Raw genomic sequence first — 57,671 nt, 5'->3', positions numbered from 1 at the left:
CCAGGCGGGTACGTTCCTCAACGGCCGTCAGGTGCAGGGCCGCTGCCCGGTGCAAGGCTGCAAGTCCGAGCATGCCTATGCCGACGAGTGCGACTTGGGCCACCAGTACGCGCCTGTGGACCTCATCAATCCCGTGTCCACGCTGACTGGCACGAAGCCCGAGATGCGTCCCGTGGAGAACTGGTACTTCGACCTGCCGAACTTCGCCGACTTCCTGCGCGGGTATGTGGACGAGCTGCGGGCCGATCCCGAGGTGCGCCCCGTGGTGCCCCAGACCATCGCCGAGTTCCTGGTGCCCCCGGTCATCTTCGTGAAGAACGAGCACTACGACGAATACCTCGGCCTGGCCGACAGCCTGCCGTCTCACACCTATCGCGACGCCGAGAAGGGCAAGCAGTCCTTCGAGATTGAGTTCGCCACCATCGAGGAGCGCGACGAGGCCCGTGCGGTGCTGGCCGGCGCCGGCATTCGCTTCCGTACCTCGAAGACGCTCGTGCCCTTCCGCATTACGGGCAACATCGAGTGGGGCGTGCGCGCTCCGGTTATCGACGAGGTGAAGGGTCTTACCGTATGGTGCTGGCCCGAGTCGCTGTGGGCGCCCATTTCCTTCACCATCGCCGCCAACGACGAGCGCGGGCTGCCGCGCACCAGCTGGCGCGATTTCTGGTGCTCGGACGACGCCCAGGTCTACCAGTTCATCGGCCAGGACAACCTGTACTTCTACGGCGTGGCCCAGCCGGCGCTGTGGGAGGCCCTGAAGCCCGGCGGCCTGTTCGCGGACGATTCCGACTCGCAGATGCGCCAGACTACGCTGGTGGCCAACCACCACATGCTGTTCGGCAAGAAGAAGGCCTCCTCGTCCGGTGCGGTCAAGCCGCCCACGGGGGAGGAGCTGCTGGAGCACTACACGCCCGAGCAGCTGCGCGCCCACTTCCTGGCTCTGGGTCTCGATCAGAAGTCCGTGGGCTTCTCGCCGAAGCCCTTCGACCCGGACGAGAGCAAGCGCAACGATCCCCGCGTGGCCGACCCGGCGCTCAAGGAGGGCGCGCTGCTCACCAACGTGTTCAACCGTCTGGCCCGCAGCTGCTTCTATGAGGCGCAGAAGAACTTCGACGCCTGCATGCCCTTGGGTGCGCCCACGCCGGCGGTGAAGGACAAGGCCTACCAGACGCTGCGCGCCTATGACGAGCTGATGCACAAGGTGGAGCTGCACTCGGTTATGTCGCTGTGCGACGAGTTCATTCGCTGGTCGAACAAGTACTGGGCCGACGGCATCAAGCGCGCCGAGGCGTCGGAAGATGCCGGCGAGCGCCGTCAGGTGCTGCTGGATTCCTTCTACCTGCTGCGTGTGGCCACACTGCTCATGCACCCCATTGTGCCCGTGGGCTGCGAGAAGATCTGCGACTACCTGAGCTTCGAGTTCGATGACTTCTTCAGTTGGAACTACGATTTCGAGTCCAACGACGAGTTGTGCCCGGCCATCGAGATCGACGCCGGCGCCCACCGCGTCCATGAGCTGCCCCCGCGCTTCGACTTTTTCCGCAAGCACGAGAGCCAGTACAAGGACTAGGGAATGGCGCCTTCGGGCCGAACACCTTGCTAGATCGGTATGAGACGAGACCCGCTTCGGCGGGCCTCGCTGCTTTGGCGTCGCCGCAACCAAAGGGAGGGCGCTTTCCTGTCCGCCCTGTGTAGCTGCCGATTTTTCTCTTGCAATGCGCTGGCATTGTGGTATTTTAGACAGGCTGTGTCTGCGAAGGCGCTGATGCAGCGGTAACTATTACACATGCTCGGGCGACCGGGTCTCGCGAGTGGCCACCGGAAAAGGCTGCGGGAACTGGGAAGACCTCGGGCAGAGGACTAACGAATGGAGAATGCTATGGCAACGCCTACCAAGGTAAGCATCCAGAGCCTGCTCGACGCGGGCGCTCACTTCGGTCATCAGACCCGCCGCTGGAATCCCAAGATGAAGCCGTATATCTTCGGCAGCCGCGGTGACATCTACATCATCGACCTCAAGCAGACCCTCTACGGTCTGGACGCTGCTTACAGCTTCGTGAGCAACCTCACCCGCAAGGGCGGCACCGTGCTGTTCGTGGGCACCAAGAAGCAGGCCCAGGAGGCCGTGTCCGAGGCCGCTAACCGCTGCGGCATGCCCTACGTGAACGCTCGCTGGCTCGGCGGTATGCTCACCAACTTCGCTACCATCCGCACCCGCGTGAAGCGCATGGAGGAGCTGGAGGCCATGGACGCCGACGGCCGCATGGCCCTGCTGCCCAAGAAGGAGCAGATCCTGCTGCACAAGGAGCTGGCCAAGCTGCAGACCAACCTCAACGGCATCCGCAACATGAAGCGCGTGCCCGAGGCTGTTTTCGTTATCGACACCAACCGCGAGGGCATCGCCATCCATGAGGCTCACCGCCTGGAGATCCCCGTGGTGGGCACCCTGGACACCAACTGCGATCCCGACGACGTCGATTACGGCATCCCCGCCAACGACGACGCTATCCGCTCGGTGCGCCTGCTGTGCGACTTCATCGCTGACGCTGTCATTGCCGGCACTGGTGCCGACGTGACCGCCGCCGAGATGGCCGGCGAGGCCGCTGAGGCTTCCGCCGAGGCCACCGTGGCCGAGGTTGCCGACGAGGCCGCCGCTGCCGTGGCCGAGGGCGACGCCGCTGTCGTTGTCGAGTAACTTTAGCAAGTTAGACTCTCATTCCCAAAGGAGGAATTCATGGCTGACATCACCGCTTCCATGGTGAAGGAGCTCCGCGAGATGACCGGCGCGGGCATGATGGAGTGCAAGAAGGCTCTGGCCGAGGCCGAGGGCGACATGGAGAAGGCCGTCGACGTGCTGCGCACCCGCGGTCTGGCCGCTGTGGCCAAGAAGGCCGGCCGTGCCACCAATGAGGGCACCGTTATGGCCATCGTCTCCGATGACTGCACCACCGGTGCCGTGGTCGAGCTCAACTGCGAGACCGACTTCGTGGGCATGAACGAGAAGTTCAAGGCCTACGCCGAGAAGATCGCCAAGGCTGCCCTGGCTGCCAAGCCGGCCGACGTGGAGGCCCTCAAGGCCGCCGTCATCGATGGCGAGACCGTCGAGGAAGTTGTTACCGACTGCATCCACGTGATGGGCGAGAACGCTCAGCTGGCTCGCGTTGCCGTGGTGGACGCCCAGGCCGTGTCCGCCTACATCCATGGCGGCGGCAAGATCGGCGTTCTGGTTACCTTCAACGTGGAGGGCATCGACCCCACCGCTGAGGAGTTCCAGAAGTGCGGCCGCGACATCGCCATGCAGGTAGCTGCCCTGAACCCGGTTTCCGCCACCCGTGAGGACGTGCCCGCCGACGTGGCCGCCCACGAGATGGAGATCTACAAGGCTCAGGCCGCTGAGTCCGGCAAGCCCGAGAACATCCAGGAGAAGATGGCCGAGGGCCGCATGGACAAGTTCTACAAGGAGAACTGCCTGGCCGAGCAGGCCTTCGTGAAGAACCCGGATCTGACCGTGGCTCAGTACGCCGACGAGTGCGCCAAGGCTCTGGGTGGCACCATCGCCATCACCGGCTTCGTGCGCTTCGCCCTGGGCGAGTAAACGCGCGATCAGATAGCGCATCTTCAAGAAGGGAGGCTCAAGCGAGCCTCCCTTTTGTTATCGTCCAGCTGATGAGACGGTTGGCCGTCTCATTGGCAGCTGCATAGTGCGCTGATGGCCGGTAGCTGACCGAGCTGTTCTGCAAACCTGATGAAAGGCCGTGCCTGGGGGCGGCCTTTTTTCTATAATGAAGGGACTTATGCAATATGTGATGGACTACGGGGCGCTTGTTGCCCCTTCCCAAAGGACTTGAAATGAACCAGGAAGTCATCATCGTTCGCGGCAATAACACCTTGGCCGGCGACGTCACGGTAGCCGGCGCGAAGAACTCGGCGCTCAAGCTTATGGCAGCTTCGCTTTTGGGCCAGGGCGTCACCACCCTGCACAATGTGCCGCACATTTCCGATATTGAAATCATGGCCGAGGTACTGGAGCGCCTGGGTGCCACGGTCAAGCGCCAGGATCACAGCTTGGTCATCGATACGGCGCCGGTCAATTCCTGCGAGACCCCCTATGAGCTGGTCTCGAAGATGCGCGCCTCCATTTCGGTGCTGGGACCCCTTATCGGCCGCTTCGGCGAGGCCCGGGTGGCCATGCCCGGCGGTTGCCAGATTGGCGCTCGCAAGATCGATATGCACCTGGTGGGCTTGGAAGCCCTGGGGGTTCAGTTCGAGGTGGACCACGGCGTGCTGCACGCCACCACGCCGAACGGCCTGCATGCGGCCCATGTGACGCTGGAGTTCCCCTCGGTGGGTGCGACGGAGAACATGCTCATGGCCTCGGTGACGGCCGAGGGCATTACTGCCATCGAGAACGCGGCCTGCGAGCCGGAAATTGAGGATCTGGCCAATATGCTCAACGCCATGGGCGCCAAGGTGGCCGGCGCCGGCACCTCGCTCATCGAGGTGGAGGGCGTGCCCCTGTCGGCTCTGCACCCCTGCGAGCACACCACCGTGGGCGACCGTATCGAGGCGGGCACGTTCTTGGTAGGCGGCGCCTTGACCGGTGGCCCGCTGACCGTGCACGGCATCGACCCGGCCTTTCTGCGCATGGCCATCATGAAGCTGCGCGCCATGGGCTGCGATGTGGAGACGGGGGAGGACTGGGTGCGCGTGAGCCGCACCGAGCCGCTCATGTCCGTGGACATTCAAACGCTGCCCCATCCGGGCTTTCCCACGGATCTGCAGGCCCAGTTCATGCTGCTGGCGGCCCTGGCCGACGACGTGTCGGTCATTACCGAGAACGTCTTCGAGAACCGCTTTATGTTCGCTGCCGAGCTTATGCGCATGGGGGCCGATATCGAGCTCGACGATCACCATGCCCTGGTGCGGGGCGTGAAGCAGCTGGAGGGCGCTCCCGTGTCTTCCACTGATCTGCGCGCCGGCGCTGCCTTAGTACTGGCCGGCATTGTGGCCGACGGGGAAACCCAAGTGCACCATCTGGAGCACATCGATCGCGGATACGAGGACTATGCCGGCAAGCTGGCTTCCTTGGGCGCCGACATCCGTCGCGTGCCCGTGTCCTCACTTGACAACTAGGGGCGGGCATGGCCTTCGGTAAGAAGAAGGGGCTCTCGCTGTCCCAGACCCGCCGCACGTCGCGGCGCATGAGCGACAACATGATCGGCACCCATGTGGAGCGGCCCTCGGTCTCGCGAGGGCGTCATGCGGCAGGCAGCAACCCGCGAGGCACCGACCGCGTGGACTTCTCCAACAACCGCCGATCCCAGCGCGCGACGCGAGGCTACGTGGATCAGGTGGATCCCCAGGCCCGCAGCGGCGAGAGCGATGCCGATTTCGCGCGCCGCTCCAGCCGTCGCGGCTATGTAGAGCAGATTCAGGCTACCCAGAGACGCCGCAAGCTCATTGTGGGCGCGGTGCTGGCCGTGGCCGTGGTGGCCGTGGCCGTGGTGGCCGGCGTGTCCGCCTTTTTCGCTGTGTCCGACTCCCAGCTGTCGCTGGGCGACTCTAATGCGAAAGAGGCGCTGGTGGCAGCGTCCGAGGGCGAGGCGTCCTATGTGCTGTGCACGGCTCAGCTGGGCACCGCCACGCGCTCTTCGGGGGCCGATACCGAGGCGTACATGGTGGTGCGCATGGACGAGGGCGCCCGTCAGCTGACCTTTGTCAGCGTGCCGGCCAACGTGCAGGTGAAGCTTTCCGACGATCAGACGCATTTCCTCTACGAGGCCACTGAGGTGGGCGGCGATGCCGAGCTGATCCGGGCCGTGGCCGGGTTGCTTTCGGTGGACGTGTCCCATTTCGTGAGCACCGATGCTGCCGGCCTGAGCCGTCTCGTGGATATCGTGGGCGGCGTGCCGGTGGATCTTCCCGTGGAGGTGGACGATCCTGCAGCGGGAACGGCGGTGCTGCGCGCCGGCGAGCAAACGCTCGACGGGAAGCAGGCGCTCACGTTGGTGCGCGCCGCGAACTTCACGGATGCCCTGGAGACTCAGGCGGAGAACCGCACGCTGTTCACGGTGAACCTGGCGGGCAAGGCCACGGCGGGCGAGGGGCTCAGCTTCCCGACGGTGGTGGCAGATGCGGCGCCGGCCGTGCGTACCGACTGGTCGAGTGGGCAGATTATTGCCCTGGGCGATGCGTTCAAACCATTGAGCGATGCCACAGTGTATGCCTGTGTACTGCCTGGACGCCTGACCACCAACGACGAGGGACAATCGGTCTACGAGCTGTCTGACGAGGAGCTGGAGCCGCTGATGGAGGCGGTGCGCGCCGGCCAGGCGCCGGCCTCGGCCGAGGGCACCGTGGCTGCGGTCGATCGCTCGAAGGTGACCGTGGAGGTGCGCAACGGCGCTCAAGTGACCGGGGCGGCCGCGCGCATGGGCGAGCTGCTGGAATCCAGCGGCTATCAGGTTGAGTCGGTGGGCAACACCGACGACGGCACCGTGTACCCCGAAACCTTGGTCATCTACAAGGACGAGGCCAACGAGCCGGCGGCCAAGGCCATTGTGGCCGATGTGGCCGGCGGCCGCGTGGTCAACGGCGGCGACTTCTATTCCTTCAACACTGACGTTCTGGTGGTTATCGGCAAGGACTGGATTCCCGCCGGCTAGTGAACGATTTTGATGAAGGGGGCGGCAGCAGGGAAGGGCTGTGCTATGATTCCCCTGATACCCATCTCTTCTGAAAAGGAGCAAATCATGGTAGAGAAAACCGATGTGGCTGCCGTGCTGGAGCTGATTCGTCCGAGCCTGCAGGCCGATGGCGGCGACGTGCAGCTGGTGGATGTGGCCGAGGACGGCACCGTCACCGTAGAGCTGCAGGGCGCTTGCAAGGGCTGCCCTATGTCCCAGATGACCCTGGCTAACGGCGTCGAGCGCATCCTGAAGGAGCGCGTGCCTGGCGTCACCAAGGTGGTTCCGGCCCAGTAGTGCTGCTCCGTGCGTCCTGTCGGGCCGCGCGAGTCATTGAATGTGACGGGGCCCTGAGGCGCTCGTACTCGGTTCCTTCGCTCTTCGGTGCGCCAGTGCCGGGGCGAGGGATCGAGCCGAGGGGCCTCAGGGCCCTTTGTTGCATCAGGTTGAGGAAGAGACTGAAGAGAGTAAGAGGAAACCTATGGAAGGATGCTGGTCGCGCCGGGGATGCGACGAGGAAATGATGGGGCGCTGTCCCCATAACGTGCCTGGTGAGCCCTGTCCCGCCGACTGTCATTTCGCCGCTTGCCATCGTCCGACGCATGTGGTGTGCGAAGACTTCGACATTCTGCTGAATCCGCAGCGTGACTACGATGCGGCCGTGAAGCAGGTGTGCCGGTTCTGCGAGCACTTTCTCGTGCACGGACCCGATATCGATCCGACGGCGGCGGGAGATAAGAAGTTCAGCGGTCGTAATCGTTTTATCCTGTAAACTAAGGTGGTGCTCCTGGAGTGCCATCAAGCCTCGGCAACGATGTTGCAACGAGGAGGTACGGCCCTCAGGGGGCCACGGCCCCTTTGCTACAATGGGGTCAAAAGGGGATGCGCTGAAGGAGGTGTCTGGTGCGGGATAAAATTCACTGTCCGGCCTGCGGTGCCGAGGACCTCGATGTGTGCTCTTACGATTCCATGATGGTGCTGCGCCCCAACCTGGCGTTGTTCTCCCTCACGTGCCCGCACTGCGCTACCCGCCTTTCTTCTCTGATGCCCATTCCTCCCTCGTTGCGCGAAGAAGTTATGTTCGCAGCTATTGAGCTGGGCGCCGGCATGGGCGCTCACGAGGGGACGGCATGATTCTCAACGATATTTACCAAAACCTCGACCCCGTGGCGTTTTCCCTGGGGCCGTTGGTGGTGCGCTGGTACGGCTTGGCCTATGTGCTGGGCTTCGCGGTGGCCGCCTTCATTGTGTACCGCGTGGCCCGTCGTTGGCGTATTGCCTTGGACGAGGACGCACTCATTACCGTCATGGTGTGCGCCATTGTGGGCATTGTCCTGGGCGCGCGTCTTGGCTACGTGCTCTTCTACGGCGATGGCTACTATCTGGCCCATCCCTTGGAAATTCTCGCTTTCAACCAAGGTGGCATGAGCTTCCACGGCGGTCTTATCGGCGTGCTCGTGGGCGGCGTGGTGGCGGCCAAGCTGACGGGTGTTCCTTTTCTCACCCTAGCCGATCTGGGTGCCATTGCCGCACCTATCGGCTTGTTCTTCGGCCGCTGCGCCAACTTCGTGAACGGCGAGTTGTGGGGCGCGCCCACCGACGCTCCCTGGGGCGTAGTGTTCGGCGGCGCTGCGGGTATGATGCCGCGCCATCCCTCGCAGCTTTACGAAGCGCTGCTGGAGGGGCTCGTTATCTTCCTGATCCTCTATGCCCTCTCGCGCAAGATGCCGCCGCGGCCCCGGGGCACCTTCCTGGGGGCGTTTCTGGTGCTCTACGGTATCTTCCGCTTCCTCATCGAGTTCGTGCGCGAGCCCGATGCCCAGCTGGGCTACTTGTGGGGCGGCTGGCTCACCATGGGTCAGGTGCTCTCTACGCCGGTGATTATCGCCGGCATTGTGCTGCTGGTCTACGCAGCGAAGAAGAAACTGCCCCAGCAGGGCATGAAGCCTCGGGCTCTCCAAGCAGGGGAGTAGCGGCAAGCCGGCGCTCCAGGTTCCAGGTGACGGCCGCTGCGAAGTCGGCGCCCCGTGTTCCAGGATAGCAGTCATCGGCGAAGCCGGCGCCCTAGGTTCCAGGATTACCCTGTTTGGTACCCTGGGAAAGGCTAATGGCCATTGTTGACCTGGCCTTTTGCGGGAGTAGGGGACCGAATGCCTGTTTTTTGGTCCATGGCGCGATACCAAACAGACCGATCCTGGAACCTAGCTCAAGGGTGGAGGCTTGAAGGAGAGATCTGGCGCTCAGGAGGGCGGGCCTGGGATAGGCGTAACACGGTCCCAGAGGAGCGAAGTGTGGTAACGGTGCGTTGTCGGTTCGTCAAAGGGTGGCGTGTCCCTAGGGGGTTCTTCTACAATGAAGAAAGCCTTTCGGCCGCCTTGGCAGCTGAGGCTTTAACGAGGAATTACGAGAAACGAGGTTTGGAATGGACGTCAAGTTCTACAAGTGCATGCACTGCGGCAATATTGCGGTGAAGGTTTACGACGCCGGCGTGCCGCTGTTCTGCTGTGGCGAGAAGATGGTCGAGCTGGTGGCCGATTCCCAGGACGCCGCTCTCGAGAAGCACGTGCCCGCCGTTGAGGTGCAGGCTGATCGCATTATCGTGAATATCGGCTCCGTGGATCATCCCATGCTCGAGGAGCACTGGATCCAGTTCATCTGCCTGGTTACCGACAAGGGCTACCAGATCCATCCGCTCAACCCCGGCGATGCCCCCCATGCCGAGTTCATCGTGCCCGAGGGTGAGAAGCCGCTGCGCGTGTACGAGTACTGCAACATCCACGGTCTGTGGGTGACGGAGATCTAAAGAACTCGCATCGGGCCATCGGGGTGTCATGATGCTCAGGGCTTTGGAGCCCGGTGTGTTGGCCCTCGGTGCCGCTAACCGCGTAATTCTTGAAAGACCCGTGAACAACGGGTCTTTTTTCTTGCGTTTTACGCCGGCGGTGCTACTATAGACAAGCTTGTCTTGGCTTGGTCGGAAACCAAGCCCTATTCGGACCCCTTGGTCGGAAACCAAGGGAAGTTAGGAGAACCCATGAAGCAAGATATCCATCCGGAGTACATGGAGTGCGTCGTGAAGTGCAGCTGCGGCAACACCTTCACCACCCGTTCCACGAAGCCCGAGCTGAAGATTGACATCTGCAACGCATGCCATCCCTTCTACACCGGCACCCAGAAGCTCATCGACACCGGTGGACGCGTTCAGCGCTTTGCCGACCGTTTCGGTTCCGCCAAGGACGTCGTTGCCGAGCGTGAGGCTGCCAAGAAGGCCGAGCGCGCCGCTAAGATTGCCGAGCAGGAGGCCGCTAAGAAGGCCGAGCGCGAGGCTAAGGCCGCTGCTAAGGCCGAGCGCGCTGCCGCTTACGCCGCCAAGGCTGCCGAAGAGGCTGCCCGCGCCGAGGCCGAGGCTGAGGTCCAGAACATGGAGGACGCTGCTGCTGAGGGCACCGCTGAAGAGGCCGGTGGCGTGGAGCTCACCGACGCCGAGGTGGCCGAGGCTGTCGAGGCTACCGAAGAGGCTGCCGAGTAACCTTTCGGATCATAGGTTTTTGAAAGACCCGCTGAATTTCAGCGGGTCTTTTTTGTGGGAACAGCCCCGCTAGCGTACAATGGCTGCAAAACACCGTTCCGGGATGAGGGAGAGAAGCGTGGTAACGAACCCCGAGCAAGATTTCGTGCTGAAGACCATTGAGAGCCGCGACGTGCATTTCGTTCGCTTTTGGTTTACCGACGTGCTGGGCAACATGAAGTCCTTCGCCGTGGTGCCCGGCGAGTTAGAGGCGGCCTTCGAGGACGGCATGGGCTTCGACGCCAGCTGTATCGAAGGTTTCTCCCAGGCTCAGGAATCCGATATGCTGGCCTATCCCGATCCGTCCACCTTCCAGGTGCTGCCCTGGCGTCCTCAGTCCAATGCGGTGGCTCGCATGATCTGCAATATCCGCACGCCCGAGGGGGCGCCTTACGCGGGCGATCCGCGCCATGTGCTGGAACGGGTGGTGGAGAAGGCCTCTAATATGGGCTACGAGTTTATTGTCGGGCCGGAGCTGGAGTACTTCTACTTCAAGGATTCCGAGGGAACGGAGGTGCTCGATCGGGGCAGCTACTTTGATCTCACCTCGCTGGATTCGGCCTCCGATTTGCGCCGCGACACGGTGCTCACCCTGGAGAAGATGGGCATTCCCGTGGAGTACTCCCATCACGAGAAAGGCCCCTCCCAGCACGAGATCGACCTGCGCTATGCCGATGCTCTTTCCATGGCCGATGCCGTCATGACCTACAAGATGGTGGTGAAGGAAATTGCCATGAAGCACGGCGTGTACGCCTCGTTCATGCCGAAGCCCTTGGCGGGCGAGCCGGGCAGCGGCATGCACGTGCACCAGAGCCTGATGGATATGGACGGCAACAACGCCTTCTACGACGCCGACGATCCGTTCGGCTACAACTTGTCGGCCACGGCGAAAAGCTATATTGCCGGCCTCCTCAAGTATGCGCCGGAGTACACGCTGATCACGAACCAGTACGTTAATTCCTATAAGCGTCTGCGTCCCGGGGGAGAGGCGCCCACCTGTATCAGCTGGGGAGCGCGCAATCGCTCCACCTTGGTGCGCATCCCGGGCTATCGTCCTCACAGCGAGTCGGCCTGCCGCGTCGAGCTGCGCAGTCCCGATCCGGCGGCCAATCCCTACCTGGCCTTCGCTGTCATGCTGGCAGCGGGTTTGGCCGGCATCGAGGAGGGCCTGGAGCTTATGCCCCCGGCTGACGAGACGGCGCCTTTGGGCTGCAGCCGCCATGAGCACCATGCGCGCGGTGTTGAGACGCTGCCCGAAACGCTGGGCGAGGCGGTGGAGCTATTCGCCCAAAGCTCGCTGATGCGCGACACCCTGGGAGAGCACATCCACGACTACCTGGTGCGTACGAAGCGCGCCGAATGGGATGCCTATCAGGGCATTGTCACCCCGTGGGAGCTCGAGCGCGATTTGGCGGTGTTGTAGGATGCAGCGAAAGACCGTTATCTTCATTGCGGACAGCTTGGACAACGCCCACAAGTTTCAGCAGGTGCTCTCTAAGCTTGACGTGGACGTGGCCGCGGGGTCCTCGGTGCAGTTCAAGAAGCTTCTCTCGACCCATCCGTCCCATGATCTGATCATCTACGAGGCCCGCGCCGATGGCTTGGCCTCGGTGGCCCAGGTGGAGGCGGCCCTGGCCGAAGACGGCGCCAGCGCCTTGCTGGTTATTGTGAACGAGGATCAGCTGGCCGAGTTTCGTCTGCCGGTGTCCTGCAAGGCCGATTTCGTGGTTCACGGGGCCAGCGCGGCGGAGTGCGCCACCCGTATTCGGCAGCTGCTGTGGCCGGGCAATGAAAGCTCTACCAGCGATTTTATCGCGGTGGACACCATGACTATCAACCTTGCCACCTATCAGGTGAAGGTGGCGGGCGAGCCGGTGGACCTGACCTACCTGGAGTACGCGCTCCTGGCGTTTCTCGTCACCCATCCCGGGCGCACCTATTCGCGCGACGCGTTGCTGCGCCGCGTTTGGGGCTTCGATTACTACGGCGGCAGCCGTACCGTAGATGTTCACGTGCGGCGTATTCGCGCCAAATTGGGGCCTGAGTTGGCGCAGCGCTTGGAGACGGTGCGCGGGGTAGGGTACCTCTGGACGGCTTAGCATGAGCCCGCTGTTTGCCCTGTTCAGCGTATTTCTACACCCAAACTAAACTCTAGTAAATTACTAGATATTAACGACGAAGTTACGAAAGTAACAGAGCCGTGGAAAAATAACGAAGAGAAAACCGTCACTGATCATGGCGGTTTCCAATCATCGTTGAGGGGATCCCTCATCGTTCATTTGATTATGCTGGGAACCAGATTCCTGAAGCGCGACGGTCTTTGGAGGGAGCGCCGGCATCGGGGAACCCGTAATCCAAGGCCCTAGGAGGGTGAGAACGATGAAGGCAACCAGCCACATTACTAACGATTGTTCCGAACCGCTGACCCAAGGCTTCGCCGCCGTGACGCGTCGTGGCTTCTGCAAGGAAGCTGCTGCCCTGGGCGTGGTGGCCATGGCCGGTGCCGGACTTTCCGGCTGCGCGCCCAAGGATGCCAACGAGGCCGCTTTTGCAGCGGGCACGTATTCTGCCAGCGTCTCGGGTCATAACGCTCCCTTTACCGTGAACGTGGCCTTCACGCCCGATGCCATCGAGCAAATCGACGTGTCCGACAACCAGGAATCCCTGGGCGTCGGTGCCCGTGCCCTCGATGATCTGTCCGATGAGATTCTGCAGTACCAGACGGTGAACGTCGATGGCGTGACCGGAGCAACCTTGTCCAGTGCGGCTCTTATCCAGGGCGTGACCGAATGCGCCGAGCAGGCCGAGGCCTATCGTCTGATGGCCGCTGATGCAGTGCCCGCCGCCGACGTAGAGGATACCTATAAGACCGATGTATGCGTGGTGGGCGGCGGCGGTGCCGGCTTGGCCAGCGCTATTGCGGCCGTGCAAGCCGGTGCCAACGTGGTGGTGCTGGAGAAGTGCGGCATTACCGGCGGTTCCACCAACGTGTCCGAGGGCGCGCTGAACGCGGTCGATCCCGAGCGCCAGGAGAAGCAGGGCATCGAGGACTCCATCGAGACCTTCTATACCACTACCATGGAGGGCGGCCATCAGAAGGGCACGCCGGAGTTGGTGCACTATCTGACCGATCACGCCCTCGATTCTGTTCACTGGCTGGAGTCGCTGGGTGTTGAGTTCCAGGATGAATGCGGTTCGGCCACGGGCTCTTTGGGCGAGCGTAGCCACTACACCGTCACGCCTTCGGGCAACTCCTACATCCGCGTGTTCGAGCAGTTTATTCAGGACAATGCCGACAAGATTGTCATTCTGAACGATATGCAGGCCAAAGAGCTTATCACCAAAGACGGCAAGGTAACTGGTGTAAAGGCGCTCTACAATGGAGAGAAGGATGTTACCGTAGATGCTAAGGCCGTGATCATCGCTACGGGCGGCTTCGGCGGCAACGTCGAGTACCGCCAGAAGGTGAACACCGGTGTGTGGAAGGAAGTCACCCTCGACGACTCCATCGGCTGCACGAACATCCTGCCCTGTGCTCAGGGCGAGGGCCTGGCCCTGGCCGAAGGCGCTGGCGCCGAGCTGATCGGCTTGTCCGACATCCAGCTGCATCCGTGCGGCACCCCGGGCACGGGCCTTATGGAAGATATCCGTACCTCTGGCCGTAACCGTCTGTTCATCAATACCGAGGGCAAGCGTTTCGTAAACGAGGGCGCCGAGCGCGATGTGCTGTGCAAGAACATCTTCCAGCAGCCCGATGCCACGTACTGGGTGGTGGTGAACAAGCTTCGCTATCCCGATCCCGATGAGCCCGATGCCAATGGCGCCACCATCAACAACATGCTGGCCTTGGGCCACATCGTGGCCGCGGACAGCGTGGAGGATCTGGCCAATCAGATGGGCGTGGATGCGAAGAACCTGCAGGCCTCCATCGATGCCTACAACGAGGTAGTGGGCGGCAAGGAGGACGAGTTCGGGTTCGTGGCCGACAACACCGCTGATGCGGCCATGACCGAGGGTCCTTGGTACGCTTGCCGCAAGGTTCCCACGGTGCACCATACTATGGGCGGCATCCGCGTGAACGTGGAGTCCGAGGCCTGCGACGCCGACGGCAACCCCATCCCCGGCCTCTATGCTGCGGGCGAAGTGACCGGCGGCATTCACGGCAGCAACCGTCTGGGCGGCAACGCCATCGCCGACTGCATGACGTTCGGCCGTAACGCCGGTACGAATGCGGCGAAGTACGCTGAAGGCAAGTAAGCTCGCATTGGAGCAACAAGCATGGGGCCGGTCAAAGGACCGGCCCTTTTTTGCGTCTCGGCAGTCTCGCCGGGGATGGCTGTCCTTGTGGCTGGCAGGAAGGGACGAAGGCGTGGCGAGGCCCGCTTTGGGGTGCCGCGAGACCGCGGCGTTTTGAGAGCGGCCGGGTCCGTGGTGATCTCCCGCACAAAGAACAATGGCTCCCCGGGGTGGTGTAGAATTCATCTTCAGTTACCGCGATTCACCCATGGAAGGGATTCCCATGTCGAAGAAAATAGCTGTCATCGATGGCAACTCGCTGATGCATCGCGCCTATCACGCCGTGCAGACGCCCATGACCGCCAAGGACGGCACGCCTACCAACGCCGTGTTCGGTTTCTTGTCCATGCTGTGCAAGTTCATCGAGATGGCCGAGCCCGATGCCGTGGTGTGCGCCTTCGATGCCGGCAAGCCGGTGCATCGCATTGAGGCCATGGAGCAGTACAAGGCGCAGCGGCCCCCCATGGACGAGGAGCTGCGCGTGCAGTTCCCCGTTATGGAAGAACTGCTGGAGGCCATGGCCATTCCCGTGGTGAAGATCCCCGGCTGGGAGGGCGATGACATTCTGGGCACCGTGGCCGCGCGCGACGAGGCCCTGGGCTACGAGACGCTGTTGGTGACCGGCGACAAGGACGCCTATCAGCTGGCCAGCGATCTAACGCGCATCGTCACTACCAAGAAGGGCATTTCCGATGTCACCATCAACGGCCCCGAGGAGGTGATGGAGCGCTACGGCATCGAGCCCGCGCAGTTCACCGACTATCTGGGGCTGATGGGGGACAGCGCCGACAATATCCCCGGCGTTCCCGGCATTGGCCCCAAGACGGCCACGAAACTGCTGCAGCAGTACGGTTCCATCGAGGGCATCTACGAGGCCATTGATTCGCTAAAGGGCAAGCAGAAGGAGAACCTGGAGAACAACCGCGACATGGCGTTCCTGTCCCGCGAGATTGCCACCATCGTGCGCGACCTTGATTTCTCCCTCGACTTGGAATCCGTTTCCTTCCCCTCCTTCGATGCGGCTGATGTGGAGGAGGCCTTCGGCAAGTACCAACTGATGAGCCCCTTGGCCCGGGTGCTGCGTATGATCGACGCGAAGCCCACGGCCAACGAGGTGTCGTTCAAGTTGGAGCCGGTGCTGGAAGGCGAGGAGGGCGTCGCCGAGATTGCCCGTGCCTGCGCCGCGGGCGAGCGAGTGGGCGTCTCCTTCGTCGATCCCGAGCAGGTGTCGCTGTTCGACGAGGGCGCTCAGGCCGCCTTTGCCACGGAGAAAGCGCTTGTGGTGGCTGAAGGGGCTGAGGCGTTGGCGCTCTTCGCCCAGTTGGTGCGCGAGGGTGCCTTCTGCGCTCTGGACGTGAAACACGAGGTGCATCGCGTGTATCCCGCCGACACGGCTCAGGAGGCTTTGGTGAGCGACGACGATGTACTGGCTATGGACAGCTTCGATCTGGGGGTAGCAGGCTACGTCCTCAACTCGTCCACCAGCGCCTACACCTACGATTCGCTGCTTGAGACCTACTGCAATGCGGCACTGCCCGAGACCAAGGACGATCGGGGCCGCGCCTTGGTGCAGGCTGCGGCGGCGCGCATGCTCAAGCCGCTGCTGGAAAAGGCCCTTGAGGACGACAAAACCCTGGCGCCTTACCGCGACATCGACTTGCCGTTGGTGGGTGTGCTGGCGGTCATGGAGCGCACGGGGGCCGCTTTGAACGTGGAGCGCCTTGAAGAGCTGGGACGCACGGCCCAAGTTGAGCTGGACGAACTGACCAGTCAGATTCACGAACTGGCCGGCGAGCCCTTCAACCTGGGATCGCCCAAGCAGCTGGCACATATTCTGTTCGAAGTGCTCGAGCTGCCGCCCGTGAAAAAGACGCAGCGCGGATATTCCACCGATGCCAAGGTGCTCAGCGAGCTGTCCTCGCTCCATCCGCTGCCCGATCTTATCCTGCGCTATCGCGAGTTCGCCAAGATCAAGGCTACCTACATCGATCAGCTGCCCGGCATGCGGGCTCAGGACGGCCGCGTTCACACCCAGTTCAACGAGACAGTCACGACCACGGGGCGCCTGTCCTCGTCCGACCCCAATTTGCAGAACATTCCCGTGCGCACCGAGTTCGGGCGCAAGATTCGCCAGTGCTTCATCGGCCTGAACGAGGGGGATCTGTTCCTGTCGGCCGACTACTCGCAGATTGAGCTGCGCCTCTTGGCCCACTTGTCCGGCGACGAGCATTTGGTGGCCGCCTTCAATTCGGGCGCCGACCTCCACTCGTCTACGGCAGCCCGCGTGTTTGGGGTGGATCCTGAACTGGTTACCACGGAAATGCGCAGCCGCGCCAAGGCCGTGAACTTCGGCATTGTCTATGGCCAGCAGGCCTTCGGCTTGTCCCAGTCGCTCGATATTCCGCTGGCCGAGGCCCGCGACATGATCGATCGCTACTTCGAGGTGTACCCCGGTGTGCGCAGCTATCTGGATCAGACGGTGGCCGATGCCAAAGAAGCGGGCTACGCCGAGACCATGTTCGGTCGTAAGCGCCATATTCCCGAGCTGAAAAGCTCTAACGGCCAGCAGCGGGCCTTCGGCGAGCGCACGGCCATGAACCATCCCATGCAGGGCTCAGCGGCCGATATCATCAAGATTGCCATGAACGAGGTGCAGCGTCGCCTGAAGGCCGAGGGCTTTGCCGCGCAGCTGATGATCCAGGTGCACGACGAACTGGACTTCTCAGTGCCTCCCTCAGAGGTGGAGGCCTTGGCGGCCATGGTACGCGAGATCATGGAGAACGTGGTGGATCTGAAGGTGCCCTTGCTCGTCGACGTCAACTGGGCAGAAACCTGGGCCGAAGCGCACTAAGCCTACCTGTGACTCGTTCTGCCCCGGCCGGCCCCGAGGGGGTCTGCGGGGGAGACTTCGCGCTTTATCCCGCTGCGAACGCGATTAAGGAAACAGAGAAAATGATGCCCACAAGTCGGTACTATCCCGGCATCGGTGCTGGCGAAGTGGAATCTGTTTCTTAGAAATCGCGTTCTCCGCGGGGCGCTCAGACACCCCCGCAGACCCCCTCGGGGCCGGCCGGGGCGTGGAGTGGGGCAGAGCTCCTTAGACCGTTTTCCAGAAGTCTTGGATGAGCTCTTGGCGGTTGGCCTTGCCTGTCTTTTGCAGGATGTTGTGAACGTGCACCTTCACCGTGGACGGTGCCAAGGACATGGACGAGGCGATATTCTGGTTGTCCAAGTCGCGCAGAATGAAATCGAGCACCTCGCGCTCGCGGGCCGTCAGCTGGTGCCGATTGGCATAGACCAGCAGGTCTTCAACGGTTTGGCGGTAGCGTTGCGTGTCGTCCACTACCGGGGACTTGCTCGAGTGGATGTCCAGCTGCTTCCAGGCGAAATGCCCTACCATCAAAGCGCAGCACACCATGAGCAGGTTCTCGAAGTAGTTGCGCTCGGCGGAAAGCGTGATCGGGCCGATCTGGATAATGTCGGTGGAGAGAATAAGGAAGAACAGCACGTCCTCGGATACCATGAGTAGCCCAAGGAGTCCCAGAGCGACGCATTGGAGGCGATAGCGGCCGAGTCGTTGCCGCTCGACGGCGTCGTGAGTCTTCAGATATTGGATGCCACCGTACATGAGAATCCAGAACATGAAGAGGGCGCGGCAGCTGTAGTAGCAGAAGCGCAGGATCTTGCTATCGCCCGAAATGGCAAGAAGCACAAACGAGGCAACAACAAAGGCGATAATGGGCGCATAACGCACCGACTTGCGGTTCTCGCCCACGTAAGAGCACACCATAAGCCAGAATGACCCGAGAAAGCCCGCCCCCGTGAGCAGGGTGTAGATGGAGCGGACGAAGAAATACTCGGGAGACAGATCGGGGCCTAAGGTACGCGTGGCGTAATCGTCCTGAAGGATGGACACCACGTCAAGAAAGTAGAAGAGGAAGGCGAAGCAGGCGTAGAGCATGGTTTTGCGCCGGGTAACCAGATAGGACGACAGGCAAACAGCTGCCGTCAGTACGGACACCAAGATGACGAATAGCGTCTCGTAGAAGATCGCCAACCCCATAGATCCCTCTTTTCAGCCAGCCACAGCTCTCTATGCGCAACATTCTCATTATATCCCAGCCAAAAGCAGTTACCTGGGGGCATTGCTCAAGAGAACGACTCGTTTTCGTCCGCAGTCATGACGGTTTTTGATGAGCGGAGACGCCTTTGCATGCAAGGGAGCAGAAAGTGCCCTTCGATCAACAAAATAATCGAGCAAATACTATTACGAGAAGGTAACAGTGCTCAAAGAGGTGACATTTCGTCAATTGCTGATTCATCAAAAACCTACGTTTGATCTGCGGTTTATGAAGGGTGTAGGGAATAAATAAATTTGATTTTGCTACCCAATAACCTCCTAAACCTTGTTTAGACCTTTCGCCGATTTCATATTTCCTGCACATTGAATTCATCAAGCCATCGCCTTTGGGCGGTGGGTCGCGGATGGAAGCCGCGACAGCCGGCAACGAGAGGCGCCCCAAGCGCCAGATCGGAGAGTCAGATGCAAGGTGTAAACGTCAAGAGCGAGATCGGCAATCTCAAGAAGGTCATCCTTCACCGTCCTGGAGACGAGCTGCTGAACCTCACTCCGAACACGCTCGAGGAGCTGCTGTTCGACGACATCCCGTTCCTGCCTGTGGCCCAGGAGGAGCACGACGCGTTCGCCAACATCCTGCGTGGCGAGGGCGTCGAGGTCGTGTACCTCGAGGACCTCATGGCCGAGGCCCTGGATACCGATCCGTCCCTGCGTGAGAAGTTCCTCTCTCAGTGGATCTACGAGGCGGGCATCCGCACCGATACCTACACAGACATCATCAAGGACTACATCAACTCCAACTACGCGGGCACCAAGGACATGGTCATGAAGACCATGGCCGGCATCAACCTGCAGGAGCTGCCCCAGAAGGACACCCACCTGCTGGTGGACATGGTGTCCGACCGCACGAAGCTGGTCTGCGCCCCTATGCCCAACCTGTACTTCACCCGTGACCCCTTCAACATGATCGGCAACGGCGTGGGCATCAACCGCATGTACAGCCAGACGCGTAACCGCGAGACCATCTACGGCGACTACATCTTCAACTATCATCCTGACTTCAAGGACGTGCCGCAGTACTACCACCGCGACTACACGTTCCACATTGAGGGCGGCGACGTGCTGAACATCAACGAGCACGTGCTGGCCATCGGCATCTCCCAGCGCACCGAGCCCGACGCCATCGATCAGCTGGCCCACAACGTCTTCAACGACGAGACCAGCACCATCGACACCATCCTGGCCTTCAACATCCCGGTGTCCCGCGCCTTCATGCACCTGGACACGGTGTTCACCCAGATCGACCGCGACAAGTTCACCATCCACCCCGGCATCATGGGCCCGCTGACCGTGTTCGAGATCACTCCGGACGGCAAGGGCGGCACCAAGATCCGCGAGCGCAACGAGGACCTGGAGTCCGTGCTCTCCGAGTACGTCGGCGAGAAGGTCACGCTGATCCCCTGCGGCGGCGGCGACCGCATCGCGGCCGAGCGCGAGCAGTGGAACGACGGCTCGAACACGCTGTGCGTGCGCCCCGGCACCGTCGTGGTGTACCAGCGCAACAACGTCACCAACGACGTGCTGTACAAGAACGGCATCAACTGCCTGGTCATGCCCTCCGCCGAGCTCTCCCGCGGCCGCGGCGGCCCGCGCTGCATGTCCATGCCGGCCTGGCGCGAGGCTCTGTAAGAATCGCGTAGTTCGAACGAATCTGGGCGGCTGGCGCATCCCGGCTAGCCGCCCCTCCCATTAAGGAGAACCTCTCATGGCAGAGACGAAAAAGAAAAAGCGCGCAAGCCTCTCTTCGTTTACCATCCTTCTTATTATCCTGGTGGTGCTGGCTCTGATCACCGTCATCATGTCGCTGGCTGGTGTCGAGGGCATCGAGGGCGCTACCCTTTCCGGCGTGCTGACCGCGCCGGTGTTCGGTTTCCAGGACGCCATCGGCGTCTGCTTGTTCGTAATGATTCTTGGTGGTTTCCTCGGAATCATTACCGAGACGGGCGCACTGGATGCTGGTATTGCCGCTTTGGTGCACAAGCTGAAGGGCAATGAGCTCATCCTTATTCCCATTCTGATGATCATCTTCTCCATCGGTGGTACCACCTACGGCATGTGCGAGGAAACCGTGCCGTTCTACCTGCTGCTGGCCGCCACCATGGTGGCCGCGGGCTTCGACAGCCTCACCGGCGCCGCCGTCGTCCTGCTGGGCGCTGGCTGCGGCGTGTTGGGTTCCACGGTGAACCCCTTCGCCGTGGGCGTGGCCGTTGACGCGCTGTCCGGCGTGGGCATCGCGGTGAACCAGGCCACCATCATCGCCCTGGGCGCTATCCTCTGGATTGTGACCATCGCCATCTCCATCGTGTTCGTTATGCGCTATGCGAAGAAGGTTAAGGAGGACAAGGGTTCCACCTTCCTGTCTCTGCAGGAGCAGCAGTCGATGATGGAGGAGTGGGGTCTCGAGGAGTCCGAGGACGAGGGCAAGGTCGGCGACACCGCCGCCACCCCGAAGATGACGGCTCGTCAGAAGTGGTCCCTCGTGGTGTTCGCTCTGACCTTCGTGATCATGATCGTCTCCTTCATCCCCTGGACCGACCTGAACGTGGACGTATTCGAGGCCGGCCAAGTGACTGAGGAGGTTACCACCACCGTCGGTGCCGATGACATTGTGGCTGCCTACGACCAGCAGACCGACACCTCCCTGGCCCTGCCCGAGGGTACCGAGGGCGTCGACACCGCCGAGGTCACCGTGCAGCCCGCTTGGTCTTCCTTCCTGACCGGCGTGCCTCTGGGCGGTTGGTACTTCGACGAGGCCTCCACCTGGTTCCTGCTGATGGCTCTTGTCATCGGCATCATCGGCGGCGTGTCCGAGAGCCGCTTCGTGAAGGCCTTCATCAACGGCGCTGCTGACATGATGTCCGTCGTGCTCATCATCGCCCTGGCCCGCTCCATCACCGTGCTCATGGCCCAGACCGGCCTTGACATGTGGATCCTGGAGAATGCGGCCAACGCCTTGTCCGGTATGTCGGCGATTATCTTCGCCCCGTTGAGCTTCCTGCTCTACATCGTCCTGTCCTTCCTGATCCCGTCCTCCTCGGGCATGGCCACGGTGTCCATCCCGATCATGGGCGGCCTGGCTCACCAGCTGAACTTCTCGGTTGAGACCATGGTCATGATCTACTCCGCCGGCAACGGCCTCGTGAACCTGTTCACGCCTACCTCCGGCGCTATCATGGGCGGCCTGGCCCTGGCCAAGATCGAGTACTCCACCTGGCTCAAGTTCGGCGCGAAGCTGTTCGTGGTCCTGGGCGTGGTGTGCATGGTCATCCTGACGGCGGCCATGATGATCCTGCCCGGTGCAGCCTAAGAGGCAGCCTGCGGGCTCGGTTCGATGACGCTCATCGGCCGTACATAGTGAAAGCAGCCTGCCGGCTGTTATCCTTCCAAGGGCGCCCGCTTGTCGGGCGCCCGCCTTGTGTCCGCAGAAAGCGTGGAGAAGGGGAGGGGTGCGGCAAAGAGCCCTATACTGAGGGCAATCGATCCAGGACGCCTTCTCCGATGGCCTCCCCGCGTAACCAACGGTTCACTAATATGTAGATGCTCGGTGAACGGTGGTAAAAGTGCGGAGAAAATCATTGACGGAGGGGGATCACGCTGGTAAGATATCGCCTTGCGTTTAGTCACATTCAAGGAGAAATATACATGTACGCAATCGTGAAAACGGGCGGCAAGCAGTACAAAGTCGCCCCCGGAGACAAGATCAACATCGAGAAGCTCAACGTGGAGCCCGGCGACAAGGTCGAGCTGGAAGCCATTTGCGTGGTGGACGGCGACAAGGTCGAGGCCGACCCCGCGAAGGCTGCCAAGACGAAGGTTGTCGCTACGGTGCTCGAGCAGTTCAAGGGCGACAAGCAGTTGGTCTTCAAGTTCAAGAAGCGCAAGAACTACAAGAAGCTGCGCGGTCATCGTCAGAACCTGACCCGCGTCAAGATCGAATCCGTCGGTACGGCTAAGGCCGAGTAAACGGGTAAAGGAGGAATCTCTCATGGCACACAAGAAAGGCTTGGGCTCTACCCGTAACGGTCGTGACTCCCACGCACAGCGACTGGGCGTGAAGAAGTTCGCCGGCGAGGTCGTGAAGACGGGCAACATCATCGTTCGTCAGCGCGGCACCCATTTCCACCCCGGTGAGAACGTGGGCCGCGGCAAGGACGACACCCTGTTCGCTCTGTGCGACGGCACGCTGAAGTTCACGCGTGGCGATAAGCGCAAGATCCACGTGATCCCCGCTGAGCAGACCGCCTAAACGCTTCAGTCTCAACGACTGCGTAACATCAAGCTGGTAGCAATGCCCTCCGATCCTCTCGGGGGGCATTGTTGTGTATGGAGAACGTGAAAGAATCGCAAGCCTGTCCGGTGTCGCTGTCCGTCGACCTCTGAGCGCCCTGCGGAGAACGCGGCCGTAGAGAAATAGCTTCTACTTCGCCAGTACCAGTTCTGGGATGGTACCGACTTGTGGGCATCATCTTCGCTATTTCTTTTGCCGCGTTCGCAGCAGGAAAAAGCGCTCAGCGGGCGACGGACAGCGACACCGGACAGGCCCCCGAGGAGTATCGGCTTAACGGCCGCGTTCTCCGCGGGGCGCTCAGAGGCCGTCGATCGCGGAGCCCGGAGCCCTCGCAGGAGGTTTTCCTCTATAATCGCAACCAGTGAAACGAAACGAGAGGTTCGTATGTTTATCGATAAAGTCAGAATCAATGTGAAGGGCGGCAACGGCGGCGCTGGCTGCATGTCGTTTCGTCGTGAGGCCCATGTGCCGAAGGGCGGTCCCGATGGCGGCGACGGCGGCCACGGCGGCAACGTGGTGGTGCAGGCCGACGCCAGCGTGTCCTCGCTGATCGAATACCGCTTCAAGCATCACTTCAAGGCCGAGCGCGGCACCCATGGCAAGGGCAGCCGTATGCACGGCGCTACGGGCGAGGACTTGGTGCTCAAGGTGCCCGTGGGCACCGTGGTCCACGAGTACTTCGAGGACGAGAAGGAGGTGGGCGAGATGATCGCCGACCTCACCCATGACGGCGAGTCCGTGGTAGTAGCCCGCGGCGGTATGGGCGGTCGCGGCAACATCCACTTCGTCACCTCCACCCGTCGCGCCCCGGCCTTCGCCGAGCTGGGCGAGCCGGCCGAGGAGCGCTGGATCGAGTTGGAAATGAAGCTCATGGCCGATGCGGCCCTGGTGGGTATGCCCAGTGCGGGCAAAAGCTCGCTCATCGCGAAGATGAGCGCGGCCCGTCCGAAAATTGCCGACTATCCCTTCACCACGCTGGTGCCCAACCTGGGCGTAGCTACGTCGGGCGATCTCTCCTTTGTGGTGGCCGACATTCCCGGTCTCATTGAGGGCGCTCATGAGGGGCGCGGTCTGGGCCATGAGTTCCTCCGTCATATCGAGCGCACGGCGCTTATTGTGCAGATTGTCGACTTGACGGGCGACTACGAGGGTCGCGATCCCTTGGAGGATTACGAGATCATCAAAAACGAGCTGGAAATGTACGCTCACGACTTGGCCGAGCGGCCCCGCATCGTGGTAGCGAACAAGATCGACGTGCCGGGAACGGAAGAGGCCTGCGAGGCCCTGGCAGCTCGCGTGCGCGAGGATTCCATTGCCGCGGCTGGTGGCAACGAGTTCATCGACAGCCCCATCGACCCGAAGCTCTATCGCATCAGCGCGCTGACGGGCGAGGGCGTCGACTCGTTGAAGGCGGCCATTGCCACGAAGGTGCACGACCTGCGCGAGGCGGCCCGTGTGGCGGCCGAGGAGGACGTGCAGTACGATCATGTCTGGGAGCACAAGCGTGAGGCCCGCGAGCGTCGCTTCGACATCGTGCCCGAGGGCGACGGTATTTTCCGCGTCAAGGGCGTGCAAGTGGAGCGCATGGTGGTGCAGACGGATTGGGAGAACGAAGAGGCCGTGGCCTTCTTCCAGCACCGCTTCAAGCGCCTGGGCGTCGATACGGCCTTGGAGAAGGCCGGCGCTCTCGACGGCGATGAGGTGCGCATCCTCGGGTATTCCTTTGCCTTTGAATCGCCCACGGCCCAAGCGGTCGATGTGTATCAGGAGCTTGATCTGTAATGACCGCGCAAGAGAAGACGGCGCGCGCCAAGCGCCTGGTGGTGAAGATCGGCTCGGCCACGCTCACCACCTCGGAAAGTTCCATCGACTACGGTTTCCTGGACGACCTGGCCGCTCAGCTGGCTCAGGTGCGCCAGGCTGGCTGGGAGCCCATCGTGGTTACCTCGGCGGCCATTGCCTGCGGCCTGGAGGCCCTGGGGATTGCCAAGCGCCCCGAGGACATGCCCAGCCTGCAGGCGGCGGCTTCGGTGGGGCAGAGCGCCCTGTCCACGGCCTACGCCCAGGCCTTCGCTCCCTACGATATGCTCACCTCAGTGGTGTTGCTCACGCGGCGCGATACGGCCGATCGCAGCGCCTACCTCCACGCTCGCGACACGCTTAATCGCTTGTTGGAGCTGGGTGTGGTGCCCATTGTCAACGAGAACGACACGGTATCGGTGGAGCAGATTCGCTTCGGCGACAACGATACCCTGGCCGCCCTGGTGGCCTGCCTTATCGACGCCGACCTCATGGTCATCCTGTCGGATATCGACGGCCTGTACACGGCCAACCCCCAGATTGATCCTGCGGCCACGTTGATCCCCCAGGTGGATCGCGTCAGCCGCGACATCCTGGCCGCGGCCGGCGGGGCGGTGTCCGGTGTGGGCTCGGGCGGCATGATCACCAAGATCAAGGCGGCCCGCGTGCTCATGGCCGCGGGCATTCCCATGGTCATCTGCCAGGGACGCACCCCTGAGGCCATCGTGGACGTGGCGGCGGGGAAGTCCGTCGGCACGCTGTTCACGGCGCCTGAGCGACCCCATGAAATTACCCCGAAGAAGCTGTGGATTGCCTTGGGCGACGCGGTGCACGGCACCGTAGTGGTGGATGAGGGCGCCCGTGCGGCCCTGGTGGAGCGTGGCAAGTCGCTGCTCTCGGTAGGCGTGCGAGCCGTCAAGGGCGATTTCGACTACGACGACGTGATCGACGTGGCCGATGAGACGGGTCACGTGTTCGCTCGTGGCAAAGCGGCGGCCACCAGCGACCTTATCGCTCTGGCGGTAGGAAAGACGCGCGAGGAAGTGGCAGCCAATCGCCTTTTGTCCATCTTGGCCGATAAGCCCATCATCCATCGCGACGAACTGGTAGTCTTTGAGTAGGTAGTGGATGCCCCTCCTGCAACGGGGCGTTTCATGTTTGAAGGGAGCATCTGTTGGAACTGCGCGAGGAAGTAGTAGCCTTAGCTGAAGAGGCCAAGCAGGCCAGCGTTCAGCTGGCGGTGACCACCGGCGAGGAGCGCAATAACGCGCTGACGGCCATGGCTGCGTCGCTGCGTGACCACAGCCCCGAGATTGTCATGGCCAACGAGGCCGATATGGCTGCTGCTCGAGAGGCGGGCACCAGCGAGGCCCTTCTCGACCGACTCATGCTGAATGCCGAGCGCGTCGAGGCCATGGCCGCGGCGTTGGAGGAGCTGCGCGAGCTTCCCGATCCTCTGGGCGTGGTGTCCATGGAGTCGACGCTGTACAACGGCATTGAACTCACCCGGGTAAGCGTGCCTTTGGGTGTGGTGGCCATGGTCTACGAGGCGCGCCCCAATGTAACGGCCGACGCCGCCGGTATCTGCATTAAGTCGGGCAACGCCTGCATCCTGCGCGGCGGCAGCTTGGCGGCGCGCTCCAACGAGACCATTGCGGACATTCTGGCCGCCGCAGCGGTGGACGCCGGCATGCCAGAGGGGTCCATTTGCGCCCTTACCACCACCGATCGCGCGGCCACCGATGTGCTCATGACGCTCCATGGTTTGGTTGACGTGCTCATCCCCCGCGGCGGCGCGGGGCTCATTCGCCATTGCGTCGAGCATGCGAAGGTGCCGGTTATCGAGACGGGAACGGGCAACTGCCACGTGTACGTGCACGCCTCGGCCGATCCCGCCATGGCCCACGACATCATTATGAACGCGAAATGTCGCCGCCTGGGCGTGTGCAATGCCGCCGAGACCATGCTGGTGGACCGGGTCGTAGCGCCCGCGGTGCTTCCGTCCGTGCTGGTCGATTTGCACGAGGCGGACATTACAGTTCACGGCGACGAAGAGGTGCTGCGCCTTGCCGCGGAGGCCGGGCTGCCCGAGGGCGCCGTGGTGCCGGCTACTGAAGAGGACTGGGCCACCGAGTACTTAGGGCCCCATTTGGCAGTGCATTGTGTGGACGGGGTGGATGAGGCCATTGCCCATGTGAACCGTTACGGGACGAAGCACTCCGAGGCCATCGTGGCCACCGACGAGGCGGCCATCGAGGCGTTTCTCGCCCGGGTGGATGCGGCGGCGGTCTACGCCAACGCCTCTACGGCCTTCACCGATGGCGGCCAGTTCGGCCTGGGGGCGGAAATTGGCATCTCCACCCAGAAGATCCACGCGCGCGGACCCTTTGCCCTGGAGGCGCTGACGTCCTACAAGTACGTTCTGCGCGGCCATGGCCAGGTGCGCTCCTAAAGGATCATGGTGAGCGAGGAACGGGAGGCCGTCTTAGGGCCGTTTGCAGAGGTCGGAAGCGCCGGTGCGCCGGCGCGGCTCGGTATCATGGGGGGCACCTTCGATCCCATCCACTTCGGGCACTTGGCCTGCGCTCAGCAGGCCCTCGAGGCCATGCAGCTTGACGGCGTGCTGTTCATGCCCGCAGGTATTCCCTCGTTCAAGCGGGACCGCAAGGTGGCGCCGGCGGCCGATCGCGTGCGCTGGTGCCGTTTGGCCGTGGCGGGAAACGATCGATTTGCGGTGAGCACCCTGGAGGTTGACCGTCCGGGCATCACCTATGCCGTCGACACTTTGAGCACCCTGCGCACGATCTGCCCGGCCTCCGTGGAGTTGTATTTCATTCTGGGAGCTGACGCGGCTCTGACCTTGCCCCGCTGGTATGAAAGCCAGCGCTTGGCCACGTTGGCGCGTTTTGCCGTGGCCACGCGACCAGGGTACCCATTTTCCGAGACCGATGGCAGGGCTCTGGAAGAGCAGGGTTTTCGCCTGGACCCCTTTCGGGTCACGCCGCTCGATATCTCTTCCAGCAACCTTCGTGCGCGCCTGGCCGAGGGGCTCTCGGTGCGCTACTTGACTCCCGACCCCGTGGCTGCGTGCCTGATGGACGGGTTGTGGTACAGAAAGGATGGAGTCGCCCATGACCAATGAATCCCATAGCGAGGCGTTTTTCGATGCCCGTCGCGACGAACTGGAGCAGCGTGTTGGCCCGCGGCGCTTCGCCCACAGCCTGGGGGTGTCTAAGACAGCGGAAGAGCTGGCGCGCACCTACGGCGTCGATGAGGACGAGGCGCGCATTGCCGGACTGCTGCACGATTGGGACAAGGGCTACGACGATCCAGGCATTCTGGCCCGCGCCGCGGAGCTGGGTATGGAGATCGACGCGGAGCTGCAGGCCATGCCGCGCGTGCTGCATGGCATGACGGCTGCCGTGGCACTGGAGCGAGATTTTTCGTGCCTGTCGCCGGCAGTGCTTCAGGCCATCGATCGCCATACGCTGGGTGCGCCCGACATGAGCGATCTGGACATGGTGGTCTATATTGCCGATGCCTTGGAGCCGGGGCGCAAGGGCAAGCGGGCGGCCAAACTGCGCGAGGCTATCGGCAACGTGACGCTGCAAGAGCTGTTCATCGAGGTGTATGCCTACTGGGTCGAGCTTATCATGGAGCGCCGACACCCCATGTACTCCAAGACGGTCGATATTTGGAATGCGTATATGCCGCCCCAAGAGCCTTTCACCGCTGCCCAGGGCGCTGACTACATGCCCTACGGGCGCCCCTAGGCTGTCGCGATTCGGCTCCTTTCCGTTCCTCGACGGATTAAGGAGATGAAAGGGAGAGGCACCAGGTTGTGCTAAGGTGAAGCAAAACGACGATAACACCCTGAAAGGGAGGATGACTATGAGCGATGCCGTTGCCGAGCAGGCGGCTTTTTCGCGACGCTGCGCCCTTATCGCCGCCAAGGCGGCCGACGAGAAAAAGGCCACGGACGTGGTGGTGCAGGAGGTGCGCGAGCTGATCGGTGTGACCGATTACTTCATCATCGCCACGGCGGCCAACAGCCGTCAGGTGGATGCCATCATTGACGAGATCGAAGACAAGTTGCGCGAGGACGCGGGCATTAAGCCCACCCATCGCGAGATGTCCCCCGATGGTTCCTGGTCGCTGCTGGACTACGGCAATATCGTGGTCCATGTGTTCCAGCCCGAGACGCGCGAGTATTATCGCCTGGAGGCGCTGTGGAACGACGCCCCCGTGGTGGATCTAGAGGCCGAGGCCGGCCTGACGGATCTGCAGTATTCAGAGCGCATTGCCAAACTGCTGTCCCACGAGGCCCAGTTCCTGGCCGATGATGCGGCTGCCAAAGAGGCCGGGGCGGATGCCTAAGGGCTTGCCTGCGGCCATGCCGAGGTAAGTCAACTTCAGGGCGCGACGAGGTCGCGCCCTTTTTTGTTGTCTTGGTGAAAAAGACGTGTCAGGACATCTTTTTTCCGTTGCTGACAAGCAAAAAACTTGCTTGTCGAGGGCGGTTTCACTGCCTCTTCTGCGACGTTTGCGCCCTTCGGGCGCGCCGATTTTAGGGGGCATTGGGCACGAGTGAACGGGAGGCTTGCCGGTAGCTCACTGTGTCATTGCTTGCAGCTTTCGCGCGACTTGCTTGTTTCCTGTACCTAGGAAGGGGCGGCATTGCTCGTCGGCAGCTTGTGCGTTAGGGCGAGGGCGCGGCGGTTCTTGCTGCTTGCGCCGCGGCAGGCCTCTTCCTATGGTGAATCCCCGCTGTTCGGGGAGGAAAAGGGGAAGGAGTCGATCATGTCAACGTTTGTTCAGCAGGCTGCGTGCCGGGGCCATCGCCCGGCGCAAGTGGCACCACGACAGCATCAGAGTCGCTCGGAGGTGGTGGCGCGCCTGCTGCAGAACCGGGCCGTGGCGCGGTTCCTTGTGGCCCCGGGCGGATTCGGCAAGACGACCATTGCCTATGAGTACGCCGAGGTGGTGTTCGGTTTCTCCCATGTGTTCTGGGTCAACGGCCAATCGCCCTGCTTTCTCCGTGATTTGGACGCGGGAACCCTGGTGGACGATGTATGGGCGGTGGACGAACTGTGCTCGCTCGTAGTGTTCGAAGACGTACCGCTTCTTCTGGACGAACGGGCCGAAAGCTTCTCGGCTGCCATCGACTCGTTGATCAGTCGCGGCTGCGAGGTGGTGGTCACCATGACGCCCTTTTGCGATAGCCTCGGCGCGCTTCAGCGTGATCGCGTGATGCTGACCGGCTGCGACCTGTTGCTGAACGAGGAGGAGGCCGCACGCAACGGGCGGGGAGAGCCGACGGGGCGCCGAGCTCCTTTCGCCCTGGAGGAGCGTATTGCCTGCCTGCAGTGGGGCGAGGAAGGGCAGCAGGCGCTTTTGGAGGGGTGCAAGCAGGAGGGGCTTCCCCTCGATCTGGCCTTCGTCGTTTGGGCGGTGCTCGTTCTTCAGCAGGGCACGTGGCATGACATTGCCGCCTTCGTGGGAGAGGGGCGGGCCCAGGAGGCCTGGGAGGTGCTGGCGAGCGCCTACCCCTATTTGGGCATGCGTGAAGACGACGGATCTTTTGCCGCTGTCGACCTGTCGCCGGCCGATCTCGCTGCGGCCTTCGGCGGCATGGTGAGCGGCTTTGTTGAGGCGACGCAAAGCCAAAGTGCCGATGAGCTGATCGAGCGTTTGGCTGCCTGCCTTGTGGAGCGGGGACAGGCCAAGCGTGCAGTGCGTCTGGTGGAATCGTTTGCCTCGCGGAGCAGGGTTCCTTCTTGGTTGTTGGCGTGGGGCTGGCGCCTTCTGTGGGACCGGGCAGCCGTGGAGTTCTGCGAGCTGTACGAATCGGTGGCGCGAGATCGCATTGAACGACGTCCTACGGTCAATGCCATGCTGTCCTGGGGCTATGCTCAGGTAAAAGACGCCCGGCGATCTCTCGAATTCGCGAAGCGGTCCCTTGCTTCCGAGGGGCTCGATGAGGAAAGCCGCCTGACGGCCTTAGTGGTCAGCCGAGCCCAGGGCAACGCCACGATGGTGCGGCGCATGGATGCCGAGTTTCATCGCTGGAAGGAAGAGGCGACAGGCAGGGAGGCGCAGCTTGCTTCGGGGAATGCTGGAGCGCGGGAGGATTGCCCGGAAGCGCTGATGGAGGGCTCGCTGGAGGAAGGCCAGTGCCGGGATCAGCGATGGGACCTTGAGGTTGTCGCCCGCGTGGCTTTGGCCCAAGAGGGCTTCTCGAGGGTTCTGGAAACGTGGAGTGCTGTTCGTTCTCGGGCCACGGCGCTCGCTTTTGAAGATGACACGCAGCTCGAGCCGTGGCTTCTGGCAGCTGCCTGGGTGTTGGAGGTGCTCGCTTCAGCCGAGGAGAGCGAGGGGGCTTCGCTTTCCCTTGAGGAAAGCGCCCTGCTCGATGAGCTGCTGACGTTTTGCTACGACGCCTTGGAAAACCGGTTGGGACGCGGCTGGCCCTTGGGCTTTGGATCGCTGCGGGCTGCCGAGGCCCTTGACCGACTCGAGGGATTCCTAGAAGCCCGAAGAAGCCCGGTGCTCAGCCCTGCGGCCGTGGCCGCCTTGCGTCAGGCGCAGATCGAGGTGGCCCGCGATAGGGAAGAGTACCGTGCGTTCCGTCGTCGGCGTCAGCCTCGTTCAGCGCTGGGGTCTGTGGGCCCGCTCCGTGATCGCGGGCGACAGAGCATGAAGGAGAGCTGGCGCGATAACGCCTCGAAAACTCTCGGCGTCCCTCTGCTCCATATTCGGCTCTTCGGCTCCTTCGAGGTGTATCGAGGCGATCAGGAACTGCCGGCGCAGCAGTTCACGCGACGCAAAATGAGGCTGCTTCTGGCGTTGCTCGCCCTGAATCGCGGGCGCGATCTGACACGCGATGGGCTTGCGGGCGCGTTGTGGCCCGAAACTCAGACTGCCTCGGGGGCCAAGAATTTCTACCGCCTCTGGCGCGATCTCGAGGCAGCTCTTTCCTTCGACGGATCCTGCCCCTATTTAGCGCGCGACCGCGATGGATGCCGCTTGAATCCGGCCCTGTTCACCACCGACGTCACGGAGTTCGAGGATCTGACGCGCCATCTCCTGTTCGGCGATACGGCGGCCTTCGGCAGCTGGGAGACGCTCTACGAGAAGGTGACCGGCCCGTTTTCGGGAGAGCTGCTGCCGCTCGAGCGAGACAACGACACCATCTGCGCCTTGAGAAATCGCTTTTCCATCGAGATGATCGACAGTCTGATTGCCGCCTCGCGCCATTTGCGGTTGGCGGGCGAGCCGCAAGGGGCGCTCTGGTTTGCCCGGGAGGCCCTGCAGCGCGACGCGACGCGGGAGGACGCCTATGCGGTGCTCATGGAGGCGCAGATGGCCTCGGGGCAGCGCACGGCCGCTTTGGACACCTTCTTCTCCTGTCGCACCTATCTGGCGGAGAACTTGGGCCTCGATCCTTCCATGCAGCTGATGATGCTCTACCAGAGGCTGCTCGACGACGAGGTCTCACCTGAGAAAATAACCTTCTAATCGTTAGTAAGTTGACACGCTCCCTGAGGTCTCCCTCGTTTATGATGGTTGATGATCAATTCGCTGATGAATTGATCATCCAATCGTCTGCGTTCGTCTCGTGGAGGGGGCGGCGCACTGAGAAGAAAGGGGGTGTGCAATGGAGGCTTTCGCTGATGTGGCCCTGTTGTCGCGTATCCAGTTCGCGCTGACCGTGGCCTATCATTTCTTGTTCGTGCCCCTGTCTATCGGACTCGGCCTGATTTTGGCCATCAACGAGACCCGCTATTACCGCTCGCGCAAGGAAGAGGATGCGGCGGCCACGAAGTTCTGGGTGAAGGTGTTCACAGCAACCTTTGCCATCGGTGTGGCCACAGGTATCACCATGGAGTTCTCCTTCGGAACCAACTGGGCGAATTATTCGCGGTTCGTGGGTGACATCTTTGGTGCTCCCTTGGCGGCCGAGGCTCTGTTCGCCTTCTTCCTGGAGTCGGTGTTCTTGGGCGTGCTGCTGTTCGGCCGCAAACGTGTCTCGCCGAAGTTCTACATGGTGTCGGCGTGGCTCGTGTGGTTCGGCTCCTGCCTCTCGGCGCTGTGGATTCTCATCGCTAACTCGTGGATGCAGACCCCGGCCGGCGGCGAGCTGAACGCGGCGGGCAACGAGGCCGTTATTACCGACTTCTGGGCGGCGGCGTTCAATCCGTCCATCTTCGCGCGCTACACCCATACGGTGGACGCGCTGCTGATCATGGGCGCTTTCGTGGCCATGGCCGTGGCCGGCTGGTACATGCTCAAGCATCGTCACAGCGACTTCGCCATGAAGACCATGCGCATTGCCGCCGTGGTGGGCATTGTCACCTCCTGCGCCATGATCGTTTTCGCCCACGCTTCCGCCGTGGTGGTTTGGGAAGAGCAGCCCACGAAGTTGGCCATGATGGAGGGCCAGTACGAGACTGAGGCACCTCCGCTGTACGCCATCGGCATTGTGGATGAGGAGAACCAGCAGGTTATTGCCCCGTTCGCCATTCCTGGCGGCACCAGCTTCCTGGCCACCGGCACCTTCGACACCGAGTATCCCGGTCTGAACGACCTGGCTCAGACGGAGGAGTACAGCGACATGGTGGTGGAGGACATGCCTGTGGGCTTGGTGTTCCAGAGCTACCATATCATGGTGGCCATGTACGGCCTCATCATGATCACGTCCATTTTGGTGCTCATCTTCACCTTCAAGGGCGGTCGCATTCGCCAGATGCGCTGGCTGCAGTGGTTGGCCGTGCTCTCGCCCCTGTGGCCGTTCATCGCTATCCAGACCGGCTGGATCACCGCCGAGGTGGGGCGTCAGCCCTGGGTGGTCTATCCGTCCGTCAGCGGTCCCGACGGTGTGTCGCTGCTCACCGTCGACGGCATTTCCATGTCGGTGTCGGCCCCCGAGTTGTGGCTGACCATGGCGCTGTTCGTCGTGGTGTATCTGATCCTGCTTATCGGCTGGGCCCGCGTTATCGGTCGCTTTATCAAAGAGGGACCGGTGGTGGATGGCTCCAGCACGCTTGATTGCCAGCTGGGCAGCGACGCCGTTGCCGAAGACGTGGTGGTCGAGGACGTGGTGGTCGTGGCTGAAGATGCCGCTGCGAAGGGTGGTGAGTAACCATGTTCGAGTTTTTGAGCGTTCTGTGGTTCTTCCTCATCTTCATCCTGATTGCCGGCTACTTCGTGTTGGACGGCTTTGACCTGGGCATTGGCGTGCTGTCGCCCTTCATTGCCAAGAACGGGGAAGAGCGTGCTATTTTGCGCCGCGCCATCGGGCCGGTGTGGGACGGCAACGAGGTGTGGCTCCTCACGGCGGGCGGTGCGCTGTTTGCGGCGTTCCCCAATGCCTACGCCACCACGTTTTCCGGTTTCTACCTTGCAGTGATGCTGGTGCTGTTCGGCCTGATTGTGCGCGCGGTTTCCTTTGAGTTCGGCGCCGCCGATCCCAGCTGGCGCAAGCTTTGGGACGTGTGCTTCTTTGTCGGTTCGCTGCTGCCGGCCCTGCTGCTGGGCGTGGCCGTGGGCAACATTTTCGCCGGCATTCCCATGGATGCCATCGGCGATTACGCTGGTGTTCCGCTGCTGGGGCTCATCACGCCCTTCACTCTGCTTACCGGTTTGCTGGGGCTGGTCATGTTTCTGGCCGCCGGTGCCTGCTGGGCCGCGCTGAAGGCGCCCTTGCCCTCTCCGTTGCAGGAGCGCGCGGCGCGTCTGCGTCTGCCGCTCCAGGTTATTGCCCTGGTGCTGTTCGTTATCGTGTCCGTGTTTGCCCTGGGACTCGTGGGCACCGAGATGGACCCGGCCCTGGGCGTGCTGCGCTGGCTGTTCGCCGCGCTGGTCATTGTGGGTCTTGGTGCGTCCATGATGGTGGGTAAGATGCAGGGCAACGACCTCAAGGCCTTCCTGGCCCAGTCGGTGGCCATGATTGCTTTGGTGGCGCTTTTGGCCTGCTCGATGTTCCCCACGCTGGTGAACGCCACGGCCGATTCCGTGGGCCCGGCCATCACCATCTTCAACGCTGCTTCTTCCGAGCTGTCGTTGACGTGCATGACCATCATCACGTGCATCGGTCTTCCGCTGGTGCTGGCGTACCACGTCATCATCTACCGCACCTTCCGCGGCCGCGTAAAGCCGGAGGACCTGCAGCACTAACAGGATCCGAGCTTCGCTATTTAGCGGTGCAAAGTGGGAGCTCTGACGCTCAGGGCGCCTTCAAGCCCGCCCCGTGGATCTCCACGCCGCGGGTCGAGCATCAAGCCAGGCTGCTTTCGGGCAGCCTGGCTTTTTTGTGTGCTCAGCGTCGTTTCATCGGAGGCCGAGGTGGAGTATGCTCAATACTCATAAAGTCGCAACGGTTGCGTACCGCGATGTCTGTTGAAGGGAGTTTGCTGTGCTGGATGAACAGTTGGCCCAGGCGGCCATGAAGAACGTGACGGCTCAGGCCGAAATGGCCTCGCTGCGCATTACCGAGGCCGAGCGAGGCCATATCGGCTTTACCATCGACGTGCCCGCTACGGCGGCCAATTACCACGGTGGTATCCACGGGGGCTTTCTGGCTACGTTGCTCGAGGTGGCCGCAGGTATGACGGCTACCACCTTGGGGCTCAACAACGTTGCCCTGACCAGTGCGGTCAATTTCATCAAGCAGGCGCCGCTGGGGGTCGTGCGTGCTTTTGGCGACGCCTCCCATGTGGGTCGAAGCACCATCGTCGTCCACTGCCGACTGGAAACGGCCGAGGGTGTGCTGCTTACCGAGGCCACGTTCACCTTGTTCGTTCTTCCGCCCGAGGACTAGGGGCGCGAGGTTTCGTCCGAGAAAGAGGGCTGCAGGCTTCCCCTGAGGAAAGGGCAGCAAGTGTCGGCCGCCTTCCTCGGGTCGCCTTGAAAGGCGGATGCCCCCGCGCCCGCTCGCCCCGTGATTTTTGCGGAAGCCCGTCCGTTTCCGGCAGCGCCGCGCTAGCATCCTCGGAAGCTTGCCGGCTAAGGGAGATTAGCTGCCCTCGGCCCTCCTGCAAACCCTGTGAAATTCCCCTTTGCGCCTGTTCAGTGTGATAGAGTGAAGCGGATTTATGCACGGGGGCGGATAAGCTGTTGCCGTATCGCGCTCCCCTCAGGACACCATCGCAGAGAAAGAAGACGTCACACATGGGATTTCTCTCTAAATTGCTCACCATGGGCGAAGGGAAGCAGCTGAAGCGCTACCAGGCCAAGGTGGAAGAGATCAACGCCCTGGAGCCTCAGTTTCAGGCTCTGTCCGACGAAGAGCTGAAAGCCAAGACCCAGGAGTTCCGCGACCGCTATCAAGCGGGCGAGAGCCTGGATGATCTGCTGCCCGAGGCCTTTGCCGCCGTGCGCGAGGCGTCGGTGCGCACCATCGGCCTGCGCCACTTCGATGTGCAGCTCATTGGCGGTATGGCTTTGAACGACGGCCAAATTGCCGAAATGAAAACCGGTGAAGGTAAGACCCTCGTGTCCACCTTGGCTGGTTACTTGAACGCCATCCCGGGCCATAACGTGCACATTGTCACGGTCAACGATTACCTGGCCCGCCGCGACTGCGAGTGGATGGGTCAGATCTACCGCTTCCTGGGCATGACCACGGGCCTTATCCAGAACGGCATGCAGCCGGCGGCCAAGATTCCCGCCTACCAGGCCGACGTCACCTACGGCACGAACTCCGAGTTCGGTTTCGACTACCTGCGCGACAATATGGTCACGCGCGGCAGCTCCCGCGTGCAGCGCGGTCACCACTTCGCCATCGTCGACGAGGTTGACTCCATCCTGATCGACGAAGCCCGTACGCCGCTTATCATCTCCGGCGCCGGCACCCAGGCGGCCGACACCTACAAGAAGTTCGCGCGCGTCATGCCCGGGCTGCAGAAGGGCGTCGACTTCGACATGGACGAGGCGAAGAAGACTATCAACGCTACGGAGAGCGGCCTTGAGAAGATCGAGGTCATGCTTGGCATCGAGAACATCTACGCCGATCCGTCCGGTCAGCTGGCCAACCACTTGCAGCAGGCCCTGAAGGCCCAGTTCCTGTTCCACCGCGATGTGGACTACGTGGTCATGGACGGTGAAGTGAAGATCGTCGACGAGTTCACAGGCCGCATCATGGAGGGTCGTCGCTATTCCGAAGGCCTTCACCAGGCCCTGGAAGCCAAGGAAAAGGTGCTCGTGCGCGAGGAGAACCAGACCTTGGCCACTATCACCCTGCAGAACTACTTCCGCCTCTACGGCAAGCTGTCGGGCATGACCGGTACCGCCATGACCGAGGATGCCGAATTCCGTCAGATTTACAACCTGCCCGTGATGGCCATCCCGCCCAATCGTCCGGTGGCTCGTAAAGACGAGAACGACCTGGTGTATCGCACCGTGGACGGCAAGTTCAACGCCGTGGCCGACGACATTGCCGAGCGCCATGCGGCCGGCCAGCCCTGTCTGATTGGCACCGTGTCCATCGAGAACTCCGAGAAGCTCTCGCGTTTGCTCGACAAGCGCGGTATCAAGCATGAGACCCTGAACGCCAAGCATCACGAGCGAGAGGCCCATATCGTGGCCCAGGCCGGTCGCCTGGGCGCTGTTACCATCGCCACCAACATGGCCGGCCGTGGTACCGACATCCGCTTGGGCGGCGAACCCGAGATGCTGGCGGAAGACCTGCTGCGCCAGCGCGGGCTCGACCCCGACCTGCCCAGCGTGGACGAAGACGGCAACCCCGTCGAGGGCGCTCCCACGGAGGCCCAGCGCGCCGCGGCCTTATCCCAGGCCAAGGAAACCTGCACCCTCGAGCAGCGCCAGGTGCGCGACGCCGGCGGCCTGTGCGTCATCGGCACCGAGCGCCACGAGAGCCGTCGTATCGACAACCAGCTGCGCGGTCGTTCCGGCCGTCAAGGCGATCCGGGTGTCACGCAGTTCTACCTGTCCTTGGAAGACGACCTGATGCGCCTGTTCGGCGGCTCGAAGATGGACTCCATCGCCGCCATGATGGAGAAGACCAACCAGGCCGACGATATGCCCATCCAGGCCGGCATGGTGTCCAAGTCCATCGAGAACGCCCAGCGCCAGGTGGAGACCATGCATTTCGCCGCCCGTAAGAACGTGCTGGAGTACGACGACGTCATGAACCTTCAGCGTAAGGCCATCTACGAGGAGCGCAACGCCATCCTGGACGGCAAGTCCATGACCGACCGCATTCCCGGCATCATTCGCGATGCCGTGGACGCCATCGTAGGGGAGTGCTGCCCCGAGCGCACCGCCTCCGACGACTGGGACATCAAGGCCATCGACCTGTGGGCCGCCAATATGACCGGCTGCAACGATTTCTCGGTGGAGGCCGTCGACCATGGCGACGATCCCGAGGCCGTGGCCCGCGCCCTGTACGAGTTTTTGGAGTGGATCTACGAGCAGAAGACCGAGCAGCTGGGCCACGACCTCATGGAGAACCTGTCGGCCCAGGTTATGCTGCGCATCATCGATACGCGCTGGATGGCTCATCTTCAGGAAATGGACTATCTGAAGACGGGCATCGGCCTGCGCGCCTTCGGTCAGCGCGACCCGCTGGTGGAGTACAAGAACGAAGCCTACAACGCCTTCCAGAGCCTGACAAACTCCATGTACGACGACTACCTGCGCACCTTGCTGCGCCTGGAAATTGCCAAGAAGCCCGAGGCGCCGGGGGCGCCGGCTCTGCAGGAGCAGGACGATCCGCTCAATCGCAAGATGAGCTACTCCTCGCCGGAGGAGGCGCTTGAGGCGTCGGCCATCCGCGGCAAGCACGCGGCGGGCAACATGCCGGCTGCTGCCCCGAAGCCGGCGGCGGCCAAGCCCCAGACCTTCGTGAAGGACAAGGAAGACCCCTACGCCAACGTGGGCCGCAACGATCCCTGTCCCTGCGGCAGCGGCAAGAAGTTCAAGAAGTGCCACGGTCAGAATTTGTAGTTCCGTCGGCCCTAACGGGACCGACGGACTACGTCGACGCTGCGGCTCCGACAAGCACCTGGCCTTGCCCCTTGTTTGGGGCGCGGCGCGTACCTTAGTACGCTTGGCCCCAAGGCGGGGCAATTCCAGGCACCTGTCGAACCCTCGCTGACTTCCTTGGGCGAACCTGCGAATCAATTTGGAAATTATGGAACTTAAAGACTTACAGAAGGAATTGGAGAAGGCGGAAGTCCGGGTGGACGATGCCTTCTCGTTCCTGCATATCGAAGATAAGCGCGCCGAGTTGGAGAAGCTCAACGGGCAGATTGCGGCGCCGGATTTTTGGAACGACGCTGCAGCGGCCCAGGCCGTTAGCAAGCAGGCGGCGAACGTGCGCACCACCATCGAGGACTATGAGCGCGCCTGCAGCCTGTTGGACGATGCGCGCACGGCCCTCGAGCTGGCCGACGATGACGAGGCCTTCGCCGAGGAGGCCGCCGGCGCCTCGGCCGAGCTGACGGCCCTGCTCGATCAGCTGGAAATCGAGTCCTGGTTCTCCGGAGAGTTCGATGCGGGCGATGCCATTCTTACGGTAAACCCCGGTCAGGGCGGTCTGGAGGCTCAGGACTGGACCGAGATGCTCTACCAGATGTACCTGCACTACGCCGAGGACAAGGGCTGGAAGGTTACGGTGCTTGATTTGGTCCCCGGCGAGGGCATCGGCCTGGATAAGGCCACCATCCAAATTGAGGGGCGCTACGCCTACGGCATGCTGCGCAGCGAGATCGGCATCCACCGCCTGGTGCGCATCAGCCCCACCGATGCGAAGAAGCGTCGTCAGACCACCTTCGCGTCCGTGGAGGTGCTGCCGGTCATCTCCGACGATATCGAGGTGGATCTGAACCCGGCCGACGTGCGCGTGGACGTCTACCGCTCCAGCGGCCCGGGCGGCCAGTGCGTGAACACCACCGATTCCGCGGTGCGCCTGACCCACGAACCCACGGGCATCGTGGTTACCTGCCAGAACGAGAAGAGCCAGCTGCAGAACAAGGAAGCGGCCTTCCGCGTGCTGCGCGCCAAGCTCTACGAGCTGGAAGAGCGCAAGCGTCAGGAAGAGTTGGACGAGCTGCGCGGCGAGCGCATGGACAACTCCTTCGGCAGCCAGATTCGCAACTATGTGCTGTTCCCGTACCAGCTAGTGAAGGACTTGCGCAGCGGCGTGGAGACGGGCAACGTGGACGCGGTGCTTGGCGGGGCGTTGGAGCCTTTCGTTATCGGCTACCACACCTGGCGTGCGGCGCAGTAGCATGTTTTATCAAGACAGGCGAATAAAGAAAGAGGACTGAAGGCCGTTGCCCTTCTCTGTCGTCTGCTTCTTTGCCGTTGTCCCCGGCGAAGCACAAGCAGCTCGGACCTCCTCGTTGCCTCCGTGGCTCGCCTTCGGCGGGAAATGTGTGCAGAGGGGCGTCGGGCTTGCTGGAACAAGGGTCTCATAAGGTACAATGTTCCTACCAATCGTCGGTAGGAAAGGAAGCCCATGGACTCAGCTCAGCTGGCCACCAAGGCCAATGACCTTCGCAAGGATATCCTGGCTATGATCACCGAGGCGGGAAGCGGCCACCCGGGCGGCTCGCTCTCGTGCACCGATATCCTCACGGCGCTCTATTTCGGCGGCGTGATGGACTACGATGCGGCCGACCCGCAGAAGCCCGGTCGCGACCGCTTTATTCTGGCCAAAGGCCATGCGGCGCCGGCGCTGTACGCTACGCTGGCCCATGCGGGCTATTTCCCCACGGAAGAGCTGAACACCCTGCGCAAGCTGGGCACCCGCCTGCAGGGTCATCCCGATTCCAACCTGGTGCCGGGCGTGGAGGTATCCACAGGCTCGCTGGGCCAGGGGCTTTCCGTGGCCGCCGGCTTGGCCGCCGGCCTTCGCCTGTCGGGTGAGGACGGCGTGGTGTTCACCGTGCTCGGTGACGGCGAGTGCGAAGAGGGCCAGGTATGGGAGGCGGCCATGTTCGCCGCCCATCAGCAGCTGGGCCGCCTGGTGGCCATCATCGACAACAACGGCCTGCAAATCGACGGCTCCATTGTGGATGTGTGCAACCCCGAAGACCTGGGCGCGAAGTTCGCCGCCTTCGGCTGGGATGTCGTCGAAGTGGACGGCCATGACATCGACGCCCTGGTAACGGTGCTCTCGGCAGCCAAGGACAATGCGGTGGACGAGGGCGCGCCGCTGTGCGTAGTGGCCCACACCGTCAAGGGCAAGGGCGTCTCCTTCATGGAGAACGTGGCTGGCTGGCACGGCAAGGCCCCGAGTGCCGAGGAACTGGAAACCGCGTTGGCGGAGCTGTCCGCCGCTTGTGCATAGGAGGCGTGCGATTATGGTGAAACTGGCTGACGCCGAGAAGGCCCAGACGAAGAAAGCTACCCGCGCCGCCTACGGCGCCACCCTGGCCGAGCTGGCCGAGGCGGGCGTTCCCGTGGTGGCGGTGGACGCCGACCTGACGGGCTCTACCACTACCAAGAAGCTGGCCGATGCCGGCTATGGAAACCGCCTGTTCAACTGCGGTATTGCCGAGCAGAACATGATCGATGTGGCCGCGGGCCTGTCCCTGGCGGGCAACGTGGCCTTCACGGGCTCCTTCGCCGTGTTCGGCACGGGACGCGCCTATGATCAAATTCGCAACACCGTGTGCTACTCCAACCTCAACGTGAAAATCGCCCCCACCCACGCTGGCGTGTCGGTAGGTCCCGACGGCGGCTCGCACCAGATGCTGGAGGACGTGTCCCTCATGCGCGGGCTGCCCGGTATGCGCGTGCTGGTGCCGGCCGATTACGCGGCGGCTCGCGCGGCCCTCAAGCTGGCGGCGGCCACGCCCGGTCCGGTCTACGTGCGCATGGGCCGCGCGGCCGTTCCCTGCGTCTACGACGATGACGTCGAGCTGGAGATCGGCGGTGCTTACCTGTTGCGCGAGGGCGCCGATGTCACCATCGTGGCCAACGGCATCGAGATCCGCGAGGCGCTCCTGGCGGCCGACACCCTGGCGGCCGAGGGCATCGAAGCCGAGGTCATCGACGCATTCTCGGTAAAGCCCTTGGATGCGGACACCATTCTGGCGTCGCTGAAGAAGACGGGCTGCGCCGTGGTGGCGGAGGAGCACTCGGTGATCGGCGGCTTGGGCTCCGCGGTGGCGGAACTGACGGCCGCGCAGTACCCCGTGCCGCTCGAGCAGGTGGGCGTGCGCGATCGCTTCGGCAAGTCCGGCGATCTTGACGAGCTGCTTACCTACTTCTCACTAGACGCTAACGCCATTGTTGAGGCTGTGAAGAAGGTTCGGGCGCGTAAGGGCCTGTGCTAGAATTACGAGCGTCTCAGTACACATTTAGCATGAACGGAGCAAGCTGTGACGAATGAACCTTACCAGGACGCCCCCGGGCGCACTGGTCGTCACGCTGGCCGCCCCAGCGCCCAGCCTACGGCGCGCGGTACTGCCAGCCATTCGCGAAAAGCGCAGATGACTTCCCAGTTGTCCCAGTCGCTTCCCGTCCTCGAAGTCGATGAGATGGCCGCCCCCATGGGCGCTCCGGTCATCACCTTCGATCACGTGACCAAAACCTATCCCGCGCAGCCGAACAAGCCGGCCCTGTCCGACGTGACGCTGCAAATCTTCGCCGGCGAGTTCGTCTTTCTGGTGGGCCACTCCGGATCCGGCAAGTCCACCTTCATTCGCCTGCTCACCCGCGAGATCAAGCCCACTACGGGCAAGATCTACGTGGCCGACGAAGATCTGACCACCATGCGCAACTGGCGCGTGCCGTACCTGCGCCGCAACATCGGCTGCGTGTTCCAGGACTTCAAGCTCCTGCCGAACAAGACGGTGTTCGAGAACGTGGCCTTCGCCCTGGAGGTAATCGGCAAGAGCCGTCACGTCATCAAGACCCAGGTGCCCGAGGTGCTGCGTCTGGTGGGCCTGTCCGACAAGCTCAACAGCTACCCCGATCAGCTGTCCGGCGGCCAGCAGCAGCGCGTGTCCATTGCCCGCGCCATCGTTAACCGTCCGCCGCTGCTCATCTGCGACGAGCCGACAGGTAACCTGGACCCGCAAACATCCCGCGGCATCATGGACCTGCTCGAGCGCATTAACCGCACGGGCACCACGGTGCTGGTGGCCACCCACGACCGCGAAATGGTCGACAACATGCGCCGTCGCGTTATTGCGCTGGACCGCGGCCATCTGACGCGCGACCAAGACAGGGGGGTGTACGGTTTCGATGTCTAGTCTGTTCTATTTCTTCAAGGAGTCGCTGCAGGGCTTTGCCCGCAACCTCTCCACGACGCTCGGCTCCATCATCACCATCTTCCTGTCGCTGCTCATCATCGGCGTGTTCTTGGTGGGCGGCACCATCGTCGAGCGTCTGGTCACCTCCATCGAGTCCGAGGTGTCCATTACCGCCTACTTGGCCGATGACGCTCCGCAGGAGTCCATCGACGAGCTGATGAACACCATCAAGGGCATGGACGGCGTGGCCACGGTGGGCTTTACCACCAAGGATCAGGCCCTTGAGAAGTTCAAGGAGTCCATGACCACCAACCCCGAGATCATCGAGCAGCTGGACGGCACGAACCCGCTGCCCGCGTCTATCGATATCGACCTTGCCGACCCGCAGATGGTGGACCAGATTGCCGATACTATCGAGGCCAACGAGACCTTCCGCTCTATTTGCGACAACCCCGACGATCCGGCCGACTCGCTCAAGTACGGCCAGAAGACGGTGGACAAGCTCTTCTCGGTGACGAAGTACGTGCGCTACCTGGGCGCGGCCCTTATCGTGCTGTTGGTGTTCATTGCCCTGGTGTTCATCAACAACACCATTCGCCTGGCCATCATGGCGCGCCGCAAGGAAATTGCCATCATGCGTCTGGTGGGCGCCTCCAACGGCTTCATTCGCGGGCCCTTCCTTATGGAAGGCGCGCTCCATGCGCTCATTGGCTCGCTTCTGGCCGTGGGCGTGCTGCAGTTGCTGCGCATGTACGCCATGCCCAAGCTGCAGAATGCCCTGTCCTTCCTGTCGCTCGATGTCAGCGGCACCACCTACGCCATGATTTACATCTCGCTGGTGGTGGCCGGCTTGGTCATCGGTCTTATCGGTTCGGCCTTCGCCATGCGCCGCTACTTGAAAGTCTAGCGACGGCAGGTACAATTTAGGTTGCAGGCGCGACCCTTCGGCTCTTCGCCGCAGGGTCGCGTTTTTCGTTTTGAGAAGGAGTATTGACCCATGGGCAATAAGGCTCGGCACACCTCGCTCAATCCCCAGGCACGCGGTGCGCGCCGCATGGAGCGGGCGAACAATCGCCTGCTGTTCCGACTGTTCATTGTGTTCATCCTGCTGGCTGTGGCCTTCGTGGGCGGTTTCGTGCTGCGCAGCCAGACCCAGCTCATTGCCTCGTGGGGCATTCCGGTCACCGATGCCGAGCAGGAGGCGCTCAACCAGGCTGCCACCCAAAGCAACGAGGAGTCCATTACGGCCCGCGTGGGCGATGTCGAGCGCATCTTGAACACCTACAGCTTGGACGAGATCAACCTGACCGACGCCACCTACACCATGCTGGACGACTTGATGAAGTCCACGGGCGATCCTTACGCCACCTATTACAACCCCGATGTGTACAACAGCTACATCAAGGAATCGACGGATCGCAGCTACGCCGGCATCGGCGTGGTGTTCGCCGACTACAACGGCCGCGCCTATGTGGCCGATGTGTTCGAGGGCTCCGAGGCGGAGGCCAAAGGGGTGCAGCAGGGCGACTATTTGGACTCCATCGACGGTACGGACGTGGCCACCTGGTCGATGACCGAGGTGGTGAACGCCCTGGCCAAGGACGAGGGCTCCGAGGTGACCATCACCTGGATGCGCCCCACGAGCCTTGACGCCCAAACGGGCGAGACCTTCACCACTACCTTGGTGTGCAAGGTGTACGAGGAGGCCAACCTCAGCACCGAGCTGGCCAAGGGGAAGGTGGGCGTTATCAAGCTGCGCCAGATTACCCAGAACTCCGCCGACTTGGTGAAGCAGGCGGTGGAGACGCTCACCGCCGAGGGCGCTACGTCCTTCGTGCTCGACCTGCGCGATAACCCGGGCGGCTATCTGACCCAGGCCGTGGACATTGCCAGCCTGTTCATCGAGAGCGGCGTCATCGTGGAGATTCAGACCGTCGATGGCCCCGCTTCCTCGAAGAAGGCCTCGGGCGCCACCATCACCTCGGCGCCGCTGGTGGTGCTGGTGAACAAGTACACCGCCGCCGCGGCCGAGGTGCTTGCCGCCGCGCTGCAGGACAACCAGCGCGCGGAAATTGTCGGCGAGACCACCTTGGGCAAGGGCTCGGTGCAGGTGGTGCGCGAACTGGATTTCGGCGGTGCCGTGCGCTATACGGCGGCGCTGTACCTAACGCCCCTGGGCTACCAAATCGATGACGTGGGCGTCGTGCCCCAAACGGTGGTGGCCAACGGCGACAGCGACGGCAAAACCGACGATCAGCGCATTGTGGCCCTCGATACGGCCCGCGCCCTGGCCCGAGAGGAGTAGTTCCATGGCTCGATCGCGCACGCGGCACTCCCATACGCGCCGCCGTCCCAAAGCGCAGCCGCGCGGCGTGCTGGTGGCGCGCACCGAAGGCTACGGCTTCGTGCAGACGGCCGAGGGGGAGTACTTCATTCCAGCCAGCGCCATGGGGGGCGCCTTCGACGGGGACCTCGTAGAGCTGGCCCCCTTGGGATCCAAAGGCCGCGCAGCTTCGCACGAAGGCGGTGTCGCGGGGCAGCCGGCGGCGCGCATTGTGCGCGTCATCGATCGGGCCCATGACACCGTGGTGGGGCGCTACGAGGTGGCCGAGCCCTTCGGCGTGGTGGTACCCGCCGACGCGCGCATTCCCTACGACGTGTTCACCATGCGCGCCGATTATCCCGACGTGCCCGATGGCGCGCTCGTGCGCGTGCGCATCTCCCAGTTCCCCTCGCGTCACAGTGCCGCCACAGGCGTTATCGAGGAGGTTATAGCCGAGAAGGCCGACGAGGCCACCGCCGGCGTGGATCTCATCGTCGGGCGCCACAAGTTGGAGACGGTCTTTTCGGAGGGGGCCTTGGCTGATGCGGCGGCGGCCACCTTGGATGAGGCGGGAGCCTTGGCCGCGGGCTATCGCGATCTGCGCGATCGCTTCGTGTTCACCATCGATCCCGCCGACGCCAAGGATTTCGACGACGCGCTGTCCATGGACTATGTGGGTCGCGAGGGTGCCTGGAACATTGCCACGGTCGACCTGTCCACGCTGCAGCCCCTGGATCGTAAGAAGCGCTCGGCTCGCGGCGTGTGGCGCTGCGGTGTGCATATTGCCGACGTGTCTCACTACGTGCCCTGGGGCTCTTCGGTAGACTTGGACGCCCGTCGCCGGGCCACCAGCGTCTATTTGGTGGACCGCGTCATTCCCATGCTGCCCCCGGCGCTCTCAGACAATCTGTGCTCGCTGCGTCCCGATGAGGATCGGCGCGCCATGACGGTGGATTTGTATCTGAACGATCAGGGCCAGGTCCTGCGCTCGGACATCTACCCGTCCCTTATTCGCTCGAACCAGCGCTTGACCTACCCCGAGGTGGCCGACATCTTGGTGGACTACAAGGCTGCTTCGGCGGCGGGGGTCGATTTGTCTTGGCGCCTGGTGGCCTGCTCGCGCTTGGCGAAGCTGCGCGATGCGGCCCGTCATGAGGCCGGCGGCATCGATTTCTCCACCACCGAGGCCAAGGTGGTGCTCGATGAGGATGGCCGTCCTGTCGACATTGCCCTGCGCCACAAGACCGAGGCCACGGCCTTGGTGGAGGAGGCTATGATTCTGGCCAACGAAACCGTGGCCGCGTTTTTGGAGCAGAAGAAGTTCCCGGGAATCTTCCGCGTCCATGAGGCTCCCGCCTCAGACGCCCTGGCGGGGTTGGTGCCCATCTTCCAGGAGTTTCCGTGGTTCGAGTCGTCCATGGTGCCGCGCCTTGTGGCCGGCGACCCCCATGTTATTCAGGACATTCTGGCAGCAGCGGCTGATCGGCCCGAGGGCGAGCTGGTCACCTCGCTGCTTTTGCGCTCCATGAAGCGCGCGCTCTACCGGCCGGTCAACGAGGGCCATTACGGTCTGGCCAGCACCGCCTACTGCCATTTCACCAGCCCCATTCGCCGGTACCCGGATTTGGTGGTGCATCGCATGCTGCGGGCGGCGCTGACGCGACGTCCCGAGAAGTTCGACCAGGAAGTGGCCGCGCTGCCCTGGATTGCCGAGCATTCCTCGGATATGGAGCGCGTAGCCGACGAGGCGGCGCGCCAATCCCAGGAGCTTAAGATGATCGAGTACCTGCAGCAGTTCCTGGGGCAGGCGTTCTCGGCGGTGGTATCCGGGGTGGCCACCTACGGGCTATACGTGCGGCTCGACTGCACGGCCGAGGGGCTTCTTCCCGTGCGGGCCTTGGGCGACGAGTACTTCGCCTTCGATCCCGATCGCCACACCTTGACCGGTTCCGATAGCGGAAAGTGCTATCGCCTGGGCCAGCGCGTGGCCGTCGTGCTCAAGGTGGCCGATCCCGCAACGCTCACCCTGGAGTTCGGCCTGGCCGGAGGCGGAAGGGCCTAGGGTCATGGTCAGCATCTACATCGCCCTGTACCTGTTTCTTGCCGGCGCCGGAGGCGGATCCTTTTTGCTGGGATCCGTGGTGGACCTGGTGCTGCGTTTTCGGCCGCAAGCGGCTCGTGGGTGGTTCGCCCGCGTCAGCCCGGTCACCGATGCCGGATTGGTGCTGGGGCCGGTGCTCGTGGTGGCCAGCGCAATCTTTCTCGTCCTTGATTTGGGGGTACCGGAAAAGGCGTTCTATCTGTTTCTCGTCTCGAGCCAAAGCTTGCTCTCCCTGGGCGCCTGGGCCATTCTGCTGTTCGCCGTCGCCGCTTTCGGGGCCCTGGTGCTGGGCTTTGTGGCGGGAGACAGCGGTGATGAGGGTGAGGTCGACCCTTCGGCGCGTCGGGTGATCCTGCGCGTTGCCGAGCTGGGATGCAGTCTGATGGCTACGGGACTTGCCCTTTTCGTGGTGGTGTACTCGGGCGTCTTTCTGGCGCTCTATCCGTCGCTGCCGCTTTTGCATACCCCCTGGGTGCCTGTGCTCTTTGTGGCCTCGGCGCTGGCCACGGGGCTCGCCTCGCTGATGGTGGTGGCCTTCTTCCGTCAGCCAGTACCGGGCATGGTCGAGGGAGCCCGCGCCCTTTTGGGTCTCGACGCAGTGCTGGTGGCCTTGGAGGCTGTGGCGCTGACCGTGTTTCTGGTGGTCTCTCTGGTCAGCGGTTTTCCCGCGCGCGAGGGTGCCCTGCTGCTGCTTGCGGGAACTTTGGCCCCGGCATTTTGGGGCGGCGTGGTAGTGCTCGGTCTGGTGGCGCCCTTCTCGGTGGATGTAGTCTGCCGCGCGTTGCCCTCGTTTTCGGCGGTAGCGCTGGGCGCGGCGGGAACGCTTTTGGGCGGTCTGTTTCTGCGCGTAGTGCTCCTCATGGCCACGCAGCGCTTCAATCTGGCCTTTATGAGTGTGCTGCCGTTCTGGACCTAGGGGCTTGGCGTACGTTTGCTGTCGTCGTCCACTGTGGTACTATGACACGTAAGCTAAGAGAAAGGCGCGATTATGGCCACAAAAGAAGAAGTGCGTGATGCCGTAGGCACCCAAGAGGATGCCTATGCCTTCCGCATCAACGAGCGCAGCGTCGTGCCCATTTGGATTCAAATTCGCAAGCGCCTGGTCTATCTTATTTCTGCGGGGAAGTTCGAGCGCGGTGACAGATTGCCGTCGGTTCGCGAGCTGTCGGTGCGCCTCGGCGTAAACTACAACACGGTGAACAAGGTGTACCAGGACCTCGAGCGTGATGGCTATATCTACACGCAGCGCGGTCGCGGAACCTACGTCTCCGATCTCAAGGGGGTCAAGCTCTCGGCGGTCGACGAGGACGTGGAAGCACTGGCCATTGATTTCGTGCAGCAGGCGCTTACCAAGGGCATGCGCTCGGAGGATATCCACGATCTGGTATCCGAGCAGCTTATCCTGCTGGGGGGAGCCGTCTAGCGGCAGCCGTTCGACCGAGGGGGCAGCGTGAGAAGCAAACCGAAGCAAGCGTCGGAGCAGCAACCAACGCCGGCGCGGGCCACGGCCTTGGCCGGGTCTATGGCGGCGCCGACGGCAAAGAAAACGTCGCGCAACAGCGTCTATGTCTTTGCGGTGGCGTTATTCCTTATCGTAGGCGGCGTCTTTGCCTTGCTCACGTGGTCGCTCAGCGAGCCTGTGGCCCTTATCGGCGGAGCCGTCCTGGGGCTTGTGGCGGCCAGTTCCGTGCGTATCGCGCCCCAGTGGGAGCGCGTCATTATTCTGCGTCTGGGACGTTTCAGCCGCATCGGCGGCCCGGGACTCTATTTCGTTGCTCCCATTGTGGAGTCGGTGGCGGCCCGTGTCGATCAGCGCATGATCACTACGCCCTTCTCGGCCGAAGAGGCGCTGACGGCCGACTTGGTGCCACTGGGCATCGACGCCGTGCTGTTCTGGATGGTATGGGACCCGAAGGATGCCTGCGTCGAGGTGGAGGACTACTCCTCGGCCGTGTGGTGGGCGGCCCAAACGGCGCTGCGCGATGCGGTGGGACGCATCAATCTTGCTGAAGTGGCCACGCGTCGCGAGCAGCTGGACAACGAGGTCAAGGAAATACTGGAGGAGAAGACGCGCACCTGGGGCATCACCGTTATATCGGTGGAGATCCGCGACATTGCCGTGCCTTCCGAGTTGCAAGATGCCCTTTCCAAAGAAGCTCAGGCCGAGCGCGAGCGCAACTCGCGTCTGCTGTTGGCCGAGGTGGAGAAGGATATCTCCGAGATGTTCGTCGAGGCGGCCTCGGTCTACGAGCAGAATGACAAGGCCCTGCAGTTGCGCACCATGAATCTTATCTACGAGAGTGTGAAGGAAAAGGGCGGCCTCATCATTGCGCCCAGTGCTTTTGGCGAGGCATTCAACAACATCGAGGGATTCCTCAAGTAGGGTAATTTCGTCACAAACATGAGCCCCTTTTGCTCTGGTGCAGAAGGGGCTCGCTGCTTTTCGCGTCGCTCTAGCGCCGGGTGTTTGGCCTTCGGCATGGCCTTTGAACGGGCAAAAGTTACCTATGGGTAAAATTGATTATTCATCAATTAGGACAATCTAAGTGGTTGATTGTCATAGTGTAGTAGTGTACCTTGACAATATGCATCAGAGAGATGCGAGGAGGGTCTTCCCGGGGAGGGGAGGCCAAGAGGGCTCCCGCATGATGCGGGGGTTCAAAAGAATAGAAGGGGGTAAAACCATGGGCGAGAACGGTCTGAACGTCAGCCGTCGAGGGTTCGTGGCAGGAGCCAGTGCTGTGGCTCTTGGAGCTGGTCTTGCGGGATGCGCTCCCGCGGCCGAAGAGCAGAAGGGGACCGATCTGGCGAATACGTCGCCGATGCCTGAGAAAATGGCCTATGATCCCAATGCCGGAGAGTGGATTCCCACCACCTGCAACATGTGCTTCAACAACTGCTCCATCAAGGCCCATGTCATCGACGGCGTGGTAGTGGAGCTGACGGGCAATCCCGATAGCCCCATCGGCAACGGCCATATTTGCGGCAAGGGTGCCGCGGGCATCATGCAGCTCTACGATCCCAACCGCATCACCAAGCCGCTCAAGCGTACCAACCCCAAAAAGGGCCCCGACGAGGATCCCGGCTGGGTGGAGATCGAGTGGGACGAGGCCTTCGATATTATCGATGAGAAGTTCTCTGCTGCCGCCGCCGAGAATCCGGGCAACATCGGCAGCTTCTCCATGGTGTCCAGCCAGGCGGGCAGCTTGGTGAAGGGTATGGCCCTGGGCGCGCTCTACGGCACCTACGAGCCCGCCAACGCCACGGCCGACCTGTGCGGCACCGGCGTGCATCAGCTCAGCTACATCTACACGGGTGCCGGCAATGCCATGCCCGACTACAAGTACTGCAACTACCTCATCCAGTTCGGCACGAACGCGGGCGCAGCCACGCGTCACGGCTTCAACATGACGGCCAGCCTGTACTCCCAGCGCCGCTCCGAGGGCCTGCGCGTCGTGAACTTCGACCCGCACATGAGTGCCGGCGCCGAAACGGCCGACCAGTGGGTGCCCATCAAGCCCTCCACCGATGCCGCGGCAGCCAACTCCATCGCCTGCGTGCTGGTGCACGAGCTCGATCTGATCGATCGCGAGTACCTGACCAACCGCACCAACGGCCCGGCTTTGGTCAGTGATAAGACCCAGCGCGTGCTGCGCGATAAGAGCAGCAACAAGGCGCTGTACATGGACACCACCGACAACAAGGCCAAGCCCTACGACGAGTGCGCCGCTCCGGCCCTGGAAGGCACCTTCACGGTGGATGGCGAGGCCTGCACGACGGGCTTCAGCCTCTACAAGGAGCACATCAAGAAGTACACGCCCGAGTACCAGGAGGCCATCACCTCGGTGCCTGCTGACACTATCCGTCAGGTGGCCAAGGAGTTCGGCGAGGCTGCCTGCATCGGCGAGACCATCGAGATCGACGGCAAGACCATGCCGTTCCGCCCTGCCTGCGTCGACATGTTCTCGGGCATGACGCGCCACAAGCATGCCTTCCATGCCTGCTGGTCGGTCATCTTCCTGAATGTACTGGTAGGCTCGGCCAATTCCGTGGGCGGCCTGCTGGGCTTCGACCCGGCTTGCAACGGCTGGACCGACGACGCTGAGCCCTACGTCACTTGGCGCCCCGGTATTTGGGAAGAGGACGGCTTCATCGAGGACGTGTCCCTGATGCTGGCCTATCCGGGCTCGTACTATCGCAACGTGCGCGAGTTCGAGTACGTACCCACCGACATGTCCATGCTGGGCTTGCAGCCCATCGGCGCCGACGCCCAGTTCTTCAACATTGCCCAGGCCAATCCCGATCTGTACCACACGCAGCCCATCAAGGTTGCTCTGTACTACGGTTGCAACCCCATCAAGTGGTGGGCCAACCATGACGAGATGCGCGAGACCATGGGCAAGCTCGACTTCATCGTGGGCATCGACCTGTTCCTCAACGACTCGTCCTACTACTACGACATCTTCCTGCCCGAGGCCAACTACCTCGAGCGCAGCGAGCCGTTGCCTCACTTCTTCCTGAACCATCGCGTTATCGGCGGTCTGGATGTCCCGTGGACCATCGGCGTGTGGCAGAAGGTTGTGGAGCCGAAGGACGGCGGCATGGGCATCTTCTCCATCATGGGCGAGCTGGCTCACCGCAAGGGTCTCGATGCCAACTACATCGGCCTGATGAACAGTGTGTACCGCGTCAAGGAGGAGTACTCCATTCCCATGGACCAGAAGTTCGACATCGAGGCGTTCTGCGACTCGGTGCTGAAGAGCCTGGTAGACGAGGAGCACAACTGGGAGTGGTTCAAGGCCAACGGCGTGTACACCCATCCGCGTGACTTCGACGAGATGTACATCTGGGCCGATAACGCCCCGGGCAAGGTGCCGCTGTACTGGGACTTCATGTTCGAGGCCAAGGAGAAGATCGAGGCCAGCGTCAAGAAGCTGGACATTCCTTGGGAAACCGACGACTATCAGCCGTTCCCCGACTGGAAGCCTTCGGTGGAGTGGGAGCTCGACGAGCCCGACTTCGACCTGTTCCCCATCTACTACACCGACTCCATCAACGTTGACTCCTGGAGCGTGGAGAATCCCTACATCGACGAGATCAACCGCGAGAACCCCTATGCCTACGCCATCGAGATGAATGCGGCGACGGCGAAGGCCAAGGGCCTGGCAGACGGCGATCAGGTGCGTCTGACCAGTTTGCACGACTCGTTCGTGGAGGGCACCATCATGACCTCCGAGAAGATTCATCCGGATTGCCTGAGCGTTATTGCCGGCAGCTGGGGCTCCAATTCCGAGTTCCTGCCCCTTGCCAAGGGCAAGGGCACGGCGGTGGCGCACCTGGTGCCTGGCCGTGATCCGAAGCGTCTGGATCACATCTGCTCCGCACTTGATCAGACGGTCCGCGTCAAGATCGAGAAGATCTCTTAAGGGGGGAGACCATAATGACTTACGGAATGCTTATTGACCTCAAGAAGTGCATCGGCTGCCATGCCTGCTCGGTGGCGTGCAAAGAGGCTCATGGAACCCGCCCTGGCGTGCGTCGCTCCCGCGTGACGCGCGAGCTGGAGGGTGCCTATCCCGACGTGCGCATGACGTCCTATCCCATGCTGTGCATGCAGTGCGAGAACGCGCCCTGTGTGGAAATTTGCCCCACCGGCGCCTCCATCAAGCGCGATGACGGCATCGTGGTCATCAACAAGGATGAGTGCATCGGCTGCAAGAGCTGCATGAACGCCTGCCCTTACGACGCCCGCCAGTTCAGCGAGGACGAGAGCGGCTACTTCGGTGAGACGCTCAACGAGTACGAGGATCTCATGTATCCCACCATGCCCGCGGGCACCATGGATAAGTGCACCTTCTGCGCTGAGCGCATCGATGCCGGCGATGGCCAGATGCAGGCCTGCGTGGCCGCTTGCCCCGGTGGAGCGCGCACTTTCGGCGACCTGGAAACGCTGAAGGCCCAGGCCGAGGCCGAGGGCGGCTTCCAGCTGCTGCCCGAGGAGGGCACCAACCCCTCGGTGTGGTATCTGCCGAAGAAGGTGAACGAAGCCTAGTTCGGGCAAGAGGAATATCGAATCCCCGGCGTTGCCGCTCGTTTTGATGGGTGGTGACGCCCCGGGTTAAAGGAAATATCTCCCTCCCTGAGGACGGCGACCTCCTCCCGGTCGCCGTCCTTTTTTTCGTTGCTGGGAAAATTGCTGCCTTATCGTGGGGAAGTGCTTCGTGCATGGTTCTTTGCGCGAAAGAATCGTCGTGAAGATGCCGTGAGGGAGAGGTGTGAGACGAAGGGGCGCGATACGGTGGGTATAATGGCCTTGTCCCTCTTGCGAGAAAGGTAGCCGTGAACACGCGCGCATCTGACGGAGCCGTTGACCAGGCAAGTCCGTCTTCATTCATCCATGAGCTCATTTGCCGCTTCGAAGAGGAAGTGGGCACCTATCAGATCGACACGGTCATCGAAGAAGTGGTGTTCACGATACTCGTCGACGGGGCGGCCGTGCGCGATATGACCTGCTCGCCCTGGCACATCCGCGAACTGGTTATCGGGAGCCTCTACACTTCGGGGAAAATCGACTGCATCGAGGATGTGGCATCGGTTGAGGTGGACGAAGAGGCCGGTGAGGTGCGCGTGCGCACCGTCGGGGAAAACAGCAGCCGCCCCGAAACGGCTGGAGCAGTGGTCGACCGGGTGCTCTGTCCGACGGCGCGGCCTTCGGTGTCGGTCGAGCCCATGCTCACGGCTGAAGAGGTGTCGACGCGCATTGGCTTTTTGGAAGGGAACTCCCAGCTGTTCCATCGCACCGGCGGCGTGCACAGCGCCGTGCTGGTGGATGGCGAAGGGGAGCTCGTTGCCTGGTTCGAGGATATCGGGCGGCACAACGCCCTCGACAAGCTGGCGGGCTGGTGCGTGATGAACCACGTTGATGCCAGCGACAAGATCCTCCTGTTCAGCGGCCGAGTACCCCGTGAGATCATCGCGCGCGCCATCCGCATCGGCGTTCCCGTAGTCATATCCCCGGGCGCGCCCACGAACCTGTCCATCGCCCTGGCCTGCGAGCACGGCATCACCCTCATCGGCTTCGCCAAAAACGGCAAGTTCAACGTCTACACCCACGCCACCCGCATCAAACCGGCAGAGTAGCCCGTCCCTCCGTCGGCGACCGCTTGTTTTCCCTCGTTGGGTGAGGAGCGAAAGGGCGGGGGTGTTCCGCAGGGCACCGTCTGAACACTGAAAAGAAGGCGGCCGAAGGCCGCCCAGTAGATGCATGAAGGAGCGCAGCGCCCGAGCGAAGCGAGTCAGCGGAGCGGCGCGTGCCCGGAGGAATACCGCCGTCCTTTCGCGGACAACCAAGGAACGCTCCCGTTGGGGGTTAGGCCCTGAGAAGCCAGGTTCCACGATGGGGCGTGCTGGCCAGGTTCCAAGATGGGGTGGTTTGGTACCCCTGCGGTACCGTCGGAAAATTTCTGACCTGGGGTTTCTCTGTAGCAGGGAACCATTTCCCCTTATTTTGGCAGTCTATACGATACCAAACAGGCCGTTCTTGGAACTTAATTGCGGCGCGTGCCCGGAGGAATACCGCCGCCCTTTCGCGGACAGCTAAGCAAAGCGCTCGTTCTTGGAATCTGAGCCCTGCTGCCGGCAGTCCCTACAGCCAGGAGCTGACAATAGGCACCCAGCCCATGATGAGGATGATAACCACCAGCACCGGCACCCCAAAGCGCATCCAGGGATACAGCCAGGTGGGAAATTTCAGCCCCTCGCCCTCGTTGGCCTCGGCCAGGAAGTTCTTCCATCCCCAACCGCGCTTCGAAACGCAGAACAGCACAAACACCAGCGAGCCCAAAGGCATGATGTTGCTGGACACCAGGAAGTCCTCGATGGTCTGAATATCGCCGACGCCCGGCATAACCACGTCCGACAACACGTTGAAGCCCAAGGCGCAGGGCAGTGAAAGCAGCGGGATGGCAATGAGGTTCACTGTGACGGCCTTCTTGCGGCTCCAGCCCCATTCGTCCATGGCAAAGCGCAAAATGCCCTCGAACACGGCAATGACGGTGGACAGGGCTGCGAAGCTCATGAACACGAAGAACAACGTACCCCACACGTGTCCCAGCCACATCTGCTCGAACACGCTGGGCAGCGTGATGAACACCAGGCCGGGGCCTGAATCCGGCGCCACGCCGAAAGCGAAGCAAGCCGGGAAGATGATGAGGCCGGTGGCCAGGGCCACGCCCGTATCCAGCACACCGATGGTGGCCGCTTCGCCCATGAGCGAGCGATGCTTGTCGATATAGCTGCCGAAGATGGTCATAGAGCCCATGCCGATGGAGAGCGTGAAGAACGCCTGGCCCATGGCGGCATAGGCGGCTTCGAAGAAGGCGTCGGGGCTGCCGAAGATTTTCGAAAAATCGGGCAGCAGGTAGAAGGCCACGCCCTCTTCGGCGCCCGGCAGCGTAAGGGAGCGAATGACCAGCACGCCCAGAATGGCCAGCAGGCACAGCATCATGACTTTCGTAATGCGCTCGACGCCCTTCTGCACGCCCAGCGAGCAAATGAGAATGGAAGCGGCACATACCACCACCATCCAGAACACCACTTCAACCGGGTCGGCCAGCATGGCGTTGAAGATGGCCGCCGTTTGCTCGGTGCCGGCGTTGACGAACTGCCCCGAGGCCATTTTCGGCACATAGGCCAGCATCCAGCCGGCCACCGTGGTATAGAACATCATGAGCAGGTAGCAGCCGGCAATGCCGATCCACTTGTACTTATGCCAATGGCTGCCGCGCGGTTCCAGCACGTTGAAGGCGCGGGCGATGGACTTCTGACTGCCGCGGCCCACGGCAAATTCCATGACCATGATGGGAAGTCCCAGCACCAGCAAGAAGAACAGGTACAGCAGAAGGAAAGCCGCGCCGCCGTACTCGCCGGTAATGTAGGGGAAGCGCCAGACATTTCCCAGGCCGATGGCGCAGCCGGCGCTGATAAGAATGAATCCGAGACGGGAACCGAATCGCTCTCGTTCCATGAAGGCTCTCTTTCTAAAGGCGCAAATGCGCCCGGTCGGGCACCCGATCGGCAATCGGGGCGCAAATCGTACATCAGGCATGAACACCCGACTCCATGGTAGAGAAGCCGCTGCGGGGTTTTCGGGCCAGCCACGAATGGTAAGCTAACTGCAAACAAAAGGAAACAGCTGGGAACCAGATTCCAGAGAGGACTTTGGGTGGGGAAGGATGCGCCGATGAATATTTTGGTGAGCGCCTGCTTGCTGGGAGAACCCTGTCGCTATGACGGGCGCGCGAAGCCCTGCGCCGCCGTGCAGGCGCTGGCGAAGCAGCATCGACTGGTGCCCGTCTGCCCCGAGGTGCTGGGGGGTCTGTCCACGCCGCGCCTGCCTAGCGAGCTGCAGCCCACCGAAGCGGGGGTGCGTGTGGTGAACGCCGAGGGCGGGGACGTGACTACCGCCTTCGAGCGCGGCGCCGACATTGCCTGCCGCCTTGCAGAAGACGAGGGTTGCACTATGGCTGTGCTCAAGAGCGGCAGTCCCTCCTGTGGTAGCGAGACCGTGTACGACGGAACCTTTACCGGGCGCCTGCGCCGTGGCGAGGGCGTCGCGGCGGCGCGACTGCGGGAACAAGGGGTAACGGTGGTCGACGAGGAGCATCTTGGCGCCCTTCCCCTTGAGAACGGTAACGACCGCTAACGAGAAAAGGCCCGAGAACTCATGCTCTCGGGCCTTTTCTCAGGAGTGGTTGAAGAAAAGCGTTACTTCGTTGCGTTGTCTTTCGCGTCGGCGGCGGCCTTCTTGGCGTCGTCCATCTTGTCGGCAGCGGCCTTCTTCAGCTCTTCGGCCTTGTCCGAGGCGGCGTCGGCGATGTCGCCGGCCTTCTCAGCGGCGGCGTCCTTCAAGTCGCCGGCCTTCTCGACGGCAGCATCCTTCAGGTCGCCGGCCTTGTCGGCCAAGTCTCCAGCCTTCTCGGCGGCCGCGTCTTTCAAATCTCCTGCCTTCTCGGCGGCGGCGTCCTTCAGGTCGCCGGCCTTGTCAGCCAGGTCCTTGGCGCCATCCTGGAACGCCTCTTTGATGTCCTCGCCGGCGTCCTTCATCTTGTCCAGAAAGCTCATGGGATCTCCTTCCCGTGGGTTAACAACTAAGGTCATCTTATGCGGGAAGGGAGCTTGGGGCTGAGGGCGGAATCGCTTCGATGCTGCGCCTTTGACGTCCCGTAAGGCTGCGGTTGAAATCA

At 62.3% G+C, this 57,671-nt stretch carries 47 protein-coding genes (1 of these 47 cut by a window edge); 44 read left to right on the top strand and 3 right to left on the bottom strand.

Annotated features, from left to right (window positions below; all coding sequences use genetic code 11):
- The 15 genes from PZH32_RS10560 to polA form a co-directional block, all read left to right on the top strand.
- On the top strand, window positions 1-1,570 hold the 3' portion of the coding sequence (locus PZH32_RS10560) for a class I tRNA ligase family protein (protein ID WP_275208108.1). 455 nt of this gene lie to the left of the window's left edge; the window shows 1,570 of its 2,025 coding nt (coding positions 456-2,025); the start codon falls outside the window, past its left edge; it ends in the stop codon at window positions 1,568-1,570.
- Window positions 1,571-1,867: 297 nt separating this feature from the next.
- Complete coding sequence (gene rpsB / locus PZH32_RS10555) at window positions 1,868-2,695, top strand: 30S ribosomal protein S2 (RefSeq protein WP_275208107.1); 828 nt, start codon at window positions 1,868-1,870, stop codon at window positions 2,693-2,695.
- Window positions 2,696-2,734: 39 nt separating this feature from the next.
- The gene (gene tsf, locus PZH32_RS10550) at window positions 2,735-3,595 is read left to right on the top strand and encodes a translation elongation factor Ts (RefSeq protein WP_275208105.1); all 861 of its coding nucleotides are present in this window, start codon (window positions 2,735-2,737) and stop codon (window positions 3,593-3,595) included.
- A 254-nt stretch (window positions 3,596-3,849) separates the two neighbouring features.
- Complete coding sequence (murA, locus tag PZH32_RS10545; RefSeq protein WP_275208103.1) at window positions 3,850-5,133, top strand: UDP-N-acetylglucosamine 1-carboxyvinyltransferase; 1,284 nt, start codon at window positions 3,850-3,852, stop codon at window positions 5,131-5,133.
- Window positions 5,134-5,141: 8 nt separating this feature from the next.
- The gene (locus tag PZH32_RS10540; RefSeq protein WP_275208102.1) at window positions 5,142-6,665 is read left to right on the top strand and encodes an LCP family protein; all 1,524 of its coding nucleotides are present in this window, start codon (window positions 5,142-5,144) and stop codon (window positions 6,663-6,665) included.
- A gap of 87 nt (window positions 6,666-6,752) precedes the next feature.
- Window positions 6,753-6,983 carry a NifU family protein gene (locus PZH32_RS10535; protein ID WP_275208101.1) on the top strand — a complete coding sequence of 77 codons (231 nt, stop codon included), beginning with the start codon at window positions 6,753-6,755 and terminating at the stop codon, window positions 6,981-6,983.
- A 184-nt stretch (window positions 6,984-7,167) separates the two neighbouring features.
- Entirely contained in the window at window positions 7,168-7,458 is a 291-nt protein-coding gene (locus PZH32_RS10530) for a hypothetical protein (RefSeq protein WP_275208099.1), read from the top strand.
- 131 nt (window positions 7,459-7,589) lie between these two features.
- The gene (locus PZH32_RS10525) at window positions 7,590-7,820 is read left to right on the top strand and encodes a UDP-N-acetylmuramoylalanyl-D-glutamate--2,6-diaminopimelate ligase (RefSeq protein WP_275208097.1); all 231 of its coding nucleotides are present in this window, start codon (window positions 7,590-7,592) and stop codon (window positions 7,818-7,820) included.
- Window positions 7,820-8,659 carry a prolipoprotein diacylglyceryl transferase gene (lgt, locus tag PZH32_RS10520; RefSeq protein WP_275208232.1) on the top strand — a complete coding sequence of 280 codons (840 nt, stop codon included), beginning with the start codon at window positions 7,820-7,822 and terminating at the stop codon, window positions 8,657-8,659. Before PZH32_RS10525 ends, lgt begins: the two co-directional genes overlap by 1 nt.
- Window positions 8,660-9,108: 449 nt before the next feature.
- Window positions 9,109-9,489 (top strand): desulfoferrodoxin family protein, encoded by a 381-nt coding sequence (locus tag PZH32_RS10515; protein WP_275208096.1) that lies wholly within the window; start codon window positions 9,109-9,111, stop codon window positions 9,487-9,489.
- 231 nt (window positions 9,490-9,720) lie between these two features.
- A complete protein-coding gene (gene rpmE, locus PZH32_RS10510) occupies window positions 9,721-10,215 on the top strand; it encodes a 50S ribosomal protein L31 (protein ID WP_275208095.1) in 495 nt (164 codons plus the stop codon).
- Between the two features lie 118 nt (window positions 10,216-10,333).
- Entirely contained in the window at window positions 10,334-11,677 is a 1,344-nt protein-coding gene (locus PZH32_RS10505) for a glutamine synthetase family protein (RefSeq protein WP_275208094.1), read from the top strand.
- 1 nt (window position 11,678) lies between these two features.
- A complete protein-coding gene (locus tag PZH32_RS10500) occupies window positions 11,679-12,353 on the top strand; it encodes a winged helix family transcriptional regulator (RefSeq protein ID WP_275208092.1) in 675 nt (224 codons plus the stop codon).
- Between the two features lie 280 nt (window positions 12,354-12,633).
- Window positions 12,634-14,511 carry a flavocytochrome c gene (locus PZH32_RS10495; protein WP_275208090.1) on the top strand — a complete coding sequence of 626 codons (1,878 nt, stop codon included), beginning with the start codon at window positions 12,634-12,636 and terminating at the stop codon, window positions 14,509-14,511.
- Between the two features lie 262 nt (window positions 14,512-14,773).
- Window positions 14,774-17,401, top strand: a complete 2,628-nt coding sequence (gene polA / locus PZH32_RS10490) for a DNA polymerase I (RefSeq protein ID WP_275208088.1) — start codon at window positions 14,774-14,776, stop codon at window positions 17,399-17,401.
- Window positions 17,402-17,647: 246 nt separating this feature from the next.
- On the opposite strand, the gene PZH32_RS10485 is transcribed toward polA, so the two are convergent.
- On the bottom strand, window positions 17,648-18,613 hold the full coding sequence (locus PZH32_RS10485; protein ID WP_275208086.1) for a helix-turn-helix transcriptional regulator: 966 nt from the start codon (window positions 18,611-18,613) through the stop codon (window positions 17,648-17,650).
- A 480-nt stretch (window positions 18,614-19,093) separates the two neighbouring features.
- Between PZH32_RS10485 and arcA the strand changes: the two genes are divergently transcribed.
- The 28 genes from arcA (at window position 19,094) to fdhD (ending at window position 54,567) form a co-directional block, all read left to right on the top strand.
- Window positions 19,094-20,317, top strand: coding sequence for an arginine deiminase (arcA, locus tag PZH32_RS10480; RefSeq protein WP_275208084.1), 1,224 nt, complete (start codon window positions 19,094-19,096; stop codon window positions 20,315-20,317).
- Window positions 20,318-20,393: 76 nt separating this feature from the next.
- On the top strand, window positions 20,394-21,995 hold the full coding sequence (locus PZH32_RS10475; RefSeq protein WP_275208082.1) for a YfcC family protein: 1,602 nt from the start codon (window positions 20,394-20,396) through the stop codon (window positions 21,993-21,995).
- Between the two features lie 335 nt (window positions 21,996-22,330).
- Window positions 22,331-22,651 carry a 50S ribosomal protein L21 gene (rplU, locus tag PZH32_RS10470; protein ID WP_275208080.1) on the top strand — a complete coding sequence of 107 codons (321 nt, stop codon included), beginning with the start codon at window positions 22,331-22,333 and terminating at the stop codon, window positions 22,649-22,651.
- A gap of 22 nt (window positions 22,652-22,673) precedes the next feature.
- On the top strand, window positions 22,674-22,934 hold the full coding sequence (gene rpmA / locus PZH32_RS10465; RefSeq protein ID WP_275208079.1) for a 50S ribosomal protein L27: 261 nt from the start codon (window positions 22,674-22,676) through the stop codon (window positions 22,932-22,934).
- A 426-nt stretch (window positions 22,935-23,360) separates the two neighbouring features.
- Window positions 23,361-24,758: a GTPase ObgE gene (gene obgE / locus PZH32_RS10460; protein ID WP_275208078.1), complete on the top strand. Its 1,398-nt coding sequence runs from the start codon at window positions 23,361-23,363 to the stop codon at window positions 24,756-24,758.
- Window positions 24,758-25,897, top strand: coding sequence for a glutamate 5-kinase (gene proB / locus PZH32_RS10455; RefSeq protein WP_275208076.1), 1,140 nt, complete (start codon window positions 24,758-24,760; stop codon window positions 25,895-25,897). Before obgE ends, proB begins: the two co-directional genes overlap by 1 nt.
- Window positions 25,898-25,950: 53 nt before the next feature.
- A complete protein-coding gene (locus tag PZH32_RS10450) occupies window positions 25,951-27,228 on the top strand; it encodes a glutamate-5-semialdehyde dehydrogenase (RefSeq protein WP_275208075.1) in 1,278 nt (425 codons plus the stop codon).
- Between the two features lie 9 nt (window positions 27,229-27,237).
- On the top strand, window positions 27,238-27,918 hold the full coding sequence (gene nadD / locus PZH32_RS10445; RefSeq protein WP_275208073.1) for a nicotinate-nucleotide adenylyltransferase: 681 nt from the start codon (window positions 27,238-27,240) through the stop codon (window positions 27,916-27,918).
- Window positions 27,908-28,549 (top strand): bis(5'-nucleosyl)-tetraphosphatase (symmetrical) YqeK, encoded by a 642-nt coding sequence (yqeK, locus tag PZH32_RS10440; RefSeq protein WP_275208071.1) that lies wholly within the window; start codon window positions 27,908-27,910, stop codon window positions 28,547-28,549. Before nadD ends, yqeK begins: the two co-directional genes overlap by 11 nt.
- 118 nt (window positions 28,550-28,667) lie before the next feature.
- Window positions 28,668-29,153: a ribosome silencing factor gene (gene rsfS / locus PZH32_RS10435; RefSeq protein ID WP_275208069.1), complete on the top strand. Its 486-nt coding sequence runs from the start codon at window positions 28,668-28,670 to the stop codon at window positions 29,151-29,153.
- Window positions 29,154-29,576: 423 nt separating this feature from the next.
- Entirely contained in the window at window positions 29,577-32,294 is a 2,718-nt protein-coding gene (locus PZH32_RS10430) for an AfsR/SARP family transcriptional regulator (RefSeq protein WP_275208068.1), read from the top strand.
- Between the two features lie 139 nt (window positions 32,295-32,433).
- The gene (locus PZH32_RS10425) at window positions 32,434-33,918 is read left to right on the top strand and encodes a cytochrome ubiquinol oxidase subunit I (RefSeq protein WP_275208066.1); all 1,485 of its coding nucleotides are present in this window, start codon (window positions 32,434-32,436) and stop codon (window positions 33,916-33,918) included.
- Between the two features lie 2 nt (window positions 33,919-33,920).
- A complete protein-coding gene (gene cydB, locus PZH32_RS10420) occupies window positions 33,921-34,952 on the top strand; it encodes a cytochrome d ubiquinol oxidase subunit II (RefSeq protein WP_275208065.1) in 1,032 nt (343 codons plus the stop codon).
- A 238-nt stretch (window positions 34,953-35,190) separates the two neighbouring features.
- Window positions 35,191-35,595, top strand: a complete 405-nt coding sequence (locus PZH32_RS10415; RefSeq protein WP_275208063.1) for a PaaI family thioesterase — start codon at window positions 35,191-35,193, stop codon at window positions 35,593-35,595.
- A gap of 350 nt (window positions 35,596-35,945) precedes the next feature.
- On the top strand, window positions 35,946-38,741 hold the full coding sequence (secA, locus tag PZH32_RS10410; RefSeq protein ID WP_275208062.1) for a preprotein translocase subunit SecA: 2,796 nt from the start codon (window positions 35,946-35,948) through the stop codon (window positions 38,739-38,741).
- A gap of 187 nt (window positions 38,742-38,928) precedes the next feature.
- A complete protein-coding gene (gene prfB / locus PZH32_RS10405) occupies window positions 38,929-40,026 on the top strand; it encodes a peptide chain release factor 2 (RefSeq protein ID WP_275208061.1) in 1,098 nt (365 codons plus the stop codon).
- 231 nt (window positions 40,027-40,257) lie between these two features.
- Window positions 40,258-41,091, top strand: coding sequence for a transketolase (locus PZH32_RS10400; protein ID WP_275208059.1), 834 nt, complete (start codon window positions 40,258-40,260; stop codon window positions 41,089-41,091).
- 13 nt (window positions 41,092-41,104) lie between these two features.
- Window positions 41,105-42,082 (top strand): transketolase family protein, encoded by a 978-nt coding sequence (locus PZH32_RS10395; protein WP_275208057.1) that lies wholly within the window; start codon window positions 41,105-41,107, stop codon window positions 42,080-42,082.
- A gap of 156 nt (window positions 42,083-42,238) precedes the next feature.
- Complete coding sequence (gene ftsE / locus PZH32_RS10390; RefSeq protein ID WP_275208231.1) at window positions 42,239-43,003, top strand: cell division ATP-binding protein FtsE; 765 nt, start codon at window positions 42,239-42,241, stop codon at window positions 43,001-43,003.
- Window positions 42,996-43,910 (top strand): permease-like cell division protein FtsX, encoded by a 915-nt coding sequence (ftsX, locus tag PZH32_RS10385; RefSeq protein WP_275208055.1) that lies wholly within the window; start codon window positions 42,996-42,998, stop codon window positions 43,908-43,910. Before ftsE ends, ftsX begins: the two co-directional genes overlap by 8 nt.
- Window positions 43,911-44,000: 90 nt before the next feature.
- Window positions 44,001-45,308 carry a S41 family peptidase gene (locus tag PZH32_RS10380; protein WP_275208054.1) on the top strand — a complete coding sequence of 436 codons (1,308 nt, stop codon included), beginning with the start codon at window positions 44,001-44,003 and terminating at the stop codon, window positions 45,306-45,308.
- 4 nt (window positions 45,309-45,312) lie between these two features.
- Window positions 45,313-47,388 carry a ribonuclease R family protein gene (locus PZH32_RS10375; protein WP_275208052.1) on the top strand — a complete coding sequence of 692 codons (2,076 nt, stop codon included), beginning with the start codon at window positions 45,313-45,315 and terminating at the stop codon, window positions 47,386-47,388.
- Window positions 47,389-47,392: 4 nt separating this feature from the next.
- Complete coding sequence (gene nrfD, locus PZH32_RS10370) at window positions 47,393-48,343, top strand: NrfD/PsrC family molybdoenzyme membrane anchor subunit (protein WP_275208050.1); 951 nt, start codon at window positions 47,393-47,395, stop codon at window positions 48,341-48,343.
- Window positions 48,344-48,415: 72 nt separating this feature from the next.
- Complete coding sequence (locus PZH32_RS10365) at window positions 48,416-48,850, top strand: GntR family transcriptional regulator (protein ID WP_275208048.1); 435 nt, start codon at window positions 48,416-48,418, stop codon at window positions 48,848-48,850.
- A 27-nt stretch (window positions 48,851-48,877) separates the two neighbouring features.
- Window positions 48,878-49,810 carry a slipin family protein gene (locus tag PZH32_RS10360; RefSeq protein WP_275208046.1) on the top strand — a complete coding sequence of 311 codons (933 nt, stop codon included), beginning with the start codon at window positions 48,878-48,880 and terminating at the stop codon, window positions 49,808-49,810.
- 301 nt (window positions 49,811-50,111) lie between these two features.
- The gene (locus PZH32_RS10355; protein ID WP_275208045.1) at window positions 50,112-52,853 is read left to right on the top strand and encodes a molybdopterin-dependent oxidoreductase; all 2,742 of its coding nucleotides are present in this window, start codon (window positions 50,112-50,114) and stop codon (window positions 52,851-52,853) included.
- A 14-nt stretch (window positions 52,854-52,867) separates the two neighbouring features.
- Window positions 52,868-53,479, top strand: a complete 612-nt coding sequence (locus PZH32_RS10350; protein ID WP_275208043.1) for a 4Fe-4S dicluster domain-containing protein — start codon at window positions 52,868-52,870, stop codon at window positions 53,477-53,479.
- A gap of 287 nt (window positions 53,480-53,766) precedes the next feature.
- The gene (fdhD, locus tag PZH32_RS10345) at window positions 53,767-54,567 is read left to right on the top strand and encodes a formate dehydrogenase accessory sulfurtransferase FdhD (RefSeq protein ID WP_275208042.1); all 801 of its coding nucleotides are present in this window, start codon (window positions 53,767-53,769) and stop codon (window positions 54,565-54,567) included.
- Window positions 54,568-55,072: 505 nt separating this feature from the next.
- Here the strand turns inward: fdhD and PZH32_RS10340 are convergent.
- Window positions 55,073-56,452: a sodium-dependent transporter gene (locus tag PZH32_RS10340; RefSeq protein WP_275208041.1), complete on the bottom strand. Its 1,380-nt coding sequence runs from the start codon at window positions 56,450-56,452 to the stop codon at window positions 55,073-55,075.
- Window positions 56,453-56,668: 216 nt separating this feature from the next.
- On the opposite strand from PZH32_RS10340, the gene PZH32_RS10335 reads away from it, so the two are divergent.
- Window positions 56,669-57,130 (top strand): DUF523 domain-containing protein, encoded by a 462-nt coding sequence (locus PZH32_RS10335; RefSeq protein ID WP_275208040.1) that lies wholly within the window; start codon window positions 56,669-56,671, stop codon window positions 57,128-57,130.
- A 62-nt stretch (window positions 57,131-57,192) separates the two neighbouring features.
- Here PZH32_RS10335 and PZH32_RS10330 read toward each other — a convergent pair whose 3' ends face one another.
- Window positions 57,193-57,549, bottom strand: a complete 357-nt coding sequence (locus tag PZH32_RS10330) for a hypothetical protein (protein ID WP_275208039.1) — start codon at window positions 57,547-57,549, stop codon at window positions 57,193-57,195.
- Window positions 57,550-57,671 lie beyond the last annotated feature (122 nt).

Source organism: Adlercreutzia equolifaciens, assembly GCF_029076695.1.
Taxonomy (GTDB): Bacteria; Actinomycetota; Coriobacteriia; order Coriobacteriales; family Eggerthellaceae; genus Adlercreutzia; species Adlercreutzia equolifaciens_A.
The sequence above is the reverse complement of the archived record's forward strand: the minus strand, read 5'-3'. Positions and strand labels throughout refer to the sequence as shown.

Bases quoted from the DNA above. Each gene is read 5' to 3' on its own strand.
- arcA (WP_275208084.1), top strand. From the start codon at position 19,094: ATGCAAGGTGTAAACGTCAAGAGCGAGATCGGCAATCTCAAGAAGGTC.
- rplU (WP_275208080.1), top strand. From the start codon at position 22,331: ATGTACGCAATCGTGAAAACGGGCGGCAAGCAGTACAAAGTCGCCCCC.
- PZH32_RS10515 (WP_275208096.1), top strand. From the start codon at position 9,109: ATGGACGTCAAGTTCTACAAGTGCATGCACTGCGGCAATATTGCGGTG.
- polA (WP_275208088.1), top strand. From the start codon at position 14,774: ATGTCGAAGAAAATAGCTGTCATCGATGGCAACTCGCTGATGCATCGC.
- PZH32_RS10375 (WP_275208052.1), top strand. From the start codon at position 45,313: ATGGCTCGATCGCGCACGCGGCACTCCCATACGCGCCGCCGTCCCAAA.
- rpmA (WP_275208079.1), top strand. From the start codon at position 22,674: ATGGCACACAAGAAAGGCTTGGGCTCTACCCGTAACGGTCGTGACTCC.
- prfB (WP_275208061.1), top strand. From the start codon at position 38,929: ATGGAACTTAAAGACTTACAGAAGGAATTGGAGAAGGCGGAAGTCCGG.
- PZH32_RS10340 (WP_275208041.1), bottom strand. From the start codon at position 56,452: ATGGAACGAGAGCGATTCGGTTCCCGTCTCGGATTCATTCTTATCAGC.
- PZH32_RS10530 (WP_275208099.1), top strand. From the start codon at position 7,168: ATGGAAGGATGCTGGTCGCGCCGGGGATGCGACGAGGAAATGATGGGG.
- PZH32_RS10475 (WP_275208082.1), top strand. From the start codon at position 20,394: ATGGCAGAGACGAAAAAGAAAAAGCGCGCAAGCCTCTCTTCGTTTACC.
- PZH32_RS10540 (WP_275208102.1), top strand. From the start codon at position 5,142: ATGGCCTTCGGTAAGAAGAAGGGGCTCTCGCTGTCCCAGACCCGCCGC.
- ftsE (WP_275208231.1), top strand. From the start codon at position 42,239: ATGACTTCCCAGTTGTCCCAGTCGCTTCCCGTCCTCGAAGTCGATGAG.
- PZH32_RS10400 (WP_275208059.1), top strand. From the start codon at position 40,258: ATGGACTCAGCTCAGCTGGCCACCAAGGCCAATGACCTTCGCAAGGAT.
- secA (WP_275208062.1), top strand. From the start codon at position 35,946: ATGGGATTTCTCTCTAAATTGCTCACCATGGGCGAAGGGAAGCAGCTG.
- PZH32_RS10495 (WP_275208090.1), top strand. From the start codon at position 12,634: ATGAAGGCAACCAGCCACATTACTAACGATTGTTCCGAACCGCTGACC.
- PZH32_RS10485 (WP_275208086.1), bottom strand. From the start codon at position 18,613: ATGGGGTTGGCGATCTTCTACGAGACGCTATTCGTCATCTTGGTGTCC.
- PZH32_RS10350 (WP_275208043.1), top strand. From the start codon at position 52,868: ATGACTTACGGAATGCTTATTGACCTCAAGAAGTGCATCGGCTGCCAT.
- tsf (WP_275208105.1), top strand. From the start codon at position 2,735: ATGGCTGACATCACCGCTTCCATGGTGAAGGAGCTCCGCGAGATGACC.
- PZH32_RS10535 (WP_275208101.1), top strand. From the start codon at position 6,753: ATGGTAGAGAAAACCGATGTGGCTGCCGTGCTGGAGCTGATTCGTCCG.
- rpmE (WP_275208095.1), top strand. From the start codon at position 9,721: ATGAAGCAAGATATCCATCCGGAGTACATGGAGTGCGTCGTGAAGTGC.
- PZH32_RS10330 (WP_275208039.1), bottom strand. From the start codon at position 57,549: ATGAGCTTTCTGGACAAGATGAAGGACGCCGGCGAGGACATCAAAGAG.
- PZH32_RS10500 (WP_275208092.1), top strand. From the start codon at position 11,679: ATGCAGCGAAAGACCGTTATCTTCATTGCGGACAGCTTGGACAACGCC.
- nrfD (WP_275208050.1), top strand. From the start codon at position 47,393: ATGGTCAGCATCTACATCGCCCTGTACCTGTTTCTTGCCGGCGCCGGA.
- obgE (WP_275208078.1), top strand. From the start codon at position 23,361: ATGTTTATCGATAAAGTCAGAATCAATGTGAAGGGCGGCAACGGCGGC.
- cydB (WP_275208065.1), top strand. From the start codon at position 33,921: ATGTTCGAGTTTTTGAGCGTTCTGTGGTTCTTCCTCATCTTCATCCTG.
- yqeK (WP_275208071.1), top strand. From the start codon at position 27,908: ATGACCAATGAATCCCATAGCGAGGCGTTTTTCGATGCCCGTCGCGAC.
- PZH32_RS10425 (WP_275208066.1), top strand. From the start codon at position 32,434: ATGGAGGCTTTCGCTGATGTGGCCCTGTTGTCGCGTATCCAGTTCGCG.
- PZH32_RS10335 (WP_275208040.1), top strand. From the start codon at position 56,669: ATGAATATTTTGGTGAGCGCCTGCTTGCTGGGAGAACCCTGTCGCTAT.
- rsfS (WP_275208069.1), top strand. From the start codon at position 28,668: ATGAGCGATGCCGTTGCCGAGCAGGCGGCTTTTTCGCGACGCTGCGCC.
- rpsB (WP_275208107.1), top strand. From the start codon at position 1,868: ATGGAGAATGCTATGGCAACGCCTACCAAGGTAAGCATCCAGAGCCTG.
- proB (WP_275208076.1), top strand. From the start codon at position 24,758: ATGACCGCGCAAGAGAAGACGGCGCGCGCCAAGCGCCTGGTGGTGAAG.
- PZH32_RS10395 (WP_275208057.1), top strand. From the start codon at position 41,105: ATGGTGAAACTGGCTGACGCCGAGAAGGCCCAGACGAAGAAAGCTACC.
- ftsX (WP_275208055.1), top strand. From the start codon at position 42,996: ATGTCTAGTCTGTTCTATTTCTTCAAGGAGTCGCTGCAGGGCTTTGCC.
- PZH32_RS10380 (WP_275208054.1), top strand. From the start codon at position 44,001: ATGGGCAATAAGGCTCGGCACACCTCGCTCAATCCCCAGGCACGCGGT.
- murA (WP_275208103.1), top strand. From the start codon at position 3,850: ATGAACCAGGAAGTCATCATCGTTCGCGGCAATAACACCTTGGCCGGC.
- PZH32_RS10430 (WP_275208068.1), top strand. From the start codon at position 29,577: ATGTCAACGTTTGTTCAGCAGGCTGCGTGCCGGGGCCATCGCCCGGCG.
- PZH32_RS10365 (WP_275208048.1), top strand. From the start codon at position 48,416: ATGGCCACAAAAGAAGAAGTGCGTGATGCCGTAGGCACCCAAGAGGAT.
- PZH32_RS10355 (WP_275208045.1), top strand. From the start codon at position 50,112: ATGGGCGAGAACGGTCTGAACGTCAGCCGTCGAGGGTTCGTGGCAGGA.